Annotated in this window: 46 protein-coding genes; 13 read left to right on the top strand and 33 right to left on the bottom strand. The window is 61.9% G+C overall.

Features of this window, described 5'->3' with window-relative positions:
* The 9 genes from CKO11_RS15620 to pyk form a co-directional block, all read right to left on the bottom strand.
* Window positions 1-261: lycopene cyclase family protein (locus tag CKO11_RS15620; protein ID WP_223640833.1), on the bottom strand; the 261-nt coding region annotated here is incomplete at its 3' end.
* 76 nt (window positions 262-337) lie between these two features.
* Entirely contained in the window at window positions 338-2746 is a 2409-nt protein-coding gene (gene pheT, locus CKO11_RS15615; RefSeq protein ID WP_223640830.1) for a phenylalanine--tRNA ligase subunit beta, read from the bottom strand.
* Between the two features lie 9 nt (window positions 2747-2755).
* Window positions 2756-3037 carry a YrhK family protein gene (locus CKO11_RS15610; RefSeq protein ID WP_223640827.1) on the bottom strand — a complete coding sequence of 94 codons (282 nt, stop codon included), beginning with the start codon at window positions 3035-3037 and terminating at the stop codon, window positions 2756-2758.
* A gap of 63 nt (window positions 3038-3100) precedes the next feature.
* Window positions 3101-3502, bottom strand: a complete 402-nt coding sequence (locus tag CKO11_RS15605) for a hypothetical protein (RefSeq protein WP_223640825.1) — start codon at window positions 3500-3502, stop codon at window positions 3101-3103.
* On the bottom strand, window positions 3499-4581 hold the full coding sequence (gene pheS / locus CKO11_RS15600) for a phenylalanine--tRNA ligase subunit alpha (protein WP_223640821.1): 1083 nt from the start codon (window positions 4579-4581) through the stop codon (window positions 3499-3501). The genes CKO11_RS15605 and pheS overlap by 4 nt, the downstream gene beginning before the upstream one ends.
* Before the next feature lie 124 nt (window positions 4582-4705).
* Entirely contained in the window at window positions 4706-5074 is a 369-nt protein-coding gene (gene rplT / locus CKO11_RS15595; protein WP_223640818.1) for a 50S ribosomal protein L20, read from the bottom strand.
* Between the two features lie 16 nt (window positions 5075-5090).
* Complete coding sequence (gene rpmI, locus CKO11_RS15590; protein ID WP_223640815.1) at window positions 5091-5291, bottom strand: 50S ribosomal protein L35; 201 nt, start codon at window positions 5289-5291, stop codon at window positions 5091-5093.
* A 124-nt stretch (window positions 5292-5415) separates the two neighbouring features.
* Window positions 5416-5646, bottom strand: a complete 231-nt coding sequence (locus CKO11_RS15585; protein ID WP_223640812.1) for a hypothetical protein — start codon at window positions 5644-5646, stop codon at window positions 5416-5418.
* A gap of 34 nt (window positions 5647-5680) precedes the next feature.
* Window positions 5681-7126: a pyruvate kinase gene (gene pyk / locus CKO11_RS15580; protein WP_223640810.1), complete on the bottom strand. Its 1446-nt coding sequence runs from the start codon at window positions 7124-7126 to the stop codon at window positions 5681-5683.
* Between the two features lie 132 nt (window positions 7127-7258).
* Between pyk and CKO11_RS15575 the strand changes: the two genes are divergently transcribed.
* From CKO11_RS15575 to CKO11_RS15565, 3 genes are all read left to right on the top strand, one after another.
* Entirely contained in the window at window positions 7259-8002 is a 744-nt protein-coding gene (locus tag CKO11_RS15575) for an N-formylglutamate amidohydrolase (RefSeq protein ID WP_223640807.1), read from the top strand.
* Between the two features lie 135 nt (window positions 8003-8137).
* Window positions 8138-9736 carry a calcium-binding protein gene (locus CKO11_RS15570; RefSeq protein WP_223640805.1) on the top strand — a complete coding sequence of 533 codons (1599 nt, stop codon included), beginning with the start codon at window positions 8138-8140 and terminating at the stop codon, window positions 9734-9736.
* Between the two features lie 221 nt (window positions 9737-9957).
* Window positions 9958-10401: a hypothetical protein gene (locus CKO11_RS15565; protein WP_223640803.1), complete on the top strand. Its 444-nt coding sequence runs from the start codon at window positions 9958-9960 to the stop codon at window positions 10399-10401.
* A 60-nt stretch (window positions 10402-10461) separates the two neighbouring features.
* Here CKO11_RS15565 and efp read toward each other — a convergent pair whose 3' ends face one another.
* The gene (gene efp / locus CKO11_RS15560) at window positions 10462-11031 is read right to left on the bottom strand and encodes an elongation factor P (RefSeq protein WP_223640801.1); all 570 of its coding nucleotides are present in this window, start codon (window positions 11029-11031) and stop codon (window positions 10462-10464) included.
* Window positions 11032-11125: 94 nt separating this feature from the next.
* Between efp and epmA the strand changes: the two genes are divergently transcribed.
* Window positions 11126-12175 (top strand): EF-P lysine aminoacylase EpmA, encoded by a 1050-nt coding sequence (gene epmA, locus CKO11_RS15555; protein ID WP_223640800.1) that lies wholly within the window; start codon window positions 11126-11128, stop codon window positions 12173-12175.
* Here the strand turns inward: epmA and CKO11_RS15550 are convergent.
* The 4 genes from CKO11_RS15550 to CKO11_RS15535 form a co-directional block, all read right to left on the bottom strand.
* Window positions 12163-12531 carry a DUF2237 family protein gene (locus CKO11_RS15550; RefSeq protein WP_223640798.1) on the bottom strand — a complete coding sequence of 123 codons (369 nt, stop codon included), beginning with the start codon at window positions 12529-12531 and terminating at the stop codon, window positions 12163-12165. The two genes, epmA and CKO11_RS15550, sit on opposite strands and share 13 nt — an antisense overlap.
* 10 nt (window positions 12532-12541) lie before the next feature.
* Entirely contained in the window at window positions 12542-13705 is a 1164-nt protein-coding gene (locus CKO11_RS15545; RefSeq protein ID WP_223640796.1) for a serine hydrolase domain-containing protein, read from the bottom strand.
* 107 nt (window positions 13706-13812) lie between these two features.
* A complete protein-coding gene (locus tag CKO11_RS15540; RefSeq protein ID WP_223640838.1) occupies window positions 13813-14307 on the bottom strand; it encodes a MarR family winged helix-turn-helix transcriptional regulator in 495 nt (164 codons plus the stop codon).
* A 134-nt stretch (window positions 14308-14441) separates the two neighbouring features.
* Entirely contained in the window at window positions 14442-14714 is a 273-nt protein-coding gene (locus CKO11_RS15535; RefSeq protein ID WP_223640794.1) for a succinate dehydrogenase assembly factor 2, read from the bottom strand.
* A 143-nt stretch (window positions 14715-14857) separates the two neighbouring features.
* Between CKO11_RS15535 and CKO11_RS15530 the strand changes: the two genes are divergently transcribed.
* Both CKO11_RS15530 and CKO11_RS15525 read left to right on the top strand, forming a co-directional pair.
* Complete coding sequence (locus CKO11_RS15530; RefSeq protein WP_223640792.1) at window positions 14858-16060, top strand: pyridoxal phosphate-dependent aminotransferase; 1203 nt, start codon at window positions 14858-14860, stop codon at window positions 16058-16060.
* 25 nt (window positions 16061-16085) lie between these two features.
* Window positions 16086-16505 (top strand): hypothetical protein, encoded by a 420-nt coding sequence (locus CKO11_RS15525; protein WP_223640789.1) that lies wholly within the window; start codon window positions 16086-16088, stop codon window positions 16503-16505.
* Window positions 16506-16530: 25 nt separating this feature from the next.
* Here CKO11_RS15525 and CKO11_RS15520 read toward each other — a convergent pair whose 3' ends face one another.
* From CKO11_RS15520 to ppk2, 5 genes are all read right to left on the bottom strand, one after another.
* Complete coding sequence (locus CKO11_RS15520) at window positions 16531-17919, bottom strand: MATE family efflux transporter (protein ID WP_223640786.1); 1389 nt, start codon at window positions 17917-17919, stop codon at window positions 16531-16533.
* 41 nt (window positions 17920-17960) lie between these two features.
* Window positions 17961-18548 (bottom strand): cytochrome b/b6 domain-containing protein, encoded by a 588-nt coding sequence (locus tag CKO11_RS15515; protein WP_223640782.1) that lies wholly within the window; start codon window positions 18546-18548, stop codon window positions 17961-17963.
* A 63-nt stretch (window positions 18549-18611) separates the two neighbouring features.
* Window positions 18612-19061 (bottom strand): c-type cytochrome, encoded by a 450-nt coding sequence (locus CKO11_RS15510; protein ID WP_223640779.1) that lies wholly within the window; start codon window positions 19059-19061, stop codon window positions 18612-18614.
* Between the two features lie 147 nt (window positions 19062-19208).
* Complete coding sequence (locus tag CKO11_RS15505) at window positions 19209-19811, bottom strand: SAM-dependent methyltransferase (protein ID WP_223640776.1); 603 nt, start codon at window positions 19809-19811, stop codon at window positions 19209-19211.
* Between the two features lie 65 nt (window positions 19812-19876).
* The gene (gene ppk2 / locus CKO11_RS15500; protein WP_411742021.1) at window positions 19877-20944 is read right to left on the bottom strand and encodes a polyphosphate kinase 2; all 1068 of its coding nucleotides are present in this window, start codon (window positions 20942-20944) and stop codon (window positions 19877-19879) included.
* A gap of 133 nt (window positions 20945-21077) precedes the next feature.
* On the opposite strand from ppk2, the gene CKO11_RS15495 reads away from it, so the two are divergent.
* Complete coding sequence (locus CKO11_RS15495; RefSeq protein ID WP_223640773.1) at window positions 21078-21749, top strand: glutathione S-transferase family protein; 672 nt, start codon at window positions 21078-21080, stop codon at window positions 21747-21749.
* A 25-nt stretch (window positions 21750-21774) separates the two neighbouring features.
* Here the strand turns inward: CKO11_RS15495 and CKO11_RS15490 are convergent, their stop codons facing one another.
* The 7 genes from CKO11_RS15490 to CKO11_RS15460 all read right to left on the bottom strand — a co-directional run bounded on the left by CKO11_RS15490 (window position 21775) and on the right by CKO11_RS15460 (window position 28155).
* Window positions 21775-22125: an H-type lectin domain-containing protein gene (locus CKO11_RS15490; protein WP_223640770.1), complete on the bottom strand. Its 351-nt coding sequence runs from the start codon at window positions 22123-22125 to the stop codon at window positions 21775-21777.
* A gap of 122 nt (window positions 22126-22247) precedes the next feature.
* Window positions 22248-22646, bottom strand: coding sequence for a F0F1 ATP synthase subunit epsilon (locus tag CKO11_RS15485; RefSeq protein ID WP_223640767.1), 399 nt, complete (start codon window positions 22644-22646; stop codon window positions 22248-22250).
* Between the two features lie 11 nt (window positions 22647-22657).
* Window positions 22658-24076, bottom strand: coding sequence for a F0F1 ATP synthase subunit beta (gene atpD / locus CKO11_RS15480; RefSeq protein ID WP_223640765.1), 1419 nt, complete (start codon window positions 24074-24076; stop codon window positions 22658-22660).
* 21 nt (window positions 24077-24097) lie between these two features.
* A complete protein-coding gene (locus tag CKO11_RS15475) occupies window positions 24098-24970 on the bottom strand; it encodes a F0F1 ATP synthase subunit gamma (RefSeq protein WP_223640763.1) in 873 nt (290 codons plus the stop codon).
* 21 nt (window positions 24971-24991) lie between these two features.
* Complete coding sequence (atpA, locus tag CKO11_RS15470) at window positions 24992-26521, bottom strand: F0F1 ATP synthase subunit alpha (protein ID WP_223640761.1); 1530 nt, start codon at window positions 26519-26521, stop codon at window positions 24992-24994.
* A complete protein-coding gene (locus CKO11_RS15465; RefSeq protein ID WP_223640759.1) occupies window positions 26521-27081 on the bottom strand; it encodes a F0F1 ATP synthase subunit delta in 561 nt (186 codons plus the stop codon). The genes atpA and CKO11_RS15465 overlap by 1 nt, the downstream gene beginning before the upstream one ends.
* 315 nt (window positions 27082-27396) lie before the next feature.
* Entirely contained in the window at window positions 27397-28155 is a 759-nt protein-coding gene (locus tag CKO11_RS15460; protein ID WP_223640758.1) for a class I SAM-dependent methyltransferase, read from the bottom strand.
* A 60-nt stretch (window positions 28156-28215) separates the two neighbouring features.
* Between CKO11_RS15460 and gloB the strand changes: the two genes are divergently transcribed.
* From gloB to rpsD, 5 genes are all read left to right on the top strand, one after another.
* On the top strand, window positions 28216-28986 hold the full coding sequence (gene gloB, locus CKO11_RS15455; protein WP_223640756.1) for a hydroxyacylglutathione hydrolase: 771 nt from the start codon (window positions 28216-28218) through the stop codon (window positions 28984-28986).
* Window positions 28987-29007: 21 nt separating this feature from the next.
* Entirely contained in the window at window positions 29008-30162 is a 1155-nt protein-coding gene (locus CKO11_RS15450) for an HPP family protein (protein WP_223640754.1), read from the top strand.
* 140 nt (window positions 30163-30302) lie between these two features.
* The gene (gene clpA, locus CKO11_RS15445; RefSeq protein ID WP_223640752.1) at window positions 30303-32621 is read left to right on the top strand and encodes an ATP-dependent Clp protease ATP-binding subunit ClpA; all 2319 of its coding nucleotides are present in this window, start codon (window positions 30303-30305) and stop codon (window positions 32619-32621) included.
* Between the two features lie 87 nt (window positions 32622-32708).
* Window positions 32709-33647, top strand: coding sequence for a M23 family metallopeptidase (locus CKO11_RS15440; RefSeq protein WP_223640749.1), 939 nt, complete (start codon window positions 32709-32711; stop codon window positions 33645-33647).
* Between the two features lie 195 nt (window positions 33648-33842).
* The gene (gene rpsD, locus CKO11_RS15435) at window positions 33843-34463 is read left to right on the top strand and encodes a 30S ribosomal protein S4 (protein WP_223640746.1); all 621 of its coding nucleotides are present in this window, start codon (window positions 33843-33845) and stop codon (window positions 34461-34463) included.
* A gap of 282 nt (window positions 34464-34745) precedes the next feature.
* Here the strand turns inward: rpsD and cowN are convergent, their stop codons facing one another.
* From cowN to CKO11_RS15420, 3 genes are all read right to left on the bottom strand, one after another.
* A complete protein-coding gene (cowN, locus tag CKO11_RS15430) occupies window positions 34746-35024 on the bottom strand; it encodes a N(2)-fixation sustaining protein CowN (protein WP_223640743.1) in 279 nt (92 codons plus the stop codon).
* Between the two features lie 155 nt (window positions 35025-35179).
* Window positions 35180-35575, bottom strand: a complete 396-nt coding sequence (locus tag CKO11_RS15425) for a VOC family protein (RefSeq protein WP_223640740.1) — start codon at window positions 35573-35575, stop codon at window positions 35180-35182.
* Window positions 35576-35636: 61 nt separating this feature from the next.
* Window positions 35637-36914 (bottom strand): Nramp family divalent metal transporter, encoded by a 1278-nt coding sequence (locus tag CKO11_RS15420; RefSeq protein WP_223640737.1) that lies wholly within the window; start codon window positions 36912-36914, stop codon window positions 35637-35639.
* A 152-nt stretch (window positions 36915-37066) separates the two neighbouring features.
* Here CKO11_RS15420 and mntR point away from each other — a divergent pair, with 152 nt between their 5' ends.
* Window positions 37067-37498, top strand: a complete 432-nt coding sequence (mntR, locus tag CKO11_RS15415; RefSeq protein WP_223640734.1) for a manganese-binding transcriptional regulator MntR — start codon at window positions 37067-37069, stop codon at window positions 37496-37498.
* Here mntR and CKO11_RS15410 read toward each other — a convergent pair.
* The 4 genes from CKO11_RS15410 to CKO11_RS15395 all read right to left on the bottom strand — a co-directional run bounded on the left by CKO11_RS15410 (window position 37495) and on the right by CKO11_RS15395 (window position 42659).
* On the bottom strand, window positions 37495-38331 hold the full coding sequence (locus tag CKO11_RS15410) for a TIGR03915 family putative DNA repair protein (protein ID WP_223640731.1): 837 nt from the start codon (window positions 38329-38331) through the stop codon (window positions 37495-37497). The genes mntR and CKO11_RS15410 overlap by 4 nt on opposite strands.
* Window positions 38331-39560: a putative DNA modification/repair radical SAM protein gene (locus tag CKO11_RS15405; protein ID WP_223640728.1), complete on the bottom strand. Its 1230-nt coding sequence runs from the start codon at window positions 39558-39560 to the stop codon at window positions 38331-38333. Before CKO11_RS15405 ends, CKO11_RS15410 begins: the two co-directional genes overlap by 1 nt.
* A gap of 98 nt (window positions 39561-39658) precedes the next feature.
* Window positions 39659-41290 (bottom strand): FAD-dependent oxidoreductase, encoded by a 1632-nt coding sequence (locus CKO11_RS15400; protein ID WP_317851814.1) that lies wholly within the window; start codon window positions 41288-41290, stop codon window positions 39659-39661.
* Between the two features lie 106 nt (window positions 41291-41396).
* The gene (locus tag CKO11_RS15395) at window positions 41397-42659 is read right to left on the bottom strand and encodes a glycerate kinase (RefSeq protein ID WP_223640722.1); all 1263 of its coding nucleotides are present in this window, start codon (window positions 42657-42659) and stop codon (window positions 41397-41399) included.
* Window positions 42660-42801 lie beyond the last annotated feature (142 nt).

Genomic DNA, 42801 nt, shown 5'->3' with positions numbered 1-42801 from the left:
CTGCACACCGTGCCGCAGCCGGGGCTGAAACCCCCGCCGCCCGTTCAGCCCCGGCTGCGGCACGGTGTGCAGCGCCCAGTTATGCGCGCGCAAATAGCCCGGCACTAAGGCCGCAACCAGCGCCGGCGCGCGCACCGAAATATCGCGCGCTTCATCGCCCGCCTCAACCAAGCAGACGCGCACATCGGCGTCTTCGCTCAGCCGTGCGGCCAAAACCGCGCCCGCAGAGCCGCCGCCCAAAATCACATAGTCAAATTGCAAAGGCCCCTCCCGTTCAGGAGGAGCCTAACCTGTTTTGCCACGATGCATAACGTGACAGGCATCACGCGACGCCGGGTTATTTCCGCTGCGTGCCGCCGGTGGCCTTGGTGACCTTGTCGATCACCTTTTGCGCCACAGCCTCAATCTCGGCATCGGTCAGCGTCTTGTCGCGCGGCTGCATGCGCACCGACAGTGCGATCGACTTCTTGCCCGCGCCCATTTGCTCTTCGGCTTTCGCGCCGGTGAACTGGTCAAAGACCGAAACCGTCTCGATCAGCGCCTTATCGGCGCCGTAGGCGGCGTTGACGGCGGTGATGGCCTCGACATTGGCATCGACGACAAAGGCGAAATCGCGCTCCACCGCTTGCAGATCGCTCAGCTTCAGCGCCGCACGGGTCGGGGTTTTCACCTTCGGGAAGGGCACCGCCGCAATATGCAGCGTGAACGCGACCGCCGGGCCTTTCACGCCCATGTCGCGCAGCACTTTCGGATGCACCTCGCCGAAGCTCGCCATCACATTCGGGCCAAGGGCAATATTGCCCGACCGGCCCGGATGGAACCAGCCCGCCACCTTGCGGTTGATCTGCGCGCGCGCAGGCGCGCCAATGGCGCTCAGCACGGCTTCGACATCGGCTTTCGCCTCATAAACATCGACCGGGCGGCGCGAGCCCCACGGATCGCGCGGGGCCGAGGCGCCAACCAAAAGCCCCGCCGCTTGCAGCACTTGGTCGCCCGGTTCGCCGCCGGTAAAAGCAGGCCCCACCTCAAACAGCGCCAGATCGGCAAAGCCACGCGCTTGGTTGCGGGCGGCGGCTTGCAGCAGCCCCGGCAAAAGATCGGGGCGCAGATGGGTCATTTCCGAGGAAATCGGGTTTTCCAGCCGCGTGGCCTCGGCCCCGCCGCCAAAAAGGGTAGCCGATTTCGCATCGATGAAGCTGTAGGTCACGCATTCATTGTAGCCAAGCGCGGCAATCGTGCGGCGCACCGTGCGTTCGCGCACCTGCAACGGCGTCAAAATGGCATCGGGCACGCCCGAGGTTTCGCGCGCCATCGGCTTACCCTCAAGCTTGGTGAGCGAGGCAATCCGCGCCACCTCTTCCACCAGATCGGCTTCACCCAAAACGTCGGGGCGCCAGCTCGGGGGCGTGGCCATATCGCCATTGAGCGTAAAGCCAAGCGCGGTCAGCGTTTCGCGTTGCGTCGCTTCCGGGATCTCCATGCCAACAAGCGAAATCACGCGGGCCGGGTCGAGCTTATAGGCGCGGGTGGTATCCAGCGGCGCACCATCAGAAACCACGTTCGAGGCTTCACCGCCGCACAGATCCAGCACCATTTGCGTGGCCAACTCCAGCCCCGGCAGGGTGAAAGCCGGGTCCACCCCACGTTCAAAGCGGTAGCGCGCGTCCGAGTTGATTTTCAACGCGCGGCCGGTGGCGGCAATGGTGATCGGATCCCAATAGGCACTTTCGAGGAAGACATCGGTGGTATCTTCGGTCGCGCCGGAAAGCTCGCCGCCCATGATACCGGCCAAGCTTTCGGGTTCATTGTCGTCGCAAATCACCATCTGGCCGGGCGCAAGTGTGTAGGTCTTGCCATCCAGTGCGAGCAGTTCCGCGCCGCCCTTGGCCGGGACAATGCGCAGATTGCCCGCCACTTTCGCCGCGTCAAACACATGCAGCGGGCGGTTTAGATCATAGGTGAAGTAGTTGGTGATATCGACCAGCGCCGAGATCGGGCGCAGGCCAATCGCCATCAGCCGCGCTTGCAGCCATGCGGGCGAGGGGCCGTTCTTCACGCCCCGGATCAAACGCCCGGTGAAATGCGGGCAGCCCTTTTCCTTCAGCGTCGGGTCGATTTGCACCGAAATCGGGCAGTCAAACCCGCCCGGCACTGCTTCCACTTCGAGCGGCTTCAACCGCCCGATGCCGCGCGCGGCCAAATCCCGCGCCACACCGCGCACGCCCAACGCATCGGGGCGGTTCGGCGTGATCGCGATTTCAATCACCGGGTCCACCGCTTCGGGGCGGTTTTCGGCCAGCCAGTCGATGAATTTGTCCCCAACCTCGCCCGAGGGCAGTTCGATAATGCCGTTATGCTCGTCCGACAATTCCAACTCGCGTTCCGAGCACATCATCCCGTGGCTCTCGATGCCGCGAATTTTGCCCACCCCCAAGGTGGTATCAATGCCCGGCACATAATCGCCCGGTTTCGCCAAAACGACGGTGATGCCTTCACGCGCATTCGGCGCGCCACAAACGATGACCTTCTCGCCCTCGTTCGTCAGCACTTTGCATACGCGCAGCTTATCCGCATCGGGGTGCTTTTCGGCATGCACCACCTTGGCCAGCGTGAAGGCGGCCAGTTTCGCCGCCGGGTTCACGACCTCTTCGACCTCAAGGCCAAGGTCGGTAAGCGCTTCGGCGATCTCGTCCACCGAAGCGTCGGTGTCGAGATGGTCTTTCAGCCAGGAGAGGGTGAATTTCATAGTGGACCCCTATTTTCGGCGTTTGGCGATATCGGCATAATCGCCCATGCGCAGCAGTTTCAACTCGCGCACAAGGCGCAGGGTGGGTTTGGCGGCAAACAGGATCGACCCGATCAGGAAGAGCCATGTGCCGGGAAAGACGAGGCTGTCAAAAAAGAAAAAGACCGAGCCCACGATGAAACACAGCGCCGCCCCGAAATCGACCAAGGTATAGGCAATCTCAAACAGCGCATACAAGCGGCGCTGCTCGGTCGAGCCTTGACGGTGATCTGTTTCAAAAAGCGGTGACATGGCGAGTTTCTTAGCTACAGATCTTTGTTTCGATCGTGGCTTTACGCCAGGAGAGAGCAAAGTTCACGGCGCAAATCCCCACACTTTTTCGAGCCAGCGCCCCAAAAGCGGCAGCGCTAGTGAAGTGAATACGGCAAAGACCACGGTCCAAATGTTGGACAACACGTTATCTATCGCCCTAGTATACCAAGGTGCAGCGAACTCTCTACCAGCAGCATTGAGATGGAAAACCACTTCCGAGACCACAATTCGTCCGTCTTCTTTTGCATACTCAGGCGATAGCTCGAGAAAGTTCTGTTCGACACCTCGCCTGACTAAGCCTTTTTCTTCTAGTGTTTGGAAGATTTGCCTTCGAAGCAAATCAGCGTCATTGCTCGGAGAGTAAGTACGAAGTTCAATCCAACCGGTGTTCTGGCGCTCAATTTCTCTAAGCACAGAAATCAGGTGGGATCGTTTGATATTCACTTACTCAACCCCCCAAACACCGTCGGCAAATCCAGCGCCGCAAACCCATAGTGCTTCAGCCAGCGTAGGTCGCTTTCAAAGAAGGCGCGCAGGTCGGGGATGCCGTATTTCAGCATCGCCAGACGGTCGATCCCCATACCGAAGGCAAAGCCTTGCCATTCGGTCGGGTCAATCCCGCCCGCAGCCAGAACCTTGGGTTGCATCATGCCCGAGCCAAGGATTTCCATCCACGAATTGCCTTCGCCAATCTTCAACTGGCCGCCTTCCCACGAGCAGCGAATATCCACCTCGGCCGAGGGTTCGGTGAAGGGGAAGTGGCTGGCGCGGAAACGGAGTTCGACCGAGGGCACCTCAAAGAAGGTTTTGCAAAACTCTTCGAGCACCCATTTCAGGTTTGCCATCGAAATGTCTTTGCCAATCGCCATGCCTTCCACTTGGTGGAACATCGGCGCATGGGTCTGGTCCATATCCATGCGGTAAACGCGGCCCGGCGCGATCACCCGCACCGGGGCGCCGCGCTCTTGCATGGCGCGGATTTGCACCGGGCTGGTGTGGGTGCGCAGCACATGCGGCGGGCGCGGGTCTGCCGCGTCGCGCGCCATGAAGAACGTGTCATGCTCTTGCCGCGCAGGGTGTTCGGGCGCGATGTTGAGCGCGTCGAAGTTATACCAATCGCTTTCCACCTGCGGGCCTTCGGCCACGGCAAAGCCCATATCGGCAAAGATCGCGGTGACTTCATCCATCACTTGGGAAACCGGGTGGATCGTGCCTTGGCGGCGCGGGCGGCCCGGCAGCGTGACATCGAGCCATTCCGATTGCAGACGCGCTTCCAGCGCGGCATCGGCCAGCGCCTCTTTTTTGGCGCGCAGGGCGGCGTCGATTTCATCTTTCAAACGGTTCAGCGCGGCGCCGGTGGTTTGACGCTCTTCCGGGGTCATCTTGCCCAGTTCGCGCATTTTCAGGCTGATCTCGCCCTTCTTGCCCAGCGCGGCCAGCCGCAGCTCTTCAAGGCTCGCCTCGTCGGAAGCGGCCTCGATGCCTTCGAGATATTTCGTCTTGAGCACATCGAGCGCGGTCATGAAGTCTCTCCTTGGGGTGGTTGCGCCGTTCATACCGCGCCGCGCCCCGATTTCAAGCAGATCAAAGAAAAACCCCCGCGAGGGCGGTGCCGCGCGGGGGTCAACGTGTTCCCAAAAGGGGAAATTAGGCAGCGGCCGCGGCAGCCTTCGCCTTTTCGACGATGGCGCCAAAAGCTTCGGGCTCAGCGATCGCCAGATCGGCCAGAACCTTGCGGTCCACTTCGATCCCGGCCAGCGCCAGACCGTTGATGAAACGCGAATAGGTCATATCGGCGTCGAAGGCGCGCACAGCAGCGTTGATCCGCTGGATCCACAGCGCGCGGAAATTCCGTTTACGCTGTTTGCGGTCGCGGGTGGCGTATTGGTTCGCCTTGTCGACGGCTTGGGTGGCGGTGCGGAAGTTGCGCGAACGGGCAGCGTAGTAGCCTTTCGCTTTCTTCAGAACTTTCTTGTGCGAGGCGTGAGTGACCTTGCCGGATTTAACGCGGGACATGTTTCAGGCCTCCTGATCAGCGGTTGTAGGGCATGTATTTTTTGACGATCTTCGTGTCCGCGTCGGACAGGATCATCGTGCCCGCGCTGTCGCGGATGAACTTGGTCGTGCGCTTGATCATGCCATGGCGCTTGCCCGCCGGGCCGGCGACAACTTTGCCGGAAGCGGTGAATTTGAACCGCTTTTTAGCGGCCGATTTCGTCTTCATCTTGGGCATTTCCATCTCCTTGTCAGAGTGAACGCGCGACTCGGCATGCCACTAACGGCCGGCCGCGCGGGGATCAGGTGGGCGCGTTTAGCCCCTGCGCGCCCCTTTGGCAAGGGAAATCCAACCGCAGCCTCTAGCTGTTGAGCAATCGCGCGATCACCCGCGCAAACGCCTCGGGGATCTGGCCGGGCGTATAGCCGCCCGGATGCGCGATAAAGGCCAGCAAGATCAGCCCGCCCCCCACCAAAACGGCGATCGCGGCGGCACGCGGCGGGCGGCTATCGGCAAAGGCCGAAATCACCGCCGGGATCGCGAACGCTGCAACGATAATGCCCAGCACCAGATAGAGATCGGCGTCGATCATCGCGCCCTCCGCAAACTTCGATCACGAAGGCTGCTTATTCCGGATCGGTGCGATAAATCAATCGCTCGTCACAGGGGGCGACGCGCAAGATGTTGGTGGTGCCGGTGACGTTGAAGGGCACCCCCGCCATGACGATGATCTGATGGCTTTCATCGGCAAAACCGTAATCGCGCGCCGCACGGGCGGCATTGACCACGGCTTCCTTGAACCGGCTCACCTCGTCACAGCGCACCGCATGCACGCCCCAATTCAAGCACAGTTTGCGCAACGTCTGGGTGATCGGCGACAGCGCAATCACCGGCACGCGCGGCCGTTCGCGGCACACAAGGCCGACGGTCTTGCCCGATTGGGTGTAACAGCAGATCGCAGAGACATCGGTGGTTTCGGCAATTTCGCGCGCGGCGGCCACAATGCCATCGGTCACCGTCTGGCGCGTTGCGATGCGGCTGGCTTCGATGATGTCGCGATAGGTGCTGTCGCCTTCGACCGATTGCGCCACGGCATTCATCGTTTGCACCGCGTCGATCGGGTACCGCCCTGCAGCGGATTCCGCTGACAACATGACCGCATCGGCGCCTTCGTAGATCGCCGTTGCCACATCCGAAACCTCGGCGCGAGTCGGCATCGGACTTTCGATCATGCTTTCAAGCATCTGCGTCGCCACGATCACCGGCTTGGCGGCGGCGCGGCATTTGCGGATCAACCGTTTCTGGATCGGCGGCACCGCATGCACCGGAAGCTCCACCCCCAAATCGCCGCGCGCCACCATGATCCCGTCAGAGACGGCAAGGATTTCATCAAAGGCACGCTCTGCCGAGGGCTTTTCGATTTTCGAAAGCACCATCGCGCGGCCTTTGGCCAGTTCCTTGGCCTCGGTCACATCCTCGGGGCGCTGCACGAAGCTCAGCGCAAGCCAGTCGGCCCCCAATTCGCAGGCAAATTCCAGATCGACGCGGTCTTTTTCCGAAAGCGCCGCCAAGGGCAGCACCACATCGGGCACGTTCACGCCCTTGCGGTTGGAAATCGTGCCACCCACCATAACTTCGCAATTGGCGAAATCGGGGCCGCAATCAATCACCTTAAGCCGGATTTTGCCATCATTGACCAAAAGCCGCGCGCCGGGCTCAAGCGCGGCGAAAATCTCGGGGTGCGGCAGGCAGACCCGATGACTGTCGCCTTCGGCAGGGTCCAGATCAAGCCGGAACATCTCCCCTTCTTCAAGGTCGGTCGCGCCGGCGGCAAAGGTGCCTACCCGCAGCTTGGGCCCTTGAAGGTCCGCCAACACCGCAACCGGGCGGCCGGTATCGGCCTCGATCTGGCGCAAGATATCGTAGCGGACCCGGTGTTCATCATGCGTGCCATGGCTCATGTTAAGCCGGAACACGTCTGCGCCTGCCTCAAACAGCGCGCGGATGGTTTTGTAATCGGAAGATGCGGGGCCGAGCGTGGCCACGATCTTGACATTGCGAAGGCGTCTCATGCGTCCTCGAGTGTTCGTGTTGCTGTCATTTCGTGGGCCGCATTCTCTATGCCGGAAAACTTTGCCTAGGGCAACTGGCACTCCGGTCTCGCGGCGTTTAAATTTGGTGTGCCGCAAAATGACGAAGAAACCATGACCAAAGATGTGCCTTTTCACCAAATCACCGAAAATCGCCCCGGGCGCTGGCTGATCACCGTCGATCATGCCACCAACCGGGTGCCCGATTGGGTGGGCGGCGGCGATCTGGGCATCGACCCCAAAGAGATGGACCGCCACATCGCCTATGACATCGGCGGTCTGGGGCTGGGGCGGGCTTTGGCCGAGGCGCTGCAATCGCCAATGGTCTGGTCGGATTTCTCGCGCCTTGTGATCGACCCGAACCGGGGCGAAGACGATCCAACGCTGGTGATGCAGCTTTACGATGGCACGGTGATCCCGGCAAACCGAGGCATTTCCGCCGCAGGGGTGCAAACCCGGCTCGACCGGCTGCACCGCCCCTATCACGATGCGCTAGAGCTTTTGGCCGCAAGGCGGTCCGATACGGTGATTTGTGCGGTTCACACGTTTACCCCGCGCCTGCGCGGGCGCGCGCCGCGCCCGTGGGAAGTGGGTGTGTTGCATTCGCATCTTGATAGCCGGTTGGCGTTGCCCTTCATCGCGGCACTTGCGGCCGAAGGCATTTGTGTGGGCGACAACGAACCCTACACCGGCCATCTGGCGGGCGACAGCATCGCGCGCCATGCCCTTGGCCCCGGCCGCCCCAATGTGCTGATCGAACTGCGTCAGGATCTGGTGGCGACCGAGTCGGGCCAGCGGGCATGGGCCGCAAGGCTGGCGCCGATCCTTGTGACCGCGCTCACAGAAACTGGCCTCTAAAAACTCAACAAAATCAGGCTTTCTTGCGCCACTGTTTCCGCCGCAAGGAAAATTACGCCAAAGGTTTATCTAATTCTTGTCAAAAGTATGGGGTCAGATTAGCGGTTTATTAATCTTTACATACAGGAGCTCCCCATGGGCAGCCTTATGCTTCTTTCGATTGCACCTTTCTTTCTGCTTGGCTTGTTCTTCAACAATGACGATGACGACGCGGGGGGCGGCACCGGGGAGCAAGCTAGCGAAACCGGCGAGCGCATCTTCGGCTCCGAAGACGACGAAGAGATCATCGGCTCTATCGGAAATGACTACATCGACGCCGGTCATGGCAATGACTCGGTTCTGGGCGGTCCCGGCAATGATACGCTGCGCGGCAACCTTGGGGCGGATGAGATTTTCGACATCGAAGGGGCCGACACCTTGCATGGGGGCTATGGCAATGACGTCGTCTATGGGGTCGACTCGCTCGATGGCGGCGCCGACCTGCTGCAAGGCGGTGCCAATAGCGACACGATCGTGGGGGATGATGGCGATACGCTGATGGGTGGCGAGGGCACGGACCATTTCATCGCGAATTGGCGTCCGGGCAATGATCCGCTTTTGCTGTCCGATTATGCCCCTGAAGAGGGCGAAGACTTTTTCTTGGAAACGGCCAATTTCGACCCGGCGACGCCGTTCACGCTGGAAGATAGCGATGATGGCGCCTTGCTGAATATCAATGGCGAAACGGTCGCGGTGTTCGAAAACAATACCGCCGCCGAACTGGACGGCAATGTGGGGATCTGGGTCACCAGCAGCAACAGCGCGATCTACCCCACCCTGCCCCTCGACGGCCAAAACCTGACCGGGACCAATGGGCCCGACACGCTGACCGGCACCAACTTCGACGATCAGATCGCCGGCTGGCTTGGCGCCGACTGGATCGAAGGCGGGGCAGGCGATGACCTGCTCAATGGCGGCTATGGCCATGACACCGTTCTGGGCGGATATGGCGATGACACGGTGCTGGGTGGCGGCAACAATGACACGCTTTATGGGTTTGATGGTGATGACAGCCTTGAGGGCGGCGAGGGCGACGATCTGATTTACGGCAACCTCGACAATGATGCGCTGGCTGGCGATGCTGGCGATGACACGCTGGATGGCGGCGCGGGTGACGACATCCTTGTGGGCGGCGAGGGGAATGACCTGCTGAACGGCTATACCGGCGCGGATAGCCTTGGCGGCGGGGCGGGCGACGACACGCTGAACGGCGGCGCGGCAGATGACCTTTTGGCCGATGATGCGGGGACCAACAAGCTCGACGGGGGCGCGGGGAATGACACGCTCTTGGCCAGCGGTGAGGGCGACACGCTGATCGGCGGCGAGGGCGACGATTATATCTTCGCGCTAGGCGAAACCGGCGCGGCAGGGCCTGCGGTTTTGGATGGCGGCGCGGGTGCAGATACGCTTTACGGCGAAGATGGCGCGTTGCTGACTGGCGGTGCGGGGGCCGACAGCTTCCTTGTCGCGACGGACACCACGGCCTACGATCCGGTGCATGTGACCGATTTCGATCCCGCAGAGGATGGCGTCGAAGTGCTGACGGACACGCTGGGCGGCACGATCACCACAACCGCTTATGGCGTGGACAGCACATTGATCCGCTACGATGGCGCGCCAATCATGATCATTGACGGGATTACCCCTGCCAATTTCCCGCTTGAGCGGATCACGGTCCAGCTTGCGACCGGCTGATCTGCTCGGCCTTTGGCATCCCCGACACCGCGCGCCCGGCGCGGGGTGTTTTGCGATCGGCCATGCCCCTTTGACAGGTCTTTGCCCTGCCCCGGCACCAATCACGCCTGCGCGGGGATATTGGTAAAGCAGGGGTTAACAATGCCAGCCCAGCGGCGCAGCAAAGCGCTTGCGCCGCAATCGCGGCCCGCCCATCCTATCGAAAAGACGAGGTATGAAGGATGCTTGCGCTTTTCATTGCCCTAAGCTGTGCGATTGCGCTGGTGCTGTGGGCCGAGTGGCACCCCAGCCCTTCGGCGCGCAGATCGGCCCCGGCGCCGGTCGCGCCGCTGTCTCAGGCGCGGCAGACACCGCCCCCTGCCCCCAAAGCGCCCGAGCCAGCGACCGAGGAGGATGACGCGATCATGGCGCGCGTGGCGCAGATTCTGACCACGCCAGAGCCCGTGCCAACGCCCCTGCCCCGCGTCACAGGGTTTTGCCCCGGCGATGTCATCGAACTGGAAATCGAGGGGCCGCTGCCACGCGCCGAAGATCTGCGGATCGATCAAATCGGTCCCGATGCCCGGCTGGTGATCGAAGGGTTTCCCGCCCTGATCATCGAGGCGACCCACGCGGCCACCCTGCCGCTTTCGGCGTTCCGGTTCCGCGGCCAGCGGGCGGCCTGAGCCGCCACAAAAAAGGCGCCCCGCAAAGGGACGCCCTGTTATCGCGTTATCTTGCCCGGATCAGTCCTTGGCGCGCTCAACATACGAGTTGTCGGCCGTGTTGATCACCACCCGCGTGCCCACACCGATATGCGGCGGCACCATCACGCGAATGCCGCCGGTGCAGGTGGCGGGCTTATAGCTCGACGAGGCGGTTTGACCTTTGACCACCGGCTCGGTTTCTTCGACTTCAACCGTCACTTTTTGCGGCAGCTCAATGGACAGCGCCACGCCTTCATGCAGCAGCAGCCAAACGCGGATGCCGTCGCGCAGGTGCACCTTGGCATCGCCCACCACGTCTTCACCGATGGTGATCTGCTCGTAGTTTTGCGGGTTCATGAAGTGATAGCCTTCGCCGTCTTCATAGAGGAAGTCGAATTCCTCTTCGTCGACATGGGCTTTTTCCACCGAATCCACGGTGCGCCAACGCTCTTGCACCTTCACGCCATCCGAGATGCGGCGCATCTCGACTTGGGTCACCGAGTTGCCCTTGCCGGGGTGAATGTTTTCGGCGTTGATAACGACGTGCAGAACGCCGTTCAGGTCGATCACGTTACCCTTACGGATCGAGGAAGCGATCACTTTAGCCATAGTCACGGTCCTATATATCAAAAGCAGGCTCTGGCGCCCGGATGGCGAAGCGCCTAAACCAATATGAACCTTATTTCCAGCAAAAAGCCCTGTGATGCCCGCGACCCCATGGTGGCACCCCGACCGCCACACAGACCGCCGCCCCGCGCTTTTGGCGCGCGCCCGCATTCAAACCGCTCTGCGCCGCTGGCTAGAGGGGGAAGGGTTCCTTGAGGTGGACCCGGTCGCGCTCCAAGTCAGCCCCGGCAATGAGGCGCATCTGCATGGTTTTGCGACCACGGCGATTGGCAATGATGGCGCCCCGGTCGAGATGTTCCTGCATACCTCGCCTGAATTCGCGATGAAAAAGCTGCTTGCGGCAGGGGAAGAGCGGATTGCCGCCTTTGCCCATGTTTGGCGCAACCGCGAGCGTGGCGCGCTGCACAGCCCCGAATTCACCATGCTCGAATGGTATCGGGTGGGCGCCGATTACACCGTGCTGATGCAAGACTGCGCCGCGATTCTGCGTCTTGCGGCGCAGGCGGCGGGCAGCACGATGTTGTGCTACAAGGGCATTGAATGTGACCCGTTCGCCCAGCCCGAGCGGCTTTCGGTCGCGGCGGCGTTTGAACGTTATGCGGGGCTTGATCTGCTGACCACCTGCGGCTGTGGCGGGATCACCGATGCCGAGGGGCTGCGCGCGCAGTGCCGTGCGGCAGGGATTGAGGTGGGCGTGGACGATAGTTGGTCGTTGATCGTGTCGAAAGTGCTTGTCTCGCGGATCGAGCCGCATCTGGGTCATGGCCGCGCCACGATCTTGGATCGCTACCCCCTGGCCGAGGCCGCCTTGGCGCGCCCTGCCCCCGATGATGCACGCGTCGCCGAACGGTTCGAGCTTTATGCCTGTGGGGTGGAACTGGCCAATGGCTTTGGTGAATTGACCGATGCCACGGTGCAGCGCGCGCGCTTCATGGCGGAAATGGACGAAAAGCAAACGATCTACGGCGAACGCTACCCGATTGACGAGGATTTCTTGGCCGCCCTTGCACATATGCCTGCAGCAAGCGGCATCGCGCTGGGGTTTGACCGGTTGGTGATGCTGGCCACCTCGGCACCGCGGATCGATGACGTGATCTGGACGCCGGTTTCCGATCAGATCGCGTAGCCCTGCAACACCTCAAGCGGCACCACTTCCAGCGTGCGCCGATGCGTGCATTCCAGCACGACCTGCGGCGCGCATCCCTCGTCATGGGCCTCTAGGAACCGCCCCGCGCACAGGCACCAGCGCTCCCCAGGTTTGAGACCGGGAAAAGCGAAATCAGGGCGCGGGGTCGTCAGATCATTGCCGATATAGCGCGACCAAGCCAGAAATTCGGCGGTCAACACCACGCAAACCGTGTGCAGCCCATGATCTTCCCAGCAGGTGTTGCACGCGCCATCGCGAAAGAATCCGGTCATCGGTGAGACCGAACAGGGCTGCAAGACGCCGCCCAGAACATTGACCGAAGATTCCATTTCCATGCCGTTTCCCTCAGTGCCCAGCCTGCGCCATACGCCGAAACAGCGCAAGGTTTTCATCGGTCACGCCTGCGGCATCAAAGCCCCGGTCGGCCGCATTGACCGCGATCACCGTCTGCGCACCCGGATTCACATAGATGAACTGCCCATAGATGCCCTGTGCCATGAAATCATCGCCAAACTGGGCATGGTCCTTCGGCACCCACCATTGGAACCCATAGCCCGCACCATCGGCGGCTTGATGCGACGTTGAGGCCGCGACCCAATCGGCGGGCACGATTTGGCGTCCGTTCCAAAAGCCGTTTTGCAAGACCATCTGACCGATGCGCGCATAGTCGCGCGTGCGCATGTTCAGCCCGCCCAGAACGAAGCCTGTCCCCTCGCCATCGGTCAGCATCTCGGGGCTTGCCTCCAGCCCCATCGGCTGAATGATCCGCTCCACCATCAAATCCACCGGATCGCGCCCTGTGGCCCCCGCGATCACCATGCCCAACACATGGGTATCGATCGATACATACTGCATATGGCTGCCGGGCGGATGGGCGCGGGTGGTGAGCGAGGCCGCAAAGCGATCCATCGAGCCCCCCAGCGCCAGCACCCGGCCCATGCGGTTGATGTCGCTGCTGAAATCCATGTAATCCTCGTCGAACCCGACACCCGAGGACATGGTCAGCACATCGCGGAGCGCTGCGCCCTCATAGGCCGAGCCTTTGAGCAGGGGCGCGTAATCGACCACCTGCGCCTCCAGATCGGGAAGCGTCCCATCTTCGTGCAAAATGCCGAAAAGCGCCGACAGCACCGATTTCGCCATCGACCAAGAAATCCGCAAATCCTCTGGCCCGGTGCCCAGATGATAGCTTTCATGCACCAATTGCCCGTCGCGCAAGATCACCAGCGCGGTCACCGCGCGCGCCTGCACCCAGTCTGTCACCTCGGGCGCCAGCACCATCGGGGACCCTTGCGGCAGATCGGAAACCGGCCCGGTGCCCCGGTCCAAAACCCGGGCATGGAACAGCCGATCCATATGCGAAAAATTCTGCACGATCCGGTTTTCGTCGAACAGCGCCATGGCTGCCCGCAGCCGGATCAGGTCATCGCGTTTGACGACGGCAAACCCCGCCGCCAGCACCGCCACAACCGCCAAAACGCGCAGAAAAACGCGCACCGCTCGCCGCATCTTTGCCCCCACCGCCGTATTTTACGACCGGGATCAAAGAACCATGCCCCCCGCGCAAGAACAAGCGGCGGCACAAATGCCGCCGCGTCAGCCCGGAAGCGGATAGCTCAGTAGATGTAGCGGATCTGATCCGACCAATAGCGCTCCATCCGGCGCAGGGTGCGGTTCATTTCATCCATCGCGTCAAGCGTGATCACATTGCGATCATTCATGCCCTTGGCATGGCGCTCGAACAGGGCCGAAACGGCGGCGCGCAGATCCACGCCCTTGGGCGTCAGCTTCACACGAACCGAGCGGCGATCAATCTCGCAACGCTGGTGGTGCATATAGCCCGCCTCGACCAGCTTCTTGAGGTTATAGCTCACGTTCGAGCCTTGATAATAACCGCGCGTCTTCAGCTCGCCCGCCGTCACCTCGTTCTCGCCAATGTTGAACAAAAGCAGCGCCTGAACCGGGTTGATCTCCAAAATACCAAGCCGTTCGAATTCATCCTTGATGACATCCAGCAACAACCTGTGCAGTCGCTCGACCAGCGACAGGCTGTCGAGGTAGCAAGACATCATTCCGGGGGCGGCGCCCTCATCCGCATCGGGCGCTTTCATCGGGGTTTGAAACGTCATTCCTTACTCCGCCATCCTCGCTTCCTTGAGGTGCAAATTGGCGGAAAAAACCGAATATAGGGTTAAGCGATCTTCACCGTGATGACATTCGTGACGAATTTGCGAAGATTGCGTGCTTAACTTTTTCCATGTCGTGTGCGCGCAAAATGGCCGATCACACCCAAGATTTCTACATAATGGGGCGGGCAGGGCTGCGCCCCCGAAATCCAGGGGTAAAGATCTTGGTCGTTTTCTTCGAGAAGCTGATCGTAAAGTTCAAGCGTCTCGGCATCCAAACCTTCCAGTTCAGAATCAGCCCAAGGGCCGAGAATCAGATCCATCTCGCGAATCCCGCGCCGCCAGCTGCGCATCCGCATCCGCCGCAATCGCGCGTCCCGTGTTTCGCTCATCGCTCGCCTCCGTCCGATCTGCTGCGCCCCTGCCTTGCACCCCTGCCCCCGCCCCGTCAAGCGCAACCACCTTGGTTTCAAGCGCTTGAACGGTGTCACGCCCGCGCGTAGAGAGAGGCGATCAGATTTTGGAGCCTCCGCACATGGCCTTTTTGTCCGACACGCTTGCGCGCGTGAAACCCTCGCCCACCATTGCCGTCACCAACAAGGCGCGCGAATTGAAAGAGGCGGGGCGCGACGTGATTGGCCTTGGCGCGGGCGAGCCCGATTTCGACACGCCCGAGAACATCAAACAGGCCGCGATTGCAGCGATTGCGGCGGGGGAAACGAAATACACCGCCGTCGATGGCATCCCGGCGCTGAAAAAGGCGATCTGCGCCAAGTTCGAACGCGAAAACGGGCTGCACTATACGCCGAGCCAGATCACCGTGGGATCGGGTGGCAAGCAGGTGCTGTATAATGCGCTGGTCGCTACGCTGAACCCCGGCGACGAGGTCATCATTCCCGCGCCCTATTGGGTCAGCTACCCCGATATGGTGCTGCTGGCGGGGGGCACGCCGGTTTTTGTCGAAGGCAAGATGGCGGCGGGTTACAAGATCAGCGCCGCCGATCTGGAAGCCGCGATCACGCCGAAAACCAAATGGCTGATTTTCAACTCGCCCTCCAACCCTTCGGGCGCGGCCTATTCCCATGAAGAATTGAAGGCGCTGACCGATGTGCTGATGCGCCATCCGCATGTCTGGGTGATGTCGGATGACATGTATGAACACCTTGTTTTTGGGGATTTCACCTTCGCCACGCCTGCGCAGGTGGAACCGGGGCTTTATGACCGCACGCTAACCTGCAATGGCGTGTCCAAGGCGTATGCGATGACCGGCTGGCGCATTGGCTATGCCGGGGGCCCGGTCGATCTGATCAAGGCGATTGGCAAGGTGCAGTCGCAATCGACCTCGAACCCTTGTTCGATCAGCCAGCACGCCGCGGTCGAAGCGCTGAACGGTCCGCAAGATTATATTGCCCAAAGCCGTGTGGCCTTTGAGCGGCGCCGCGATTTGGTGGTGGCCGCACTCAATGCCTGCCCTGGCATCACCTGCCCCACCCCCGAAGGCGCGTTCTACGTCTATCCCTCGATTGCCGGGCTGATCGGCAAAACCTCCAAGGGCGGGGTGCAGATCACCGATGACGAGGCCTTTGCCTCGGCGCTCTTGGAAGAAACCGGGGTAGCGGTGGTCTTTGGCGCGGCCTTCGGCCTTTCGCCCGCGTTTCGCATCAGCTACGCTACATCGGACGCGGCGCTGACCGAGGCTTGCGCGCGCATCAAGGCCTTTTGCGAAGGTCTAGAATAAGGCCCCAAGGCCCAAGGAGACGCGCATGGCGGGGGATCTGCCGGAATATTATTTCCGGATCCGTGAAAATGGGGCGGCGGTGTTCCGGGTCGATACCGAGAACCGCCAACGCCGCATCGAGATGGATCAGATCGCCGTCGTCAACATCAAGAACGGCGAGATCAAACCGCAAGGCGAGCGTAAGCTTTCCGCCGATGACCTGCGCGCGATCGAAGACTGGATGACGCGGCGCATTGCCCAGCTTGCGCAGCGCGATGTGGATGACATCCTGCGCACGGTCGATCATTTGAACCTGACCACGCAATGGGTGCAATCAAAGGCCACCGACGCGCAACTGGAAGAGGTGACCGATGCGTTGCTTCTGGCCATGCATGATCTGCGCTCGGTTCTGGTGCGCAAGAAGGCAGAGCGGATACTGAAATCCGCCCCGGAGGACGCAGGTTAAGGGCCACGCCTGCGCGCGCCGCCCGTCAGCCCGCGCTTTCTTGCAGCCATGGCCCCCGCCAGAACCGCCAGATCAGCGCTACGCCCACACAGGCAAGACCGATCACCAGCCCCAGCCAAAGCCCGATCCCGCCCAGCCCCAGCGGAAAGGCCAGAATATAGCTCGCCGGCACACCGATCAGCCAATAGCTGATCGTGGCCACCACCATCGGCACACGTGTGTCATGCACCCCACGCAACAAACCCAGCGCCATCACCTGCGCCGCATCGAACAGTTGAAACAGCCCCGCCACAGCAAGCAGCACCGCGCCAAAAGCGATGATCTCGGGCGCATCGGGATTGGCGTTATCCAAAAACAGCCCGACGATCAGTTCGGGCACCCCCAAAAACAGCGCGATCGTCGCGACGACGCAAACCGCCGACAGGATCAGTGCCGCCCAAGCCCCCGCGCGCAACCGCGCCAGATCCCCCGCGCCATAGGCATGGCCCACCCGCACCGTTGCCGCCGTCGACAGCCCCACATGCACCATGAAGGTGACCGAGGTAATCTCAAGCGCAATCCCATGCGCGGCCAGTTCCTTGGTGCCGATCCAGCCCATCATCAGCGCCGAGGCCTGAAACAACCCCGCCTCCGACAAATGGGTCAGCCCAGCGGGCAGGCCAAGCCGGATCAGCGAAAACAGCGCCTCCCAATCGGGGCGCCAGAACCGCGCGAACAATTCGACCGAGCGTAGCGCCGGATGGCGCGCGGCATAAAGCGCCAGCAAAAGCCCCGAGGTCAGCTGCACCAGAACAGACGCCAGCGCCGCACCGCGCACGCCCATTTCCGGCGCGCCCAGATTGCCGAAGATAAAGATCCAGTTGGCCAGCACATTGACCGCAACGCCGCCCAAGGTCGCCCAAAGCACCGCCTGCACATGTTCTTGCGCCCCGAGATAGGCGCGCAAAGCCCCCACAACCAGCGCGGGCACCATGCCCCACAGGGCGATATCCAGATAGTCTTGTGCCAGCCCGGCCAGATGCGGGTCTTGCCCCAAGGCCAGCAAGATGGGCTCTGCCAGCGCCATCAGCGGCATCACCGCCGTGCCATAGCCAAGCGCGATCCAAAGCCCCATCCGCGCATCGCGGCGCACCTGCACCGCATCATCGCGCCCCAAGGCTGCGGAAATCCGCCCCATCAGCACATAGGAAAACCCCGAGCCAAGAATGAACAGAAAGAAAAAGAACGATGCGCCCAACACCACCGCAGCCAGTTCCGGCACCCCATACCAGCCCAGCATGATCGTATCGGAGACATGCAGCAGCATCTGCGCAATGTTGGAGCCGATAAGCGGCAGGCCAAGCGAGAGCGTGGCAAATAAATTGGCGGCGAGGCCGGAAGACCGCACCGCCGAAGGTGTGACTGTCTGGTTCATGGACGGACGCTAGCCGAGGTCATAGGCAGCGTCCAGATGCCTCAGGAGCGGCGGCGCCCGGTGATCATCGGCGTCACAAGATCTTCGCGTTTCCAGACCTTGTAGAAGTAGATCGCGCTGACATGCAGGCCGATCAGCGCAAGCAACACCCAGCCCAGCTTGTGATGCCAGCTCAGCGCCAGACGCGGCCAACCCTCGGGCAGGAATTGCGCCAGCGGCCCGACGTTAAGGTAATCATCCGGGTCGGTGCACAGGCCGGTCAGCACCTGCAAGAACAGCACCACGATCATCGCAACAACCGACCAACCGCCCAAGGGGTTATGCCCTTCGGCATGGCTCGGCTTGCGCGCGGGCAACGTGAAAAGATAGCGCACCACGGCGATCGGGCCGCGCACGAAATTGGCAAAGCGCGCGTTCTTTGTGCCGACAAAGCCCCAAAGCACACGGATCGCCAAAAGCGCCAGCACCGCATAGCCAAGGTAGAAATGCAGCGTCATTTCCAGCGGGCCGAAATGGCCCAACACATAGGCGCCCGCGACGCACAGCAACAAGGTCCAGTGAAACACCCGCACAAGCGGGTCCCAGATCGGACGGTTTTCGGGGGCGGCAATGGTGGTATCGGCGGGCATGGCTTTCTCGAACGGCAAACGGATCAGGAAAAGGGCGGGAGTTTCCCCCCGCCCGGTGGCGCCTTAGTGTTCGGCGCGATAGTCGTCGTGGCAGGCTTTGCAGGTGCCGCCCAGTTTTTTCAGCGCCGGACCAAAGGCCGAGGCTTCGCCGGTATTGGCGGCGGCGATCAGTTCCATGCCAGCTTCATGCATGGCTTGGCCCTTGGCACCGAAATCTTCCATGTTTTCCCAGATCGAAGCCTTGGCTTCGCTTTCGCCCGGGAAGTCGGCGTCCGAGGTGCCCGGCGCGAACAGCGGCTTGATGTCGGTGGCAAGGATCGCTTCCAGCTTGGCGGCCTCGGCTTTGGCAGCCTCGGCATCATAGTTCTTGGCAACGCCCGAAAGCGCTTTCATCGCCCCACCGAGCGATTTGAAATAATCTTGGCGCGCTTTCACGGTTTCCATGCCGTCGGCATAAGCCGCCGTGCCCAGAACCATCGCAGCGACCGGAAGGGTGAGAAGAATTTTCCGCATGTAACATCTCCTTTGGGAAGGTGAGGTTTCAACCTCAGGTGGGTGTTCTACGAACAATCAGTGCCGTTCCGTCTATGAAATAGGTAATGAATTGTCTGTGACACGGTCACAGGCAGCAATTTCCCTGCGGCATCATCGCGCAGGCAATCAGGCGGCGGGTTTGCGGGCGACAAAATCCAAAAGCGCGGCCCGGCCCGCATGCCCCGGCCCCTCGTCAAGCTGCGCGTCGTAATCCGCCTGATGCAGGATTTCCCATCCCGCAAAGGCCGCGCGCAGCAGATCCAGCGTCCAAAGCTGATCTATCGCTTTTGGCCCGCCCGAGCTATTTTCCAGCTGCCGCGTCGAAAAACCGTGCAAAAACAAAAGCCCACCGGGGTGAAGCGCTTGTGCCATGCCGCGAAAGATCGCCGCGCGCAACGCGGGCGGCGCAAACTGGATGAACACCCCGAAAATCGCACCATAAGCCCCAATGGGCCAGATATAGCGCGTCAGATCGGCATGTTCAGAGGTAATGCTCACGCCGCGCGCCTCTGCAAGCCGATGTGCCTTTTCAAGCGCGGGGGCAGAGCCATCCAGCGCATGCACGCACATCCCTTGTGCGGCCAGCCACACCGCGTTACGCCCCTCTCCCTCCGCGACAGATAAAACCGCGGCGCCACGTTCAAGCCGCCAAGCCTGCCGCGTGACGAAATCCGAGGGTTCGGTGCCATAATAAAAATCTGTGCCTGAAAAACGTTCGTCCCAACTCATCGTCTTGCCCCCAACCTCAGTTGCGGCAAAAAATTGCCGCAACCGTGTCTTGATGCAAGTGAGACTTAGGACGGGTCTGCGGGCTTGGCCTTTTTGCTGCTGGGCCGCCGACGCGCCTCGGGATGCTGTGCAGCCCCCAGAATATGCTCAGCCGAATGCACCACATGGCTTGCATGACCCACGATCAGCGGATCGGGTGGCGTGACAATCGACAGATCCTTGTCTGGGTAATCCAGCGACGACAGGAAATGCCGCATGCAATTGAGCCGCGCGCGTTTCTTGTCATTCGATTTGATGATGACCCAAGGCGCATCGGCGGTGTCGGTATAAAAGAACATCGCCTCTTTCGCCTCGGTGTAATCATCCCATTTGTCGAGGCTGGCCATATCGATAGGGCTCAACTTCCAACGCTTGAGCGGATCGGTCGCGCGCTGTTCGAAGCGGCGGCGCTGTTCCACCTGCGTCACCGAGAACCAGTATTTGAACAAACGAACCCCCGAGCGCGCCAGCATCCGCTCAAACTCCGGCGCTTGGCGCATGAATTCCAGGTATTCGGTGGGGGTGCAAAAGCCCATCACCCGCTCCACACCCGCGCGGTTATACCAACTGCGATCATAAAAGACCATTTCGCCCGCCGTGGGCAACCATTGGATATAACGCTGGAAATACCACTGGCCCCGTTCTTCATCGGTGGGTTTGTTCAACGCGACGACCCGCGCAAACCGGGGATTGAGATGTTCGGTATAGCGCTTGATCGTGCCGCCCTTGCCCGCCGCATCGCGCCCCTCGAACAAGATCACGAATTTCTCGCCGGTCTCTTGCGCCCACCGCTGCACCTTGAGCAATTCGGCCTGCAGCTTTGCCTTTTCCTTTTCATAGGCGACACGCGCCATCCGGTGCGGATAGGGGTATTTGCCGCTTTCAAACCCGGCCTTCGCCGCCTTGGCATTGACCGAAGGGAAAGCCTGCGGCCCTTGCAACGCCCCCTCTCCCGGTGTGGGGTCGGCCTCCATGGGCATGGCCTTGCCCTGCTTGGGGGCCTTGGGCTGCGCGGGTTGCGCTTCGGGGCCGACCTCCGCCTGCGGCGCCGCAGGCTCCGCCTGCGCCGCAGCTTTCATAATGTGATCTTCCATGCGCAACCCTCCCGTGGTGTTTGGATTTTGCTAGCAAGAAAGCGTGAAAATCGCCTTGATGTGGGTCAGATTGTCACGTCGGCCTTTTCTTCGCCGCGCCACAGGCGCAGCATGGCGGCGGGAGGATCGCATCATGGTCACGCTTTACGGCATGTATCGCTCGCGCGCGACGCGCAATATCTGGGCGCTGATGGAACTGGGGCTGGGCTGGACGCTCAAACCCGTGATCCAAGCCTATCGGCTGGAAGCGCAGGGTATCGATCCGCACCACCCCGAGGCACCGTTCAACACCCGTTCGGCAGAGTTCTTGCGGCTCTCGCCCGCAGGCGCCATCCCGGTGATGGAAGATGGCGGCCTGGTGCTGGCGGAATCCCTCGCGATCAACCTGTATCTTGCGCAAAAGGCGGGCGGACCACTGGCCCCCAAAGATGCCCACGAAACCGCGCTGATGATGCAATGGGCGCTTTACGGCGCCACCGCGATTGAAACCGCCGCGCTCGATATTTCCTTCGCCTATGCCAGGGGCGAGGCGGCCGCCGAAACCGGCGCGGCCAAGATCGTCAGCGCCTGCGCACAGCTTGATCGCCCCCTTGCCGCGCTGGAGGCGCATCTAGAAATGCACAGCCACATGGTCGGCGGGCGCTTCACCGTGGCCGATATCAACATGGCCGAAATCCTGCGCTATGCGCAGGCGCATGAAGCGCTGTTTGCCAAATTCCCGCGTGTGAAAAGCTGGCTCGACCTGTGCCAAGCCCGTCCTGCTTTCCGCGAAATGTGGGAAACCCGCGCTGCGGAGCCCGCCTAAGCACATGAGGCGGCGATTGCGGCGCTTAGAAAACCTCCCAATCGTCCTCATGCGCGCAGCCGCCAATCGCCATCCAATCGGCACGCACACGCGCGACCCGCGTATCGCCCCAAGTGCGAAACACGATCACAAACCCCTCCACCGTCACCATATCGGCAGACAGGTCCATGCGCGGGTTGTGCTTTTGATCGATGTCCCACATCGACAACGACACATGCACGGCAGGAAGCTCGCGGAAGGGTTCATCGAACAGCACCGCCCGGCGCAGCTCGCGCGGGCCCTCGCCTGTCCACATCGCGCCACCATCTTGGAAGTCGGAAAACAGCACGATTGAACCCTGCGTGATGCCGATACGCGTGGAAGAGATTTTTTGCATGATCGGTCACTCGTCCGCTTCTGAGTTCGACCACGCTAATATGTTACGAAAAAAGAAAAAAGCCCAAATGAAAAGCCCCGGCACTGGGCCGGGGCTTGGCAAGGCTTGCAAAATGCAAGCGCTTAGATCGTCATATGCGAGCCAAGCGCTTCCATATCGGCCAGCATCTTGGCAGCGGCGTCGGCCACCGAAGGATGCGCCGCTTCCAGCACTTTCTTCGCTTCGGCCACCATTTCGGCGTGGATCGCAGCGGTCAGTTCCGCCTTGGTCACACCGCGTTCGGCCAGAACGGTCACCGTCTCGCCCGAAACCTCGGCAAAGCCACCAGTCACGGCGAATTCCGAGGTGCCCTCGGTGCTGACCACGGTCAGGATGCCCGGCCGCAGCGAGAGGATGACGGGCGCATGGCCCGGCATCGCCGTCAGATCGCCTTCCACGCCGGGAAGACGGACCTCGCTGGCCTGCACGGAAGCAAGCTTCCGTTCGGGCGAGACGAGATCGAACTGCATCGTATCGGCCATTACTGCCCCCCTTACGCCGCAGCGGCGAGGCGCTGGGCTTTCGCGATCACATCATCGATGCCGCCGACCATGTAGAAGGCCGCTTCCGGCAGGTGGTCGTATTCGCCCGCCACCACAGCCTTGAACGACTTGATGGTGTCTTCGAGCGGCACCTGAACGCCGTCCGAACCGGTGAACACTTTCGCCACGTCGAACGGTTGCGACAAGAAGCGCTGAATTTTCCGGGCACGGGCCACGGTCAGTTTGTCTTCTTCGCTCAGTTCGTCCATGCCGAGAATCGCGATGATGTCTTGCAGCGACTTGTAGCGTTGCAGCATGCCCTGCACGTCACGCGCCACTTGATAGTGCTCTTCACCGACGATTTGCGGGTCAAGGATCCGCGAGGTCGAGTCGAGCGGGTCAACCGCCGGGTAGATGCCGAGTTCCGAGATCGCACGCGACAACACGGTGGTGGCGTCAAGGTGGGCAAACGAGGTGGCCGGCGCGGGGTCGGTCAAGTCGTCGGCCGGCACGTAGATGGCCTGCACCGAGGTAATCGAACCGGCTTTGGTCGAGGTGATGCGTTCTTGCAGCGCGCCCATGTCGGTCGCCAGCGTCGGCTGGTAGCCCACGGCCGACGGGATACGGCCGAGAAGCGCCGACACTTCCGAACCCGCTTGAGTGAAGCGGAAGATGTTGTCGACGAAGAACAGAACGTCGGTCCCCGACTGGTCGCGGAACTGCTCGGCCAGCGTCAGGCCGGTCAGCGCCACGCGGGCACGCGCCCCCGGAGGCTCGTTCATCTGGCCATAGACCAGTGCCACTTTCGATTCTTCGAGGTTATCGAGGTTGATAACACCCGATTCGATCATTTCGTGATAAAGGTCGTTCCCCTCACGGGTCCGCTCGCCAACACCCGCGAACACCGAGAAGCCCGAGTGCACTTTGGCGATGTTGTTGATCAGTTCCATGATCAGAACGGTTTTGCCCACGCCGGCGCCACCGAACAGGCCGATTTTACCGCCTTTGGAATAGGGGGCGAGCAGGTCGATGACCTTGATGCCGGTCACGAGGATCGTGCTTTCGGTCGACTGCGCCGCGAAATCCGGGGCGGGTTGGTGGATCGCACGGGCTTCGGTTTTCGCCACATCGCCTTTTTCGTCCACCGGCTCGCCGATGACGTTCATGATGCGGCCCAGCGTGGCGTTGCCCACCGGAACGGTGATCGGCGCACCGGTGTCGGTCACTTCGGCACCACGCACGAGGCCTTCGGAGGCATCCATCGCGATGGTGCGGACGGTGTTTTCCCCAAGATGCTGGGCAACTTCCAGCACGAGGCGCTTGCCGTTGTTGGTGGTTTCAAGGGCGTTCAGAATCGCCGGGAGGCCGTCTTCGAACTGCACGTCGACGACGGCGCCGATGACCTGGGTCACTTTGCCTTTGCTTGCCATTTGTTTCTATCTCCGGTTCCGTCAGAGCGCCTCGGCGCCCGAGATGATTTCGATAAGCTCTTTGGTGATGGCGGCCTGACGCGAGCGGTTATACTCGACCGTCAGCTTGTCGATCATTTCGCCAGCGTTGCGGGTGGCGTTGTCCATTGCCGACATCTGGGCCCCGTTGAACGAGGCGTTGTTTTCCAGAAGCGCGGCAAAGATCGCCGTGGCCACACCGCGCGGAAGAAGCGCCGCGAGGATTTCCTGATCGCCGGGCTCGTAGTCATAGACCGTCGAAGTCCCAGACGCGTCGGTTTCGATCTCGGCGGGCACGATCTGCTGAGCCGTCGGCTTTTGCGAGATCACACTTTCGAAGACCGAGTAGAAGATCGTGGCGACATCGAATTCGCCCGCATCGAAGCGGCCCAGAATGTCGTCGGCGATCTCCTGCGCGTTGGCGTAGGTGAGCTTCTTCACTTCGCTCAGATCGACGTGGCCGATGAAATACTGACCCAGGTCACGGCGCAGCGCGTCGCGGCCCTTTTTGCCGACGGTGAGAATTTTCACCGTCTTGCCTTCGGCCAGGAGTTCATTGGCCCGCGTACGTGCGAGCTTTGCGATATTGGCGTTGAAGCCGCCGCACAGGCCACGCTCACCGGTCATAACGACCAGAAGCTGGACCGTGTCAGACCCGGTGCCGGCCAGAAGGCGCGGCGCCCCTTCGGTCGAGCCCACCGCAGTGGCAAGGCTCGACAGAACGGCCGACATCTTCTCGGCATAGGGCCGAGCGGCTTCAGCGCTTTCTTGGGCGCGGCGAAGTTTCGCCGCCGCGACCATCTGCATCGCTTTCGTGATCTTACGAGTGTTCTTCACACTCGTGATCCGGTTTTTAAGGTCCTTAAGGCTGGGCATGTCCCTGTCCTTTCAGGCCAATCAAGCGAAAGTCTTGGCGAATTCTTCGATCGCGGACTTCAGCTTGGTTTCGGCATCGCCCTTGATCTTCGGATCCTCGTTGGTGAGCCAGTCGAGGATGTCTTTGCGCGAAGACCGCAGGTAGGCCAGCAGGCCTTGTTCGAAGCGGCCGACTTCTTTCACCGGAACGGCGTCAAGGAAGCCGTTGGTGCCCGCGAAGATAACGGCCACGATTTCAGCATTGGTGAGCGGCGAGTATTGCGACTGCTTCATCAGCTCGGTCAAACGCGCACCGCGGTTGAGCAGCTTTTGCGTCGCGGCGTCGAGGTCCGACCCGAACTGCGCGAAGGCCGCCATTTCGCGGTATTGCGCCAGTTCCAGTTTCACCGGGCCAGCCACCGATTTCATCGAGTTGGTTTGCGCCGACGAGCCCACACGCGACACCGACAGACCGGTGTTCACGGCCGGACGGATGCCTTGGTAGAAGAGTTCGGTTTCCAAGAAGATCTGACCGTCGGTGATCGAGATCACGTTGGTCGGAATGAACGCCGACACGTCGCCGCCTTGGGTTTCGATAACCGGAAGCGCGGTGAGCGAGCCCGAGCCGAAATCTTCGTTCAGCTTCGCCGAACGCTCCAGCAGGCGGCTATGCAGGTAGAACACGTCGCCCGGGTAAGCTTCACGCCCCGGCGGACGGCGCAGCAGCAGCGACATCTGACGGTAGGCAACGGCCTGTTTCGACAGGTCATCATAGATGATCAGCGCGTGCATGCCGTTGTCGCGGAAGTATTCCGCCATCGCGGTCGCCGAATAGGGGGCGAGGAACTGCATCGGCGCCGGGTCCGAAGCGGTCGCGGCCACAACGGTGGTGTATTCCATCGCGCCAGCTTCTTCGAGTTTCTTCACCAGCTGCGCAACGGTCGAACGCTTTTGGCCAACGGCAACATAGAAGCAGTGCAGCTTGTTGTTCGGGTTGGCGTCGTTATACGACTTCTGGTTCAGGATCGTGTCGAGCGCGATCGCGGTTTTCCCGGTTTGACGGTCACCGATGATCAGCTCGCGCTGGCCACGGCCGATCGGGATCATCGCGTCGACCGATTTCAGGCCGGTCGCCATCGGTTCATGCACCGATTTGCGCGGGATGATGCCCGGGGCTTTCACGTCGGCCACGCGACGCTCTTTGCCTTCGATCGCGCCTTTGCCGTCGATCGGGTTGCCAAGCGCGTCGACGACGCGGCCCAGCAGGCCTTCACCGGCGGGCACGTCCACGATGGCGTTGGTGCGCTTGACGGTGTCGCCTTCTTTAATGTCGCGGTCCGAACCGAAGATAACGATACCGACGTTGTCGATTTCGAGGTTCAGCGCCATGCCCCGGATACCGCCGGGGAATTCGACCATTTCACCGGCTTGGACATTGTCCAACCCGTGCACGCGCGCGATGCCGTCACCAACCGAGAGCACGCGGCCCACTTCGGCAACCTGGGCATCCTGCCCGAAGTTCTTGATCTGCTCCTTAAGGATTGCAGAGATTTCAGCAGCCTGGATGCCCATTATCCAACCTCTTTCATGGCGTTCTGAAGGGAAGCGAGTTTGGCTTTGACCGAGCTATCGATCATGCGCGAACCCAGCTTGACGATCATGCCACCGATGAGGCTTTCATCGACAGCGACGTTGAGTTTGACGGTTTTACCCGTCTGCTTGGCGAGCGTGGCGGCCAGCTTGCCCGCCTGCGCTTCGCTCAATTCGGTAGCCGAGGTGACATCGGCGGTCATTTCGCCTTTCGCCTCGGCAATGGCGTCGGCCAGCCCTTTAAGAAGCTGCGGCAACGCGAACAAGCGACGCTTTTGCGCCATCAGTTTCAGACCGTTGGCCAGCGGCGCCGACAGCGACATCTTCGCGCCAAGCGCGGCAATCGCCGCCTCTTGCTGGGCGCGGGTATAGATCGGCGACGCGATCAGATCGCGCAGGTCGCTCGAACTATTGAGCGCGTCACGCAACGCGTCGACGTCGCTCGACAAAGCGTCAAGCCCGCCCGCCTCCTGCGCAAGGTCGAAAATGGCCGTGGCATAACGCCCGGCAATGGATGCAGAAATCGAAGCTGGTTCGGACACGTCCACCCTTCCGATGCTTTTGCCTCCGCACCCCGGCAGGCAGTGGTGCCACCGGGGCAGAGGCCCCCCTGGAACGCGCAAGTCTCCCGAGCACGCGCCACATTCGGGCTTGGCATTAGCAGAGCAATGTGACCCTCGCAACCGTCTTGGCATACAGAATGTGAATGCATCGGGCACATTTCAGGCCAAGGTCGCGACTGTTAGCGCCAAGCCCCGCAACGGGGGGGCCTGCGCGCGCCCAAACGGGCGCAAGCTTCGGCACCGACGCACGAATTTCGGGCAGGCCGGGAAAAAAGCGATTCTCTCTTTGCGGGGCTAGACCCGGCCCGCAACCGGTTTTGGGCTGCCCTCAAGGATCGAAAGGGGCTTGCGCACCGCCGCGCCCAGACCGGGACGGCGCGGGGCATGGACCTGCTTGGAAACCTCCAAGATCAGCACCCCCGCCGCCAAAACACCCGCGGCGCGGCGGCCTACACCTTCCCACATTTCCGACGAACGCAGCCAGAACCGTCGCTGCGAGGGGGGGATGTAAAGCGCGGCGGTCTGGCGTTCTGGCACGAAACCTGCGCGACGCGCCTGCGCATCCAGCTGCCCCGGCGTATAGGGACGGCCGAATCCGAAAGGCGTGGTTTCTTGCGGCGCCCAAAGCCCGGCGCGGTTGGGCACAATGAACAGCGCCCGCCCGCCGGGGCCCAGCACACGCCAGCATTCCTCTAACAACGCATCGGGGTGATCTGACACTTCCAGCCCGTGCAACACCACCAGCCGGTCCACCATCCCGGTTTCCAGCGGCCAGCGGGTCTCATCGCACAAAACGGACACATTGGGTTCGCCCGCAGGCCAAGGCATCACGCCTTGCGGCGCGGGCATCAAGCCGATGACCCGGCGCGCGCAGGGCAGGTAGGGGCGCAACAAGGGAACGGCAAAGCCGAAGCCCGCCACCGTCTGCCCCGCCATGCCGCTGGGGCTTGCGGGCCACAGTTCCACCACTTTGTCGCGCACGGATTTCTGTGCCGCGCGGCCCAATTGGGTGCGATAATAGAATTCCCGCAGGTCGAGCACGTCGAGATGCATTGCAGTTTTGCCTTCCTTGGGCGTAGCTTACACAGGATAGCGCAAGTGATGCAAAACGCCATGACCCTCGAACTTCTGACAATTCCCTGCCTGACCGACAATTACGCCTATCTGTGGCGCGACACCGGTACCGATACCACGGTGGCCGTCGATGTGCCCGAGGCCGCACCGCTGATGCGGGTGCTGGCGGAGCGCGGCTGGCAGTTACACCATATTCTGCTGACCCATCACCATGGCGATCACATCGCCGGGGCCGAAGCCTTGGCGCAGGCAACCGGGGCAAAGATTGTGGGCGCAATGGCCGATGCCCACCGTCTGCCGTCGCTCGATCATCCGGTGCGGCCCGGCGAAGTGCTGCAACTGGGCACCGAAGAGGTGTTCGTGATGCCCGCCGATGGCCATACGATCGGCCATGTCGCCTATCATCTGCCCGGCGCGGGGCTGTTGTTCTCGGGCGACAGTCTGATGAGCTGGGGCTGCGGGCGGCTGTTTGAGGGCAGCCCCGCGCAGATGCATGAAACACTTACCCGTTTTGCCGCGCTGCCACGCGAAACCCGGATCTGCTCAGGGCATGAATATACACTTGCCAATGGGCGCTTTGCACTGAGCCTTGAGCCAGAGCATCCCACGCTTTTGCAACGCATGGCGCGGTGCGAAGCGTTGCGCGCCGAAGGCAAACCGACCCTGCCGGTCGCGCTGGCCGAAGAACTGAACACCAACCCGTTCTTGCGCGGCGCCGATCCGGCGCTTTGCGCCGCGCTTGGCTTGCCCGAAGGGACCAGCCCCTTGACCGTCTTTACCGAGGCACGGGCGCGCAAGGACCGGTTCTAAGCGGTGGCGCAGGGAACGCTCTTGCATCGTCTTGTCCGCCGCCTTGGGGCATTTGGTCCGGCCATGGGGCGGCGCCCGCTGATCGAGATCGTGCGACCGGCCATTGGCGTCGGGCTGGCGATGGCGCTGGCCGATGTCGCGATGATCGCCCTGCATGGGGATCGCGCGAACGGGATTTTTCTGGTTTCGGGGATCGCCTCTTCCGCCGTTTTGATTTTCGCCATACCCAATTCGCCCTTGGCACAGCCATGGTCGGCGTTCATGGGAATGGTGGTCTCGGCCGAGGCGGCGGTGGCGGCCACCACCTTCGTCCCCTACCCTTTCGCCGCAGGCACGGCGCTGGCGGCCGCGGTTTTTGGCATGATGGTCTTGCGCGCGCTGCACCCGCCCGCCGCCGGGGTCGCGCTGTTTGTCGTGCTTGAGGCCGAGGCAGGCCAGCCGGTGCATCCGCTGTTTCCGCTCTTTCCGGTGGGCGGTTTGATGGCCGCGCTGATCCTTTTGGCGCTGCTCTGGCATCGTCTTTTCAAACAGCGTTACCCGAACAAGCTGCCGCGCATCCCCGAGGCGCCGAACCTTGCCACCGGGTTGGATGAAGATGCGCTGGAATCGGTGCTGCTGGAGTTTCGTCAATCCACCAACATCGCCCCTGCCGATCTGGAACGGTTAACCGAGGCGGTGGCGGCCCGCTCGGCGCAGGCACTTTTGGCCAGAATGCCTGCCCGCGCCATCATGCATCCGGCGATTACCGTCGGCCCGGAACTGCCGCTGCGCGAAGTCATCGCCCGGATGCGCGCTGCGCGGGTGCGGGTGCTGGCTGTGGCCGATAGCGAAGGCAGCTTGCTGGGCCTTTTGGATCAAAACCGGATCATCGAGGCATTAGAGGCCGGTTTTGGCGTGCCTGCGCGCAGCTTGCGCGCGCTCGAACCGCAAGCCGCCGAATTGATGGACCCGCTGCCGCATCCGGTTTCCGCCGATCTGCCGCTGGCAGCCTTGTTAAGCCGCTTCGCCGTGCCGGGCGCGCCCCCCGTGCCGGTTTTGGAGGGCGGTCGGCTTGTCGGCATGGTCGGTCGCGCCGATCTGGTGGCCGCTTTGACCAGCCGCGCGCCGGGCTTTGCGGCCCCCGCACCTGCCGAAACCGGCCCCTCATCCTCGCAGACGCCACAATCGCGGGCGTAAACCATCGCAATCGATCACAATTGCAACAGAGTTTGCACGCAGACAGAAAAAAGCGCGCCCAGGACTTGAAGCGCGGCAAAATCCACCGAAACTTAACCTTGTGACGCCAGGATCGGTTTACCCCAGGAAAGGAGCGCCGGATGCCTTCGTTTTCGACTACGCTCGAACAAGCAATTCACGCGGCTTTGGCCCTTGCCAACACCCGCAAACACGAACTGGCGACGCTCGAACACCTGCTTCTCGCGCTGCTTGACGAACCCGATGCAAGTCGCGTCATGCGCGCTTGCGGCGTGGATATGGACGAGCTGCGCCAGACACTCACCGAATTTATCGACGACGATCTGTCGACGCTGATCACCGAGGTGGAAGGCTCGGAGGCCGTTCCGACCGCCGCCTTCCAAAGGGTGATCCAGCGCGCGGCGATCCACGTGCAAAGCTCGGGCCGGACCGAGGTGACGGGGGCCAATGTCCTTGTCGCGATCTTCGCTGAACGGGAATCGAACGCCGCCTTCTTCCTGCAAGAACAGGATATGACGCGCTATGATGCGGTGAATTTCATCGCCCATGGCGTGGCCAAAGACCCGGAATTTGGCGAAGCGCGCCCGGTGATCGGCGCCGAGGACGAGGCGAAAGCCGAAGCCGCCCAACCGGGCGAGGCGAAGGAATCCGCGCTTGGCAAATATTGCGTGAACCTGAACCAGAAATCGCAAAAGGGCGATATCGACCCGCTGATTGGCCGGGGCGAGGAAGTTGAGCGCTGCATTCAGGTGCTGTGCCGCCGCCGCAAAAACAACCCGCTTTTGGTGGGTGATCCGGGCGTGGGCAAAACCGCCATTGCGGAAGGCCTGGCGCTGAAGATCACCCGTGGCGAAACGCCTGAGATCTTGTCCCATGCCACGATCTATTCGCTCGATATGGGCGCACTGCTCGCAGGCACCCGCTACCGCGGCGACTTTGAGGAACGTCTCAAAGCCGTGGTGAAAGAGCTGGAAGATCACCCCGACGCGATCTTGTTCATCGACGAGATCCACACCGTGATCGGCGCGGGTGCGACCTCGGGCGGGGCGATGGATGCGTCGAACCTGCTCAAGCCCGCCCTGCAAGGCGGCAAGCTGCGCACCATGGGCTCCACCACCTATAAGGAGTTCCGTCAGCATTTTGAGAAAGACCGCGCCCTGTCGCGCCGGTTCCAGAAGATCGATGTGAACGAACCTTCGGTGCCCGATAGCATCAAGATCTTGATGGGGCTCAAACCCTATTTCGAGCAACATCACGAAGTGCGCTACACCAACGACGCCATCAAGGCGGCGGTGGAACTGTCGTCGCGCTATATTCATGACCGCAAGCTGCCCGATAAAGCCATCGATGTGATCGATGAGGCGGGCGCGGCGCAGCATCTGCTGCCCGACAGCAAGCGGCGCAAGACGCTCGGCGCCAAGGAAATCGAGGCCGTGGTGGCCAAGATCGCCCGCATCCCGCCGAAAAACGTCTCGAAAGACGACGCCGCGATCCTGCGCGATTTGGAAAAATCGCTCAAACGGGTGGTCTTTGGTCAAGACAAAGCCATCGATGCGCTGGCATCGGCGATCAAGCTGGCCCGGGCCGGTCTGCGCGAACCCGAAAAGCCGATTGGCAACTACCTCTTTGCGGGTCCCACCGGCGTCGGCAAAACCGAGGTGGCGAAGCAACTGGCCAATACGCTTGGGGTCGAACTGCTGCGCTTCGACATGTCGGAATACATGGAGAAACACGCGGTCAGCCGTCTGATCGGCGCCCCTCCGGGCTATGTTGGCTTCGACCAAGGCGGTCTTTTGACCGATGGCGTCGATCAACAACCGCATTGCGTGCTGCTGCTGGACGAAATCGAGAAAGCCCACCCCGATGTGTTCAACATCCTGTTGCAGGTGATGGACCACGGCAAGCTGACCGATCACAACGGCCGTCAGGTGGATTTCCGCAATGTGATCTTGATCATGACCTCGAATGCGGGGGCCTCGGATATGGCGAAAGCGGCCATTGGCTTTGGGCGCGAGCGTCGCGAGGGCGAAGACACCGCCGCGATCGAGCGCACCTTCACGCCGGAATTCCGCAACCGTCTGGATGCGGTGGTCAGCTTCGCACCGCTACCGCGTGACACGATCTTGCAAGTGGTCGATAAATTCGTGCTGCAACTGGAAGCGCAGCTCATTGACCGCAATGTGCATATCGAGCTGACGCCGGAAGCCGCCAACTGGCTGGCCGAGAAAGGCTATGATGACAAGATGGGCGCGCGTCCGCTGGGCCGCGTGATCCAAGAACACATCAAAAAGCCGCTCGCCGAAGAACTTCTGTTTGGTCGCTTGATGAAAGGCGGCGTGGTCAAGGTGGGCGTGCAGGACGATGCGATCGTTCTCAACGTCGAAGAACCCGGCAAGCCGCGCCTTTCCGGCTCCAAACCGCGGCTTCTGCCTGCTGACTAAGGGATGCGTGGGCTCCCGGGTCTCGGGCGCCTATGCCCTCCAATCCGCCCCCGTCCCGGCATACCGGGCCGGGGGCTTTTTGCGGCCTTGGCGCTGGCGCTTTTGCCCGGAGCAGCACAGGCCTTTGCCCTAGAACAACCGGTCGACTGTGTGTTGGGCGACACCTGCTACATTCAACATTATGTAGACCGCGATCCGGGGCCGGGCGTGCGGGATTTTGCCTGCGGCACGGCAAGTTATGATGGCCATGACGGCACCGATTTCGCCCTGCCCACCCGCGCAGCAATGCGGGCGGGTGTTGCCGTTTTGGCCGCGGCGCCGGGACGCGTGCGCGGCCTGCGCGATGGCGAAACCGATGGCGCCTATCTGTCTGGTCAAAGCGTTCAGGGCAAAGAATGCGGCAATGGCGTGGTGATTGACCATGCCGATGGCTGGCAAACGCAATATTGCCATTTGCGGCAAGGCTCGGTTTCGGTGACCGTCGGCCAAGAGGTTGCAGCGGGCGCCCCCTTGGGGTTGATCGGAATGTCGGGCTTGGCCGAATTCCCGCATCTGCATCTGTCGGTGCGCCATGCGGGGCAAGAGCTGGACCCGTTCCTTCCCGCAGCCTCGAAAAGCTGCGATGCCCCGCCCACGGACGGGCTATGGAAAACGCCCATCGCCTATGTGGGCGGCGGGCTTTTGCGTGCGGGCCTCACCAGCGGCCCCCCCGATTATGCGGCGGTAAAGGAGGGCGACGAAAGCCCCGCGACCTTGCCCCGCGATGCCCCCGCGCTGGTGCTGTGGACCTACGGGTTTGACAGCCGCCAAGGCGATACCATGACCTTGCATATCACAGGGCCGGGGGGCTTTGCTTACGATCATCAGACGGTTCTGGAAAAGCCGCTGGCGCTGTTTTTGCGCTATGGTGGCAAGCGCGCACCCGAAGGCGGCTTTGCCCCCGGCCTTTACCGCGCCGAGGTGACCTTGGGCCGGGAAGGCCGCCCTTTGGGCCATCAGACCCATGTGGTGGAGATTTTGCCCTAAGCGGCCAATTTTCCCCTGCCCCAACGTTGACTCCCCGCCCCCGCCCTGTATAAGCCGCCCATCCCGGTGGCGAAAGCTGCCGGGCCTTTCATTGGTGTTGGTGGACCCCGCAAGGGGAAGCCTGTCGCCCAAGGCTTTGCGGATAAGGCTGCGGGAAAGGACAACGCCCTTCGTAACATAAGAAGGAGATCAGCGATGACCAAACGCACCGCTGCCAAGTACAAAATCGACCGCCGCATGGGCGAAAACATCTGGGGCCGCGCCAAGTCGCCGCTCAACCGCCGCGATTACGGCCCGGGCCAACATGGTCAGCGCCGCAAAGGCAAAATGTCGGACTTCGGCACCCAGCTGCGCGCCAAGCAAAAGCTCAAAGGCTATTACGGCGATCTGACCGAGAAACAATTCCGCCGCATCTACGCCGAAGCCGAGCGTGTGAAGGGCGACACCGGTGAAAACCTGATCGGTCTGCTCGAGCGCCGCCTCGACGCGATCGTCTATCGCGCGAAATTCGTGCCGACCGTGTTCGCCGCGCGTCAATTCGTGAACCACGGCCACGTCACCGTGAACGGCAAACGCGTCAACATCGGCTCCTACCGTGTCAAAGAAGGCGATGTGATCGCCGTTCGTGACCGTTCGAAGCAACTCGCCATCGTGCTGGAAGCCGTGCAATCGGCCGAGCGCGACGTGCCGGATTACCTCGAAGTCGACCACAACAAGATGACCGCGACCTTCACGCGCACCCCGGGCCTGAGCGATGTGCCCTATCCGGTGCAAATGGAACCGAACCTCGTGGTCGAATTCTACGCGAAGAACTGATCCGGTTCTTCATGACCTATGCAAAAGGCCGCCTTTGGGCGGCCTTTTTCTTTTGGGCCGTTGGGGGCATCAGACGAAGGCATTTCGCTTCGGCCTCGCCGAAGCGACCCGGCGGGGGCGCTGCCCCCGCACCCCCGGGATATTTTTCAAAGTCGAAGGAAAGCCCGGCGTGCAAACGCCGACGGTTCGCCAAGAGAGCGCCGCTATGGCACAAGGTTCTTGGGGGTCCGGGGGCAAAGCCCCCGGCGGGTCGCCCCGCGCCAGCGGGGCGAAAGACGCGGATTAGCAGCAGTGATATTCGAGGTGGTGCAACAGCACGAGCGCCTCTTCATCTTCTTCTTCCTCGAAGAAGCTCATCAGCGCATTCACCTGCGCGCCCACGAACCGCAGCATATCGTGGCCCATGCGCGTATTTTCGGCCAATTTCTTTTCGAAATAGCCCACCCAAGGCGAGTCATTTCCCGCCATCCGGGCTTGCAGCATCTTGTAAAGCTTGTCCGCCTTGGCATCGCAATCAAGGCCGAGGAAGGTTACGTAACGGTCGGGCGTCTCGTCGTTCATCTTCATAGTCCTGTCTGTCTTTTGCCTAGCCGTCGTTTTTGCGACAGCGCCGGCATGCATTCTGTCAGTTCAGCGACAGTTTCGGCAAAATGCCGGACTGTCCGCCCTCCCCACAAGAAAGCAGCAAAGAGCGCGCCAGCTTGCCCCGCGACAGATCAAAGATAGCGCCCGCCCCTTTCGAGCACCTCGATCTGGTACCCATCCGGATCGGCAATGAAGAAGAACCGCGCGATCACCGTGCCCGCAGGCGCAAAATCGACGATCTTGCGCGGCGCGAGCCCCGCTGCCTCTAGCCGTGCATGTTCCGCCGCGACATCGGGCACCGATACCGCCAGATGGCCATAGCCATCGCCCAGATCGTAAGCGGCATCGCGCCCTTTGTTCACCGTCAGTTCTAACTCGAAGCTGCCTTCGTCATTCGAGAGGTAAATCAAGGTGAAGTCGGGAAAATCAAGCCGGTCAGCGACCTTCAGCCCGAAGGCGGTTTCGTAAAACGCCAATGATCGCGCCTCGTCGCGCACGCGGATCATCGAATGGATCATCTTGGCCATACTGCCCTCCGTTTTGCACGAGCCTTACAAGCTTGCCGCACAGGTGCAAGAGCGGGGCGCCTTAGGCAAGGAATGGAATCGCCATCCCGAAAGCGCCCGCCAGCAGCACGAAGTTCAGCCCCAACACGACCAAGGCCCCGAGCCCCGCAAGCGCCTGTGTTACCTGACGCGGCACGAAATCGCCCATCACCTCGGGTTTGCGAATAAGCCACAGCAGCGCCAGCATCGGCACCGGCAGTGCAATGGACAGGATGACCTGGCTCATCACCAGCGCCTCGGTCGCATTCGCCCCCAGCGCCACCACGACAAAGGCGGGCAGCATGGTGATGGCACGGCGCAGCCAAAGCGGGATGGTGATCCGCAAGAAGCCCTGCATGATCAACTGCCCCGCCATCGTCCCGACCACCGAGGAGGAAATCCCCGAGGCGATGAGCGAGATCAAAAACGCCCCCGCAGCAGCGGCGCCCAAAAGCGGCGTCAGCATATGGTAGGCAGTTTCAATCTCGGCCACTTCGGCATGACCTCGGTGGAACGCCGACGCCGCCATGATCACCATTGCCATGTTGATCATGCCCGCCACCGCCAGTGCCACGATCACCTCGATATTGGAGATCCGCAGCACCCGGCGGCGCTCGTCATCATTGCGCAAAACGGCGCGGCCCTGCGTCAGGCCCGAGTGTAGAAAGATCGCATGGGGCATGACGGTCGCGCCAATGATCCCCACCGCAATCGTCAACGCCCCCGCATCGGGCAAATCGGGGGTCACAAGGCCAAGACCCGCCGCCGTCCAATCGACCGGTGCAATCAGGATTTCGGCCAGATAACACAGGCCGATCAGGCCCACCAACGCGCCAATGGCAATTTCCATCGGGCGAAACCCGCGCGCCTCCATCAGCAAAATCGCATAGGTGATGATCGCCGTGATCACCATACCCCAGATCAGCGGAATGCCCAAAAGCAGCGACAAGCCAATGGCTCCGCCCAGAAATTCGGCCAAATCGGTGGCCATGGCGGCAATTTCCGAGACGAACCACATCACATAGACCAACGGGCGCGGCAGGTGATCGCGGCTCAGTTCCGCCAAATTGCGCCCCGTCACAATGCCCAGCCGCGCCGACAGCGCCTGAAACAGCATCGCGATCAGGTTGGCCATCAAGACGACCCACAACAACGCATAGCCGTAGCCCGCGCCCGCTTGGATATTCGTCGCGTAATTGCCCGGGTCCATATACGCGACCGAGGCGATCACTGCGGGGCCAACAAAGGCGAGCATCGCCAAAGGCCCGCGCCGCTCGCCGCTGATGACGGCAGACATGGTGGCCCGGGCGCGCCCGGTCATGGAACGGTCATTCTGCATCGCGGCACTCTCGTTGACTTGACCTTGATTTATAGCCTTGGCTACATTTCTGTCAAATGGCATTGAAACGCAGGTCTGTGAACGATTTGCAAAACCCCTGTGAAACTGCGAAAACCACCGCGGGAGGACGGCACATGACCGAAGACACCGCAGACGGGGGACAATGCCCCACGCCGGAACGCTTTACCCAAGCGCGGGCGGCGCAAAGCATGGCGGTGTTGGAAGATTATGCCGAGATGATCGACGATCTGGCCCAGGAATTGGGCGAGGCGCGGATCACCGATATAGCCGCGCGGATGGGGGTCACCCACCCCACCGCGACCAAAGCGGTGGCGCGGCTAAAACGCGAGGGGCTAGCGGTGTCACGCCCCTATCGCGGGGTTTTCCTGACCGAGCAAGGGGCCGCCTTGGCGGCGCGGGTGCGGATGCGCCATCGGGTCGTGGTGGATTTGCTGGTCGCGGTGGGCGTGCCACAGGAGACTGCGGAAATCGATGCCGAGGGGCTGGAGCATCACGTCTCTGACGTGACTTTGAAAGCATTCGAGACATTCTTGGCGCGCCGCTAACCCTTGCTCCGTTGCGCCGCAATCGCCCGCATTCGCTTTTGCAGACGCGGATCGGGGGCGCGGGCCTCGGCTTCTTGCATCGCCATCACCCGCGCGGGCGCGCTGCGGATCAGATCGGGGATCAAATCCGCCTCGGGCAGGTTCTTCCAATATTTGCGCGGCATATTGGATTGCATCGCCTGCACCATCAGCCGCGCCGGGTTGAAGATATTGGCGAAATAGACCCGCCACAGATGCTCGGTCGCATCGGCGGGGGGCGGCTTGGACTCGGTCGTTTCGGAAATCTGCATCTCGCCACATTCAAAGCGCGCGGTCAGCGTGGGCGTGGCAATCAACCAATCCATATCGCCAAAGCGGCGCGCAAAGAACGGCGCGGCGGCTTCCACAATGTGATGATCGGGCTCAAACCACGCGGCAAAGGCGCGCCGGTTCGCGCCCGGTGGCGTGACCTCGCGAAAGCGCACAAAGGCATGCATCTTGTGAATGTCGCGCCGCACGGCTTTTTCTTGGTCAAGCACGCGGCGCATCATCGGGTCGGATCGGTCGCCCCAACGGACCTGCCGCCGCGCCAGCCGCAACACCAGCGCATAGGCGCGGGCAAAACGCTCCGGCTCGGCATGCATCAGCGCGGTTTCAAGCCCATCAACGGCGGCACGCGGCAATGTAAGCGTGACCGAAGATGCCGCAACAGGCGGCGCAGTGGCAAAAAGATCGGGCGCGGCACCGCCCACCGACCAGATCACGGTTTCGGGCGCCACGCCCGCCGCCGCCAAGCGGCGCGCTTCGGCGCGCCATGCCGCCACGGTGCCAATGCGGGGCAGCACGATCTGCATCAGAAAAGGCTCAGTTGCTCTGGCGGCGGGGCGAAGCGCGCGCGCAGGTTGGCATCATCGGGCAGACCGCGTGGCGACCAACCGGGCAGGGTAATAAACGGCTCGGCATGGCGGATTACGCAGCCAATCGCAGCCAAATCCTCATAGCGCAACGTGCGATAGCGCCGGGCTTTCAATATCCGCTCCACGCTGCGGGGGCCGATGCCCGGCACGCGCAGCAGCATCTCGCGCGGGGCGCGGTTCACATCCAGCGGAAAGTGCTGCCGATTGGCCAAAGCCCAAGCCAGTTTCGGATCGATCTCCAGATCAAGGTTTTTGCCCGGCGCAGCAATTTCTGGCGCCGCAAAGCCGTAATTCCGCATCAGCCAGTCGGCCTGATACAGCCTGTGTTCGCGCACCAAGGGCGGGCGCACCAAGGGCAGCATTTTTGACGCATCGGGGATCGGCGAAAAGGCCGAATAATAGACCCGGCGCAAGGCGTACTCGCCATAAAGCCGGGCCGAACGATGCAAGATTTCCCCATCACTCGCCGGATCGGCGCCGATGATCATCTGCGTCGATTGCCCGGCAGGCGCGAAACGCGGCGCGCGGGTGCCGCGTGCCGTGCGGTCTTTCGCGGCCTCGCCGCGCGCCTTGACCTCGGCCATTGCGCCGTGGATCGTGCGCACCGACTTTTCCGGCGCCAGCTTGCTCAGCCACGTCTCTGTGGGCAATTCCACATTGATCGACAAACGATCTGCCCATTTCCCCGCCTCGGCCAGTAAATCAGGCGCGGCATCGGGAATGGTTTTCAAATGGATATAGCCCCGAAACTGCTCGCGCTCGCGCAGGGTGCGCGCGACCCGCACCATCTCTGCCATGGTGTCATCGGGGGAGCGGATGATCCCCGAAGATAGAAACAGCCCCTCGATATAGTTGCGGCGGTAAAACTCCAACGTCAGCGTCACGACCTCTTCGACCGTGAAGCGCGCGCGCTCCACCCCGCTTGAGGCGCGATTGATGCAGTAAGCACAATCGTAAATGCAGAAATTCGTCAGCAGGATTTTCAAAAGCGAGATGCAGCGCCCGTCCGGCGCCCAAGCGTGACAGATACCCGCCCCGGTGGTGGAGCCAAGCCCTTTGCCATCGCGCGAGTTGCGCCGTTCGCCCCCGGATGAGGCGCAGGAGGCATCGTATTTTGCAGCATCTGCCAGGATGGCAAGCTTTTCGGAAAGCGATTTGGAGACCATATGTTCATCATATGTTCCATCCTCACATCCGGCAAGCCTGATCCGGCATCACCGCGGCAAATCGAAAACGCCCCGAGTTAACCGGGGCGCTTTGATCCTTAGCTGTCGGATTTCTGCGCGTCGTCCGGCAGGGCGACGTCATGTTTTTCCATATAGGGTCGGAAATAGTCCCGAAACGCCTCGAACCCTTCGGTCAGCATCAGGAATTCGGCGCGATTCATCACCAAAACCTTGGTATCTTCTTTCGCGCGCACCGTGGTGCGCCGCCGCGTGGCGCCCAGAATGATCCGCTCGCCAAAATGATCGCCGGGGCCGATGATCCGGGTTTTCATTTCCCCGGTTTCGGGATCGGGGCGTTCCATTTCGACCGCGCCGGAAATCACCGTATAGAACCCGTCCGAGCGGTCGCCCGCCTCGTAAATCCGATCGCCCGCGCGGAAATAGACATAGCGCATCGGCGGTTTGCGATAGGTGCGCAACTGCACCAGCGAACGCGCGCCGATCAGATCCAGCGTCCAGTTTATCATCACGCGGATCTTGGTGCCCAGACCCGGCAGCAGCGCCAGATAATAAGAGCGCCAGACAAACCACGCCGGAAAGCCGGTGACCGAGCGCCCCATCAGATCTGCGACGCCACGTTTGGCGCCCAGCGAAGCAAGCGAGCCGCGCGAGGAATAGGCAAAAATACCCGGCGTCTTACCCTTGATCGTGGCGGCAATGTTCTTCGCCACGCGCTTCGCCTCACGCACCGCGAATTGCGCGGTGGGGGGCGCGAAATCATGCCGATCTGTGGCGCCCTCTTTCAGCGGGATCAGGGCGCAATCGCCCAGCGCCCAAACCGCGTCTTGCCCCTGCACCTTCAGGCTGCGGTCAACGACGATCCGCCCCTTGTCCATCGGCAGCCCCATCCGGGTAATCACCGGCAGCGGCGCATTGCCGATGGTCGCCACGATGGTGCGGGTGTCGATCACCTCGCCATCCGAGGTAACAAGCTGACGATGGGTGCAGCTTTTCACACCGGTTTTCAGCTTCAGTTCGATCCCATGCTTTTGCAGATGCGCGCTGGCGTAATCGGCCAGCTCTTGCGGCATCTCATTCAAGATACGCGGCGCATATTCGACCAAAAGCACCCGCACTTCGGACGGATCAATGTTGGAATAAAACGGCAACGAGCGGTCGATGAGTTCCTTCATCTCGCCCACGGTTTCCACACCCGAAAAGCCGCCCCCCACCACGGTAAAGGTCAGCGCACCACGCTTGGTATCGGGCAGGGCGGTTACCTGGGCATGTTCCAATTGCTCGATCACATGCTCGCGCAGGCGGCGCGCATCTTCGAGCGTTTTCATTTTCAGCGCATGTTCTTCCAGCCCCGGCATGCGCGAAAAATCGGCCCCTTGCCCCAGCGCGATCACCAGATGGTCATAGGGCACCTCGGTCGGGCGGCGCTGAATGCCTTGGAAGACGGTCACAACCTTGCGGGTGAAATCAACGCTGTCGACCACCGCTTTGCGGATTGCCACGCCCTTCAAAATGAAACGCAGCGGCGAGACGGCATGAGCGGGCGTGATCGAGCCTGCGCCCACTTCGGGCAACAGTGGCTGAAAGACAAAATAGTTCTCGGCGTTGATGATCTCGATCTCGGCCTTGCGCCCCAGCGCGCGTCGCAGCGCCCGGGCCGTATACATGCCGCCGAAACCGCCTCCAAGAACGACTACCCGCATCGCGCTCATGCCTCCATGTTGCTGCGGCGCAGCGCAAAGGAAACTGCCGGACCGCCAGTGCTTCCTCTCTACGCCGCGCAAGCGGCTTTGTCCAACGGCAGCGCGGGTTTGGCGCTCAGGTAATCAGCACCGCCCGAAAATCATTCACATTGGTCAGGGTCGGCCCGGTGATCACCTGCGCGCCCAAGGCGGCGAAGAACGCATGCGCGTCATTGGCGTCCAGCATCGCACGCGGCGCCAGCCCCAACGCATGGGCGCGGACCAAGGTATCGGGATCGATGCGCGCGCCCGCAACCTCTTCCGCGCCATCGACGCCATCGGTATCGCCAGCCACAGCCTGCACGCCCGCCAGCCCCTCGAGTGCCAGCGCAAGGGCGAGCAAAAACTCCACATTGCGTCCGCCGCGCCCCGTGCCGCGCACGCTGACAGTGGTCTCCCCGCCCGACAGCAAAACACAGGGCCGCGCAAAGGGTTGCCCGCGATGCACGACCTGACGTGCAAGCGCGGCCATCACCCGCGCCACCTCGCGCGCTTCTCCCTCGATCGCATCGCTTAAGATATGCGCCGCAAGCCCCGCCTGCCGCGCCACATCCGCTGCCGCCTCAAGCGCGGCTTGGGGCGTGGCAATCAGATGGGCTTCATTGCGTGCAAGGCGCGGATCATCGGGTTTGACACTTTCCAATGTGCCCGTTTTCAGCGCCTTGGACAGACCTTCGGGCAGCGCGATCGCATAACGGGTCAACACCTCCAGCGCGGCAGCACAGGTGGTGGCATCGCCCACCGTGGGGCCAGAGGCGATGATGCTTGGATCATCGCCCGGCACATCCGAAATCATCAGCGTGACGACCCGCGCAGGCGCGCAGGCCGCCGCCAGCCGCCCGCCCTTGATCGCCGACAGATGGCGGCGCACGGTGTTCATTTCCGCAATCGTCGCGCCGCTTTTCAACAGCGCGCGGTTGATCGCCTGCTTGTCGTCAAGGCTGACCCCCGGCGCGGGCAACGGCAAAAGCGCCGATCCGCCGCCCGAAATCAGGCACAAAACCGTATCGTCGGGGCCAAGATCCTGCGCCAACGCCAGCATCCGCCGCGCGGCGCGTTCGCCTGCGGCATCGGGCACCGGATGCGCGGCCTCCACCACCTCGATCCCCGCACAGGGCACCGCATGACCATAACGGGTCACCACCAGACCTTCGAGGGGGGGGCCGTAATGCGCTTCGGCCACCCGCGCCATTTCCGCCGAGGCCTTGCCCGCGCCCAGCACCACCAGCCGCCCCTTTTCGGGCCGCATGGGCAAAAAGGGCGGCAGGCATTGCGCGGGCTGCGCCGCGCCGATGGCGGCAGCGAACATGGCGCGCAACAAATCTTGCGGGTCGGTCATGGCGGCACTCTCCCTTTGCTCTGGTCTAGCAAGCCCATCCCCCCGCCGCCAAGCCTTGGGCACGCCGCTTGACAGCCGGAGGCGGAGCGCATCTATAGCGGCGTGCCCAAGGCTTGGCGGCGGGGGGATGGGCTTGCTAGAC

Origin of the sequence: Rhodobacter sp. TJ_12, assembly GCF_020023995.1 — a bacterium.
In the GTDB taxonomy this organism is placed as follows: domain Bacteria; phylum Pseudomonadota; class Alphaproteobacteria; order Rhodobacterales; family Rhodobacteraceae; genus Rhodobacter.
This window is presented reverse-complemented; position numbering and strand designations above follow the sequence as displayed.

Coding starts and splice junctions, on each gene's coding strand:
- epmA (WP_223640800.1), top strand. CDS start 11,126: ATGCCCGCGACCCCATGGTGGCACCCCGACCGCCACACAGACCGCCGC.
- rpsD (WP_223640746.1), top strand. CDS start 33,843: ATGACCAAACGCACCGCTGCCAAGTACAAAATCGACCGCCGCATGGGC.
- CKO11_RS15610 (WP_223640827.1), bottom strand. CDS start 3,037: ATGTCACCGCTTTTTGAAACAGATCACCGTCAAGGCTCGACCGAGCAG.
- CKO11_RS15395 (WP_223640722.1), bottom strand. CDS start 42,659: ATGACCGACCCGCAAGATTTGTTGCGCGCCATGTTCGCTGCCGCCATC.
- atpA (WP_223640761.1), bottom strand. CDS start 26,521: ATGGGCATCCAGGCTGCTGAAATCTCTGCAATCCTTAAGGAGCAGATC.
- CKO11_RS15475 (WP_223640763.1), bottom strand. CDS start 24,970: ATGCCCAGCCTTAAGGACCTTAAAAACCGGATCACGAGTGTGAAGAAC.
- atpD (WP_223640765.1), bottom strand. CDS start 24,076: ATGGCAAGCAAAGGCAAAGTGACCCAGGTCATCGGCGCCGTCGTCGAC.
- CKO11_RS15505 (WP_223640776.1), bottom strand. CDS start 19,811: ATGAGTTGGGACGAACGTTTTTCAGGCACAGATTTTTATTATGGCACC.
- CKO11_RS15550 (WP_223640798.1), bottom strand. CDS start 12,531: ATGGAAATGGAATCTTCGGTCAATGTTCTGGGCGGCGTCTTGCAGCCC.
- efp (WP_223640801.1), bottom strand. CDS start 11,031: ATGGCTAAAGTGATCGCTTCCTCGATCCGTAAGGGTAACGTGATCGAC.
- CKO11_RS15525 (WP_223640789.1), top strand. CDS start 16,086: ATGGCGGGGGATCTGCCGGAATATTATTTCCGGATCCGTGAAAATGGG.
- CKO11_RS15515 (WP_223640782.1), bottom strand. CDS start 18,548: ATGCCCGCCGATACCACCATTGCCGCCCCCGAAAACCGTCCGATCTGG.
- CKO11_RS15535 (WP_223640794.1), bottom strand. CDS start 14,714: ATGAGCGAAACACGGGACGCGCGATTGCGGCGGATGCGGATGCGCAGC.
- clpA (WP_223640752.1), top strand. CDS start 30,303: ATGCCTTCGTTTTCGACTACGCTCGAACAAGCAATTCACGCGGCTTTG.
- rplT (WP_223640818.1), bottom strand. CDS start 5,074: ATGTCCCGCGTTAAATCCGGCAAGGTCACTCACGCCTCGCACAAGAAA.
- CKO11_RS15405 (WP_223640728.1), bottom strand. CDS start 39,560: ATGGTCTCCAAATCGCTTTCCGAAAAGCTTGCCATCCTGGCAGATGCT.
- CKO11_RS15460 (WP_223640758.1), bottom strand. CDS start 28,155: ATGCATCTCGACGTGCTCGACCTGCGGGAATTCTATTATCGCACCCAA.
- CKO11_RS15490 (WP_223640770.1), bottom strand. CDS start 22,125: ATGCAAAAAATCTCTTCCACGCGTATCGGCATCACGCAGGGTTCAATC.
- CKO11_RS15495 (WP_223640773.1), top strand. CDS start 21,078: ATGGTCACGCTTTACGGCATGTATCGCTCGCGCGCGACGCGCAATATC.
- CKO11_RS15520 (WP_223640786.1), bottom strand. CDS start 17,919: ATGAACCAGACAGTCACACCTTCGGCGGTGCGGTCTTCCGGCCTCGCC.
- CKO11_RS15510 (WP_223640779.1), bottom strand. CDS start 19,061: ATGCGGAAAATTCTTCTCACCCTTCCGGTCGCTGCGATGGTTCTGGGC.
- CKO11_RS15575 (WP_223640807.1), top strand. CDS start 7,259: ATGACCAAAGATGTGCCTTTTCACCAAATCACCGAAAATCGCCCCGGG.
- cowN (WP_223640743.1), bottom strand. CDS start 35,024: ATGAACGACGAGACGCCCGACCGTTACGTAACCTTCCTCGGCCTTGAT.
- CKO11_RS15400 (WP_317851814.1), bottom strand. CDS start 41,290: ATGAGCGCGATGCGGGTAGTCGTTCTTGGAGGCGGTTTCGGCGGCATG.
- rpmI (WP_223640815.1), bottom strand. CDS start 5,291: ATGCCCAAGATGAAGACGAAATCGGCCGCTAAAAAGCGGTTCAAATTC.
- CKO11_RS15425 (WP_223640740.1), bottom strand. CDS start 35,575: ATGGCCAAGATGATCCATTCGATGATCCGCGTGCGCGACGAGGCGCGA.
- ppk2 (WP_411742021.1), bottom strand. CDS start 20,944: ATGGAAGATCACATTATGAAAGCTGCGGCGCAGGCGGAGCCTGCGGCG.
- pyk (WP_223640810.1), bottom strand. CDS start 7,126: ATGAGACGCCTTCGCAATGTCAAGATCGTGGCCACGCTCGGCCCCGCA.
- CKO11_RS15485 (WP_223640767.1), bottom strand. CDS start 22,646: ATGGCCGATACGATGCAGTTCGATCTCGTCTCGCCCGAACGGAAGCTT.
- CKO11_RS15420 (WP_223640737.1), bottom strand. CDS start 36,914: ATGACCGGGCGCGCCCGGGCCACCATGTCTGCCGTCATCAGCGGCGAG.
- pheS (WP_223640821.1), bottom strand. CDS start 4,581: ATGACCGCGCTCGATGTGCTCAAGACGAAATATCTCGAAGGCATCGAG.
- gloB (WP_223640756.1), top strand. CDS start 28,216: ATGACCCTCGAACTTCTGACAATTCCCTGCCTGACCGACAATTACGCC.
- CKO11_RS15585 (WP_223640812.1), bottom strand. CDS start 5,646: ATGATCGACGCCGATCTCTATCTGGTGCTGGGCATTATCGTTGCAGCG.
- CKO11_RS15530 (WP_223640792.1), top strand. CDS start 14,858: ATGGCCTTTTTGTCCGACACGCTTGCGCGCGTGAAACCCTCGCCCACC.
- CKO11_RS15565 (WP_223640803.1), top strand. CDS start 9,958: ATGCTTGCGCTTTTCATTGCCCTAAGCTGTGCGATTGCGCTGGTGCTG.
- CKO11_RS15570 (WP_223640805.1), top strand. CDS start 8,138: ATGGGCAGCCTTATGCTTCTTTCGATTGCACCTTTCTTTCTGCTTGGC.
- mntR (WP_223640734.1), top strand. CDS start 37,067: ATGACCGAAGACACCGCAGACGGGGGACAATGCCCCACGCCGGAACGC.
- pheT (WP_223640830.1), bottom strand. CDS start 2,746: ATGAAATTCACCCTCTCCTGGCTGAAAGACCATCTCGACACCGACGCT.
- CKO11_RS15410 (WP_223640731.1), bottom strand. CDS start 38,331: ATGCAGATCGTGCTGCCCCGCATTGGCACCGTGGCGGCATGGCGCGCC.
- CKO11_RS15540 (WP_223640838.1), bottom strand. CDS start 14,307: ATGAAAGCGCCCGATGCGGATGAGGGCGCCGCCCCCGGAATGATGTCT.
- CKO11_RS15545 (WP_223640796.1), bottom strand. CDS start 13,705: ATGCGGCGAGCGGTGCGCGTTTTTCTGCGCGTTTTGGCGGTTGTGGCG.